The organism is Pseudomonas sp. JH-2 (assembly GCF_036231725.1).
GTDB lineage: Bacteria > Pseudomonadota > Gammaproteobacteria > Pseudomonadales > Pseudomonadaceae > Pseudomonas > Pseudomonas delhiensis.
The window spans coordinates 1-50,517 of record NZ_JAZAQP010000048.1 but is presented as its reverse complement, the minus strand read 5'-3'; the positions used below and the strand labels follow the sequence as shown (position 1 = coordinate 50,517).

Sequence of the window (50,517 nt, the reverse complement as noted above, 5' to 3'; positions counted from 1 at the left end):
CGCGCACGGGCAACGCCGAACATCATGACGCGCGTATCGGCTTCCAGCACCACACCACCACAGCTGGTCTTGTCCCCACAACGAATGAAATATCCGATAGCCACTGAGGCCCCCTCTATTGGGAGCCCCACGCGAGCAGAGCGCCCTTCCCATTGACGATGGATGGCACCGGTCCGCCAGCCGAAGGCTGTCGGGCAACGCCAGGTCCAAGGTTCAGGGGGTGGGGCGTCACTAATAAATGGGAAAGGTCTGAGTTGTTCCCGGAAAGGACCAGAACTCGTCGGAAAGAGCCCTGCCCGATGCTCGCCAATACCGGGACATCACCACGCCGGAGGTCCGCCGATGACCCAGACCGCCCATGCCGAACGATTGCCGAAGGCCCTGGCCATCGTCGACCGCCCCGCCGATGCCTCAGGGTTGCCGGGGCGCCGCCGGCAGCGCCGCGCCCAGGCGGTAGAACACCCCGCCGGCGACGACGAAGGCGCCCAGCATCACGAACATCCAGTGCGCCGGCAGGCTCGCCAGCACCCAGCCGCAGAGCACCGGCCCCAGGGCGCCGCCGAGGTTGGAGAGGTTCTGCGCGCCGTAGTACATGCCGCGCAGCCGCGGCGGGGCGATGCGGTCGATGAACATGTATTCGGCGGGGAACACGATGATCTCGCCCAGGGTGAACACGGCCATCGCCAGCACCCAGTGCAGCACGCTGGTGGACAGCGCGAAGCCGATCACCCCGGCCAGGAACAGCGCCAGCCCGGCCAGCAGCCAGGTCTCCAGGCGGCGCTCGTCGATGCGCCGGCCCAGCGGATATTGCAGGGCGATCACCACCAGGGCGTTGACCGCCACCACGCTGCTGATGACCTGGTAGGCCGCCTCGGCGCTGCGGGTGATGACCAGGTACTGCGAGAGGTAGGCGGTGAACTGGCCGAACACCACCGCGCTGAGCACGCCGCCGAAGGTGAAGCAGACCAGGCGCCGGTCATCCAGCAGCACGCGGCCCAGGGCGAGGAAGGCCACCGGCGCCTGCCCGGTCGGGGCCGGGCGCTGGCTGCGCTCGCCATGGACCAGGTAGAGCAGCAGGAAGCCGCCGCCGAGCAGCGCGGAGGCCACGAACGGCAGCTTCGGCGCCCAGTGGGCCAGCCCGGCGCCGAGGAAGGGGCCGACGGCATAGCCGATGTTGATGAAGGTGTAGCGGATGGAAAAGGCACGGCCCTGTTCCTGCGCCGGCAGCAGGCGGCCGAAGCTCGCCTTCACCACCACGTCCACCGCCGAGTAGGCGAAGTTGAAGGCCACCAGGAAGCCGAAGAACAGCCAGAGGTCGGCGGCCAGGCACATGCCGACGAAGCCGGCGATGAAGCACGCGGTATAGCCCAGGATGAGCCCGCGGCTGGAGAGGCGGTCGGTCAGGTAGCCGCCGTACAGGCTCAGCACGGAGCCGGCGATCAGCGCGCCGCCGACGATGGCGCCGATGCGGGCGATCGGCAGGCCGAAGGTCGAGGACAGGTAGACGACCAGGAACGGCAGGCTGATGGCCCGCCCCAGGGTCAGGACGAAGGTGGCGCAGAACAGCAGGTTCACCGACCGCGGGTAACGCTTGAGTGCAGCGAGCATCCCTGTTCACTCGGCTGGGGAGGACAACCGCCTCAGCCTAGCACAGGGCGCCGGCGCCCCGTGCGTTCGGCCCGGCGCGGCGGCCGGGCCGTGTGGCTCAGGCCTTGGTTGCCGCCAGGTAGGCGCCCAGGCGCCGGCCCATTTCCTCGCCGAGGGCCTGCAGGCCGCTCATGGGGCGGACCATGACTTCGAACTCGACGATGCGGCCCTGCTCGTCGAAGCGGATCATGTCGATGCCCTTGAGTTCGCGGCCGTTGACCTTGGCGCTGAACTCCAGCACCACGCTCAGGCCGTCGGCGGTGGCCAGCTCGCGGTGGTAGGTGAAGTCGGCGAAGACCTGCAGCACGGTGTTGAGGATGGTCGCCGCCACCTTCGCCCCCGGGTAGGGCGTGTGGGCCATGGGCGAGCGGAACACCACGTCCTCGGCCAGCAGCTCGGGCAGCGCGCCGAAGTCGCGCCGCTCGATCATGCGGTGCCAGTGCTGGAGGGAAGCGGCAGCCTGGGGGTGCAGTTGCAATTCGCTCATCATCGGTTCCTCTGTCTTCTTGTCATGGAGAACCATCCGGCAGCGCCGGACGCCGTGGTCAGAGGAACCATAAGACCGGCCCCGGCGCGGCTCAATGATCGGAAATGACAGACCTATGACCCGGGCGCACAGTGCCTCAGTGGGTGACCGGCGTCACCAGGTAGCTCAGCAACTGCTCGTCGTCGACCGACTCGATGGGCCGCGCCGGCCGCGGCAGTTCGGCCAGCACCGCCTGCCAGAAGGCCCGGGCCGTTTCGTCCTGGCGGTAGAAGTGCACCAGCCAGGCGCCCTCCCCGCGGGTCAGCACCTGGGTCGCCACGGCGCGGCCGATGCCCTGGTGGCGGTACTTCTTCAGGATGAACAGGTCGGCCAGCTCCAGGGCGTCGATGCCCGGCAGCTCGCTGCGCTCGATGAGCACGAAGCCGGCGATGAAGCCGTCGACCAGCACCAGCTCGGCGCTCCACTGCGACGCCTGCCAGTAGCGCGCCAGGTGTTCCTCGTGGATGTAGAAGCGGCCGTCGGCCTCGACGTCCTCCTGCTCCCAGTCCGAGGACTCGTAGGCATAGAACTGGTAGAGGTTGCGGATCAGCTCGCTGTGTTCGGGGCCGGTACGCACCAGCTCGACGGTGGCGGTGCTCATGGGCGGTGCTCGCGGATGGCGGTCATGGGAAAGCTCGGTATGGGGCGGCGGGCGCGCATTCTTCCCCAAAGCGCGCGCCGGTGCCAGCGCAAGGCACCGGACACGGGCCCCGCTTCCCCTCTAGACTAGGCGTTTTCCATCCGCCAGGAGGCGCCATGTCGCAAGCCAGCTACCAGTTCACCCCGGGCGCCGATCCCCAGGCCCGGGCCGTCGTGGAGGAAGGCCTGCGCGCCTACAACATCGAGCAGATGGGCGAGGCCTACGGCTACGAGGACTTCGAGCTGTACGCCCGCGACGCCGGGGACCGGGTGGTGGGCGGGATGTTCGGGCATTCGGGGATGGGTTGGTTGTACGTGGACTATCTGTGGCTGGATGCGAGGCAGCGCGGCGCAGGGTTGGGTGCGCAGTTGCTGGCGCTGGCCGAGGAGGAAGCGCGGCGCCGCGGCTGCGTGGGGGTGTTCCTCTATACCTACAGCTTCCAGGCGCCGGAGTTCTATCGGAAGCAGGGGTTCGAGCCGATGGGGGTGCTGGAGGATTGCCCGCCGGGGCATCAGCGGTTTTATTTGAAGAAGCGGTTGGCAGAGACGTAGAACGGGGGCGGAGCGATAACCATCTCCGGGGTGGTGCTCGTCCGGAGTTCTGGTGTGTTGGTTCGAGGCCGCCCCTCTCCCCAGCCCTCGGCTGCGCGCCCCGCCCTGAAGGGAGAGGGAGCTAGTCTGTGCCGAGAGAGGATTTGGGGTCAGCCGGGAACTCGATACAAGCCGGCTAACGCCGAAATACCAGCGCACACCGAACGGTCCCCTCTCCCTTCAGGGAGAGGGTTAGGGAGAGGGCGCTCTTCGGGGCAAAACACCATGCCAGTTCGGAAACTTCATTCGCGAGCAAGCTCGCTCCTACAAATGCGCCAAACACCTCAACCACCGGCAGTAACCCGCCCCTCCACCCCCTCGAACACCCCCAGCAAATCCAGCACCGTGCTCTCCAGGTAATCCCCCGCCCGGTACGCAAGCTTCACCCCGTCCCACCCCGCGACCACCGCCTGCGGCCGCTCGACGAAGCGCCCCACCAACTCGAACCCGGCGTCCAGCACCGCCACCACCGGGATGGCGATGCGCTCCAGGCCCAGGCGCTGCCGCAGGTCGTCCTCGGCGCGGCCCTTGGAGATCACCGCCAGGTCGATGCGCGGCTGCCGGCGGCACAGCCAGTCCAGCGCGGTGACGTTGAGCTGGCAGTCCGGGCACCACATCTCGCCGGCCACCAGCAGGTGGTAGTGGCCTTGCACCGCGGCCAGGCGTTCGCCAGTGGCCGCGCCGATCAGGCCCGGTTCGTCGAGCCTTCGCTGCACCACCCGCACCGCGGCGATTTCCGCCGGCAGGCCGTGGGCGACGAAGGCGTCGAAGTTTTCGCCGATGGCGAAGAGTTCCTGGTAGCTGGCCATGGCGGGCCCCTCGTTGACGGTCGACCGGGGCATCCCAGCAGAAATGGCCGGCGACGGCAATCTCACTGTTTCAGCGGGGTCAGCACCGGGGCCTGCTCGTCCAGCAGCATCCACACCAGCAGCCTGGCCGGCTGCGTGGCGCTGGCGTTGCGCGAGACCAGGTGCGGCGTGTTGGCCGCCTCGTACCAGGACTGGCCGGCCTTGTAGGTCACCGGCGCCTGGCCCTGCAGCTGCGACACCACCGCGCCCTCCAGCACGTAGGCGAACACCGCGCCGGCATGCACGTGGGGCCCTGACGCCTCGCCGGGCTTGTAGCCGACCTCGATCAGCAGGCCCTTCTTGCCGGGGGCGTCGGGCAGCGCGTGTTCCTGCAGGGTGGCGATCTTCTCGTGGCCGCCGGCAAGGGCCAGCGCGGGCAGCGCCAGCACCAGGGCCAGGCCGGCGAGCAGCAGGTGGCGGGGGTTGCGGATGGACATGGGACGGCTCCTCGGGCCACGGGCCCCTTGGGTTGTGCCCCCAAGCTACCCCGGCCCCGGGGCCGGCCCAAGGGCCAATCGCGGCGAAGTTCGCCAGTCCACTGCCCTGCCCTAGCCGATGAACAGCCGGTACGCCGGGTTCTCGCTCTCGTCCCAGTAGCGGTAGCCGATGGCGTCCAGCACCGCGCCCAGCTCGCCACGCTCGTGCTCGGGCACCTGCAGGCCGGCCAGCACGCGGCCGTCGGCGGCGCCGTGGTTGCGGTAGTGGAACAGGCTGATGTTCCAGCGCCCGCCGAGCTTGCTGAGGAAGTTGAACAGAGCGCCCGGCCGCTCGGGGAACTCGAAGCGGAACAGCCGCTCCTGCTCCACCTGCGGCGCGCGGCCGCCGACCATGTGGCGGATGTGCAGCTTGGCCGCTTCGTTGTCGGTCAGGTCCAGCACCGGGAAGCCCTGCTCGCGCAGGCGCTCCACCAGGGCCGGGCGCGGGTCGTTCTGCGGGTGGGTCTGGATGCCGACGAAGATCTGCGCTTCCTCGCTGCGGTCGTAGCGGTAGTTGAACTCGGTGATCTGGCGCTTGCCCACCGCCTCGCAGAAGGCCTTGAAGCTGCCCGGGCGCTCGGGGATGGTCACCGCCAGGATGGCCTCGCGGCGCTCGCCCAGCTCGGCGCGCTCGGCCACGTGGCGCAGGCGGTCGAAGTTGATGTTGGCGCCGGAATCGATGGCCACCAGGGTCTGCCCCGCCGCGTCGTCGCGCTCGACGTAGCGCTTGATCCCGGCCACCGCCAGGGCGCCGGCGGGTTCGGTGATGGAGCGGGTGTCGTCGTAGATGTCCTTGATCGCCGCGCAGATTTCGTCGCTGCTGACGGTGATCACCTCGTCCACGTAATGGCGGCACACCTCGAAGTTGTGCGCACCTATCTGCGCCACCGCCACGCCGTCGGCGAAGATGCCCACCTGCGGCAGCACCACGCGCTCGCCGGCCACCAGGGCGGCCTGCAGGCAGTTGGAGTCGTCCGGCTCGACGCCGATGACCTTCACCTCCGGGCGCAGGTACTTCACGTAGGCGGCGATGCCGGCGATCAGGCTGCCGCCGCCCACCGGCACGAAGATGGCGTCCAGGCGCCCGGGGTGCTGGCGGAGGATTTCCATGGCCACGGTGCCCTGGCCGGCGATCACGTCCGGGTCGTCGTAGGGCGGCACGAAGGTATAGCCGTGGGCCTCGGCCAGTTGCAGGGCGTGGGCCAGGGCCTCGGGGAAGGCCTCGCCGTGCAGCAACACCTCGCCGCCGCGGGACAGCACGCCCTGGACCTTCAGCTCGGGGGTGGTGCGCGGCATGACGATGGTCGCGCTCACGCCCAGTTCCTTCGCCGCCAGCGCCAGGCCCTGGGCATGGTTGCCGGCGGAAGCGGCGATCACCCCGCGCGCCCGCTCCGCCGCGCTCAGCTGCGCCAGCTTGTTGTAGGCGCCGCGCAGCTTGAAGGAGAACACCGGTTGCAGGTCCTCGCGCTTGAGCAGCACCTGGCAGCCCAGGCGCTCGGAAAGCTGCCGCGCGCCCTGCAGCGGGGTTTCGATGGCCACGTCGTAGACCGGCGCGGCGAGGATCTTGCGCACGTATTCCTTGAGCAGCGCGTCCTGGCTCATGCCCGCGCCTCCCGGGTTCGGCCGCCGGCCGGCAGGCCGTCGAGCAGGTCGGCGCCGTAGGAATTGTCGACCGCGCAGCGCCACTGGCCGTCGGCCTCGCGGCGGAACACGTAGGTGGCCTTGCGCGCCTGCACCTGCGGGCCCTCGTCGGTCTCGCCGGCCACCAGGGTGCGCGCCAGCACCAGCGCGGTGTCGCCCGCCTCCAGCACCTCCATGGCGGCCTGGCGTACCTGCAGGCTGCCGTGGAAGTACTGGTCGATGGTCTCAAAGGCGCGGCGGATCTGCGCCTTGCCGCAGACGCTCAGGCCCGGACGCAGCACCAGGGTGGCGTCGTCGGTGTAGAAGTCCATGAGGGGCTCGAACTGCCGGGCGTTGATCAGTCGATCCGCCTGTTCGATGGCCTGGGTCACACGGTGGGGGCTCATTGCCTGTCTCCTGCTGGGCTCTTTTTCGGCGCCCTGGAGACAGTCATGAAAAACCCGCCTCTAGGGCGGGTTCGGTGGACGTCGGCTAACCCGCCAATTGCGTAATGGCGGTAATAATGATTCGGCCGAGGTTCAGGGATGTGCGGGTCATGGCGGCCAACTTAGGCGAAGCCGGGGGCGGCCGTCAAGCGCCGGTCGCAGTGACGGGCCAGCGGCGTCGCCGGGGCTAGCGCGGCCGGGTGGGCGATCAGACGTCTGACAGACAGGGCTGCGTCAATTTCAAGCGTGACGGGAACGGTCGCGATCTTCTGCGGTCTTTCGGGGATAGGAGTGGAAAACGGCCTGGACGAAATCAGATTGCCAGCGTCGCCGCGCCATAGTCAGATTTACGACGCCGAATTGGAGCGAAATGCATCGTTCGCCGGATGTCGTCATAAGTTTGACGAACCGGCGACTGGCAGGCTCTCCAGGCCCAACCATACTGTCGATACCGCTCAACGCAGGGATCGCCCAGACACGAACAGGGAGAAGTCCTTCGTGCAGAACTTCCTTCATCACTACCGAAACGCCTACCGCAAGCTGCGCAACCTGCATTGCAACGGCCTCACCGCCATGCACCGGGCCTTCCGCTACGCGGCCTTCGGCAGCACCGGGCGCTTCGTCAACGGCTACACGCAGATGCGCATCCACCTCAGCCGCTGAGCAGGCGGGCACCCGCCGCGGCGGGTGCCCGGGCGCCTCAACCCAGCAGCGCGCTCAGGTCCAGGCCGGCCGCGCCGCGCGGCGGGCACCAGTAGTAGCCGCCGCTGAGCGGGCGGCTGAAGCGGTACAGGGCATCGACGATGCCGTCCTCCAGGCCGCTCATGCGCCGCAGCTGCACCTCGAAGGCATCCAGGGTACGGCCGAAGGCCAGGAACATCAGGCCGGCGTCGCTGCCCGCGGTCCAGGGCATGGAGCGGCGCACCACGAAGGCCTCGGGCTCGAAGCTCTCCTGGGCGGTGCGCTTGACGTGGGCGGACTCGGGCGCCTCGTCCAGCTCCTCGTTGTCGCGCTTGCGCCGGCCGATGATGTCGTCCTGCTCGGCCTGGGGCAGCGCGGCGAAGGCCTGCAGCTGGTGGCGCCACTGCTGGAGGGCGGCGAAGCTGCCGCCGTCCAGGCCGGCACCGGCGCCGGCGACCACCGCCGCGGCCACCGCGTCGTCGTCCTGGGGGTTCTCGGTGCCGTCTTCGTAGCCGGTCAGGTCCAGGCCGGCGCCGTGGCGGAAGGCCTCCACCCTGTCTGCGAGAACCAGCGCCGGCGCCAGCTCGCGCTCCAGCTCATGGGTGCGCAGCAGCAGTTCGCCGCGTTCCTCGCCGCGCAGCCACAGCCACAGGGCATGCTGGGTGGAAGGGTTGTCGACGCCGACGCCGGCCAGCGCCGGGAACTCGCGCAGCCCCGCGACCTGGCGGCCCAGCGCGCGCACCAGCGATTCGCCGAAGCCGACCACCACGGCCTCGCCATCGGCCAGGCGCAGCAGGCGGTCGAGGGCGGCCGGCAGGTGCTCGGCAGCCTGCAGGTCGAAGAACAGGTGGCGGGCGTGGGCGGGCACCGGGGTGGCGAGAATGCCGGGCTGGTAGAGGCTCATGGGGCGTCCTTGTGCGAAAAAGCCGCGATTCTACTGGCTGGCGGCGGTTTTCCATACCCGCCGGGTCAATGCGCGGCGCAGGCCGGCGCCCCCTGGACGAAAGCGGGAGGCCCCGGGCGCGGGCATGACCTGGACGCAACAGTCACGAAACGCCTTCCAGGTCACGCCCGACCGGCACGAGCGTTGTTCTTATCGAACACCAGCTGTCAAATATTTCTGACTACCGGCACAGAGCAACCTCACTAAATCAAACAGTTGGGCGAATCAAGACAGCACGCCTGTCATTTTTTTCATTCAATCGCTCTGTAATTGTTTGACATATTTTACGTCTTTGGCAGACTGCTCGCCCGTTGCGTCCCGGCCGGCAGCCCCTCCTGCCGACCGGGCCTGGCGCAAGCCGGGCCGCCAAGTCCAAAAACAAAAACCTGCCAGTCTGCGCCTCCCTACCCCGCCGCGCGCACCTGGCCAGCCAATGGAAAGAACGAACAAATGCTGATCTGGTTTGTCGGGATCTACCTGCTGATTACGGTCATCGTCGGCTTCTACGCCGCGACCCGCGTGCACAACTCCTCGGACTACGCAGCGGCCGGCCGCAGCATGTCCTTCCCCCTGGTCGTGACCATGGTGTTCGCCACCTGGTTCGGCTCCGAAGCCGTCCTGGGCATTCCCGCCACCTTCCTCCAGGAAGGCTTCGCCGGGATCATCGAAGACCCCTTCGGCTCCTTCGGCTGCCTGATGCTGGTGGGCCTGGTGTTCGCCCGCCCGCTGTACCGCATGAACCTGATGACCATCGGTGACTTCTTCCGCAAGCGCTTCGGCCAGCACGTGGAAATCTTCACCAGCCTGGTGATCATCATTTCCTACATGGGCTGGGTCGCCGCCCAGCTGACCGCGCTGGGCGTGTGCTTCAGCGTGCTCTCCGACGGCGCCATCACCACCACCCAGGGCATGCTGCTGGGCACCGTGATCGTGCTGCTGCACACCCTGTTCGGCGGCATGTGGTCCGTGGCCCTGACCGACTTCCTGCAGATGATCATCATCGTCTGCGGCCTGTGCTACCTGGTCTGGCTGATCGGCGACATGGCCGGCGGCCCGCAGGTGGTGATCAGCCACGCCGCGGCCGAAGGCAAGTTCCACTTCCTGCAGGGCACCTCGGCCAAGGACATAGTCGCCTTCCTCGGCGCGGCGGTGACCATGATGTTCGGCTCCATCCCGCAGCAGGACGTGTACGCCCGGGTGATGTCGGCCAAGACCGAGAAGATCGCCTCGCGCGCCACCATGACCGGTGCCTGCTGCTACCTGGTGTTCTGCATGCTGCCGATCTTCCTGACCTACGCCGCGTCGATGATCGACCCGCAGATGGTCCAGCACTGGCTGAACGAGGACGCCCAGCAGATCCTGCCGCACCTGATCATGGAGCGCACCCCGATGTTCGCCCAGATCATGTTCTTCGGCGCCCTGCTCTCGGCGATCATGTCCTCGGCCTCCGGCGCCCTGCTGGCCCCCTCGGTGACCCTCACCGAGAACATCCTCAAGCCCATGCTGCCGCACCTGAACGACCACCAGGCGCTGAAGCTGATGCGCGCCAGCGTGCTGGCCATGACCATCGCCACCTGCGTGTTCGCCCTGTACTCCAACGCCAGCATCTACGAGATGGTCGGCAACGCCTACAAGGTGACCCTGGTCGCCGCCGTGGTGCCGCTGTTCTTCGGCCTGTTCTGGAAGCGCGCCACCACCCAGGGCGCCCTGACCGCCATCGCCTGCGGCCTGATCGGCTGGATCTCGCTGGAAATGGGCCACCAGGAAGGCGACTTCTGGCCGCCGCAGCTGGTGGGCCTGATCTGCAGCGCCTTCGGCATGATCATCGGCTCCCTGGCCCCGCAGTTCAGCAAGAACCACGGCGACCACACCGAGACCCTGACCGAGCAGGCCGCGGCGGCCGCCGGCAACTGAGCCTCGGGCTTTTCTTTTGCGCGCTCTTCGTAGGAGCGAGCTTGCTCGCGAACAAACGCGGTGCCATGCGGTTCGCGAGCAAGCTCGCTCCTACGAAAAGCCGTGCGATAGCCGGAATCACCGGCGCGATCGCGGATGAGATCCCCGCACCATTCCCCTGCAGGAGCGCGCCCTGCGCGCGAAATCGCGGGCAGGGCCCGCTCCTACAATTCGTGAATCCACGGCAACTATCCTTTGCCGCTGCCGGCGTTTTTCTCAGCAGTGCCTCCCGGGATACTAAGCTCCAGTACAACCCATCCCCCCACTGGAGATTCCCATGAGCATTCCCGACCTCGGCCTCGGCACCTTCCGCCTCAAGGACCAGGTGGTCATCGACTCGGTGTCCACCGCGCTGGAGCTGGGCTACCGCGCCATCGACACCGCGCAGATCTACGGCAACGAGGCCGAGGTCGGCCGGGCCGTGCTGGCCAGCGGCGTGCCCCGCGGCGAGCTGTACCTGACCACCAAGGTGTGGACCGAGAACCTCTCCCGCGACCGGCTGGTCCCCAGCCTGGAGGAGAGCCTGTGCAAGCTGAAGACCGACTACGTCGACCTCTGCCTGATCCACTGGCCCTCGCCGGGCGGCGCGGTGCCGGTCGCCGAGTACATGGAGGCCCTGGCCGAAGCCAAGTCGAGCGGCCTGGCCCGCGAGATCGGCGTGTCCAACTTCACCCTGGCGCTGATGCAGCAGGCCATCGACGTGGTCGGCGCCGGCGAGATCGCCACCAACCAGGTGGAGCTGCACCCCTACCTGCAGAACCACAAGGTCGCCGACTTCGCCAAGCGCCACGGCATCCGCATCACCTCCTACATGACCCTGGGCTACGGCAGGGTGCTGGGCGACGCGGTGATCGGCGAGATCGCCCAGCGCCATGGCGCCACCCCGGCGCAGGTGGTGCTGGCCTGGGCCATGCAGCTGGGCTACGCGGTGATCCCCTCCTCCACCAGGCGCGCCAACCTGGCGAGCAACCTCGCCGCCCGCGAGCTGAGCCTGAGCGAGGCGGACATGGCCGCCATCGCCGGCCTGGAGCGCAACGAGCGCATCACCAGCCCGGCCGGCCTGGCCCCGGCCTGGGACTGAAAGCGGCGGCTTGCGCCGCGGCCACGGCACGGGTAAATGTCGTGGCCGCCACTTTCGCTTCGAACAGGAGAACACCATGGACCTTGGAATCGCAGGACGCTGGGCACTGGTCTGCGCCGCCAGCAAGGGCCTGGGCAAGGGCTGCGCCAGGGCGCTGGCCGGCGAAGGCGTGAACCTGGTGATCAACGCCCGCGGCGCCGAGGCCCTGGAGGCCACCGCCGCGGAACTGCGCCGGCACGCGCCGGGCGTGGAGGTGCGCTGCGTGCCCGGCGACGTGGGCCGGGCGGAGGTCCGCGCGGCGCTGCTGGCGGCCTGCCCGCAGGTGGACATCCTGGTCAACAACGCCGGCGGCCCGCCGCCCGGCGATTTCCGCGCCTGGGGCCGCGAGGAATGGCTGGGCGCCCTGGAGCTGAACATGCTCACCCCCATCGAGCTGATCAAGGCCACGGTGGACGGCATGGCCGAGCGCGGCTTCGGCCGGGTGGTGAACATCACCTCCTCGGCGGTGAAGGCGCCCATCGACATCCTCGGCCTGTCCAACGGCGCGCGCAGCGGCCTCACCGGCTTCGTCGCAGGCCTTGCCCGCCAGCCGCACCTGGCCTCGCGCAACGTCACGCTCAACGCGCTGCTGCCCGGCTCCTTCGACACCGACCGCCTGCGCAAGGGCCTGGGCGACGACCAGGGCAAGGTCGAGCAGTGGCTGCAGGCGATCCCCGCCGGGCGCTTCGGCACGGCGGAGGAGTTCGGGGCCTTCTGCGCCTTCATCTGCAGCGCCCATGCGGGGTATCTCACCGGGCAGAATCTGTTGCTGGATGGCGGGGCTTATCCAGGGACGTTCTGAGTGGCGGCTTTACTTGTAGGAGCGAGCTTGCTCGCGAACGGGGCTTCGCCGGCAATCTCGGTACTTGGCCTGAAGAACACCCTCTCCCTAACCCTCTCCCTGAAGGGAGAGGGGACCGTTGGGCAGAGCTGGGTATTCTGGCGTTAGCCGGCAACACCAAAGGTTCCCAGCTGAAACCATCACCTCTCTCGGCACGGACAAGCCCCCTCTCCCTTCAGGGAGAGGGCTGGGGAGAGGGAACGCAGTCAACCCAATGCACCGCGCCCACCGGAAAGTGCCACTCACAAACAACCTCGCCAGCCCCAAGGCCCCCAATGAAAGTCCAATCCGACGAACTGCGCACCTTCACCACCGTCATCGACAGCGGCTCCATCACCGCCGCCGCCGACCAGCTCGGCCTCACCGCATCGGCGGTGAGCCGCACCCTGGCGCGCCTGGAGGACAAGCTCGGCACCACCCTGCTCAACCGCACCACGCGGCGCATGAAGCTCACCGAGGAGGGCCAGCTCTTCCTCGACAGCGCGCGGCACATCCTGGCGCAGATGGAGGACCTGGAGGAACGCCTGGCGCTGCGCCGGCAACGGCCGGCCGGGCGCCTGCGGATCAATGCCGCCTCGCCCTTCATGCTGCACGCCGTGGTGCCGCACATCGGCGCCTTCCGCGAGCAGTACCCGGACATCGAGCTGCAGCTGAACACCAACGACCTGAACATCGACCTGCTGGAACAGAGCACCGACATCGCCATCCGCATCGGCACCCTCAGCGACTCGACGCTGCATGCCCGGCCGCTGGGCAGCAGCCGCCTGAACCTGCTGGCCAGCCCGGCCTACCTGGCGCGGCACGGCGCGCCGCAGAGTGTGGAGGACCTGGCGCGGCACAGTCTGCTCGGCTTCACCCAGCCGGAGAGCCTGAACATCTGGCCGCTGCGCCACGCCGGCGGCGAGAGCCTGGCCATCACCCCCAGTCTCTCCGCCTCCAGCGGCGAGACGCTGCGCCAGCTGGCCCTGGCCGGCCAGGGCATCGCCTGCCTGGCGGGCTTCATGACCTGCCACGACATCGCCGCCGGGCGCCTGGTCAAGGTGCTGCCGGAGTGGGTGCGCGAGCAGCACCAGCCGATCAACGCGGTGTACTACCGCAACTCGCAGCTGGCGCAGCGCATCCAGTGCTTCCTGGACTTCATCCAGGAACGGCTGGCGGCGACGCTCGGCGCCTGATCAGTCCGCCGCCACGCTGGCGGCCGCCGGCTTCGGCTGGCTGGTCAGGGTGGTGCCCACCGAGGCGACCATGATCGCGGCGATGGCCAGCCACTGCAGCGAGGTCAGCTGCTCGCCGAGGAACACCAGGCCGGACAGCGCGGCGAAGGCCGGCTCGATGCTCATCAGGGTGCCGAAGGTGCGCGCCGGCAGGCGCGTCAGGGCGATCATCTCCAGGGTGTAGGGCAAGGCGCTGGAGAGCACCGCCACGCCCAGCAGCGCCGGGATCAGTTGCAGGTCGAAGAGCGCGGCGCCCGAATGCGCCAGGCCGACGGGGAAGATGCACAGCGCCGCGATGGTCACGCCCATGGCCGCCGTCTGGGTACCGTGGTCGTTGCCGGCGCGCTGGCCGAACAGGATGTACATCGCCCAGCAGGCCCCGGCGCCCAGCGCCAGCGCGGCGCCCAGCGGGTCGACGCCGTGGCCGAGGTCGCCGACGGGCAGCAGCAGCCACAGGCCGAGCACGGCGATGGCGATCCACAGGAAGTCGATGGGCTTGCGCGAGAAGTACAGTGCCACCGCCAGCGGCCCGGTGAACTCCAGGGCCACGCCGACGCCCAGGGGGATGGTGCGCAGGGCCATGTAGAACATCAGGTTCATGCAGCCCAGGGTGATGCCGTAGGCCAGCAGCGGGCCCCAGGAGCCGCGCGCGACGGGCTTGCGCCAGGGGCGCAGCACGGCGAGCAGGATGATGGCGGCGAACAGCAGGCGCATGGCCGTCACGCCCTGGGCGCCGAGCACCGGGAACAGGCTCTTGGCCAGGGCCGCGCCGCCCTGGATCGAGGCCATGGCGACCAGCAGCAGGGCGACCGGGAAGAACAGCGTGGCGAAACGGGAACGCGGCATGGGGGCAGACCAAAAGGGTTGAAATGTGGCCAGGGACCTGGCGTATGCTTATGTGCAACATAATGCGCAAAACCGGTCGAATGAGCAATATATTGCCCAACACCAATGAACGCCCCAGCGTGCTCGTCCACGTCGCCGACAACGTCAAGACCCTGCGCCGCGCCGCGGGGCTGAGCCAGGACGCCCTGGCCAAGGCCAGCGGCGTCAGCCGACGCATGCTGGTCGGCATCGAGAGCGGCGACACCAACGTCAGCCTGGCCACCCTCGACCGCATCGCCGCGGCCCTCGCGGTGACCTTCGCCGACCTGGTGCGCGCGCCCCAGGCCGGCGACCTCGCCCGCGTCGACGTGGTGGCCTGGGCCGGCCGCCAGGCCGACAGCCGCGGCACCCTGCTGGCCAGCACCCCGGCCAGGGGTCAGGCCGAGCTGTGGCACTGGGCCCTGGCGCCGGGGGACAGCTATGACGCAGAGCCCGATGCCGAGGGGTGGTATGACATGGTTTACGTCATCGAGGGTCATCTGACGCTGGAGATCGGCGACCAGCGTTGGGAGGTGGCCAGCGGGGGGTTCCATGTGTTCAAGAGCAACCAGCGGTTTTCCTATCGGAACCTGGGGGATGGGTTGCTGCGTTTTGTGCGGAATGTCGTGAATTGAGGGGCTTTTCGTAGGAGCGAGCTTGCTCGCGAACAGAGTTGGCTGGGGATTGCAGGTGCTGGGGTTGAGAGCGCCCTCTCCCTAACCCTCTCCCTGAAGGGAGAGGGGACCGTTCGGAGCGGTTGGGTTTTCCAGAGTCAGCCGGTAACTCTGGAGTTGCCGGCTGACATCAAATCCTCTCTCGGCACGGACTAGCCCCCTCTCCCTTCAGGGCGGGGCGCGCAGCCGAGGGCTGGGGAGAGGGTTGCGGGGCCAACCCAATACGCCATAACCGCCGGTGAGCACCGTTCGCGAGCAAGCTCGCTCCTACGAAAAGCCCCCCACCCAGCAACGAAAAAGGCCCGCCGAGCAGACTGCGTGAAAACCTCAGGATCGGTCCCACTGGTTAAAAAACAACCTGGATTTCGCGTTTCTACGTGGATTCTGGATTGGCTGAATAGCCAAGCCTCTTCAGATTTCACGTAGGAACGCGCTCTTCGAAGAGCCGCTCGGTTTTTCACACAGCCTGCGAGGCGGGCCTTTGTCTCACACCGGAAAACCTCAGAAGCTCTGCGGCATCTCCCCGCGCGCCAGGCGGGCGTTGATGTCGGCCACCACCGCCGGCAGCTCGGCGATGGTGTCGATCAGGTAGTGCGGGCGCGAGCCCTCGAACATCTGGCCGATGCGCCGGCGCTCCTGCTCCAGCTTGTCCGCCGGCAGCGCCTTGTACTGCTCATAGGTCAGGCCCAGGGCATTGCCCGAGCAGGTCAGCGCCACCGTCCACATGCCGGCGCGGCGGCCTTCGAGGATGCCCGGCCAGGTGTCGTCGACCTTCACGCAGGCGGCCACGTCGTCGATGCCCAGGGCGATCACGTTGGCCAGGGCCTGGGCCGGGTGCGGGCGGCCGTTGGGCACTTCGTCGGTGGCCACCACGTGGTCGGCGACGTAGCCCTTGGTGGCGGCCAGCTTGACCACCTTCTCCATCACCACCGCCGGGTAGCCAGAGCAGGAGCCGATCTTCAGGCCCTGTTCGCGCAGTTGCTCGATGGCTTCCAGGGCGCCGGGGATCAGCGCCGAGTGCTCGGCGATCTTCTCGATCTGCAGCGGCATGAAGCGCTCGTAGATGGCGGTGACGTCGTCGTCGCTCGGGACGCGGCCGAATTTGGCCTTGTAGCGCTCGGCGATGGCCGGGATGTCGCACAGGGTGCGGATGTGGTCCCACTTGCCCATGCCCATGGGGCCGCGGGCTTCCTCCAGGCTGACCTGCACGCCGAACTCGGCGAAGGCCTCGACGAAGATCTGCGTCGGCGCGAAGGAGCCGAAGTCGACCACGGTGCCGGCCCAGTCCAGAACGGCGGCTTGCAGTTGCTTGGGTTGTTCGTAGTTCATCGCTTCCATCCTGTTGTCGGGCGCAGGCCGGGCCTGCGCCGGGAAAGGGTTCAGACTTCGAAGACTTCCATCTCGCGCAGGGTCTCGGCGATGGCCGCCACCGCCTCGCGCATGCCCTGGGCGTCGACCTGGCCGATGCAGCCGACGCGGAAGGTTTCCACCTGGGTCAGCTTGCCCGGGTAGAGGATGTAGCCCTTCTCGCGCACCCGGTTGTAGAACTCGGTGAAGTTGTAGCGGGCATCGCGCGGGGCGTGGAAGGTGACGATGATCGGCGCCTGGATGGCCGCCGGCAGGAAGCTGCGCAAACCGAGCTTGGCCATCTCGTCCAGCAGAGTCTGGCAGTTGTCCGCGTAACGTTTGTGACGGGCCGCCAGGCCACCCTCCTCCTCGTACTGCGTCAGCGCCTCGTGCAGCGCGGCGACCACGTGGGTGGGCGGGGTGAAGCGCCACTGGCCGGTCTTGGCCATGTAGGCGTGCTGGTCCTGCAGGTCCATGGCCAGGGAGTGGCAGTTGCCGGCGCTGGCCGCCAGCGAGGCATTGCGGGCGAACACGAAGCCCATGCCGGGCACGCCTTCCAGGCACTTGCCGGAGGCGGCGATCAGCGCGTCGAAGGGCACCTTGCGGGCGTCGATGTCCAGCGCGCCGAAGGAACTCATGGCATCGATGATCAGGCGCTTGCCATGGGCCTCGATGACCTTGGCGATGGCCTCCAGCGGGTTGAGGATGCCGGTGCTGGTCTCGCAGTGGATCAGCGCCACGTGGGTCACGGCCGGGTCGGCGGCGAGCAGGCGGTCGACATCCTCGGCGGTGGTGGGCACGTCTTCCTCGGTCTCGAAGGTGGAGAACTGGCGGCCGATCACCTGGCAGATCTTCGCCAGGCGCTTGCCGTAGGCGCCGTTGATCAGCACCAGCACCTTGCCGTCGCGCGGCACCAGGGTGCCCACCGCGGCCTCGACGGAGAAGGTGCCGCTGCCCTGCAGCGGAACGCAGGTGTGGCTGCCTTCGCCGTGGATGATGGCCAGCAGGCGGGAACAGACGCTGGCGGTCAGGGCGTTGAAGTCGTTGTCCCAGGAGCCCCAGTCGACCAGCATCGCGCGGCGGGTCCGCGGGGAGGTGGTCAGGGGGCCGGGGGTCAGCAGGATGGGCGCGCGCTCGGCAGTGCTCATGCTCGGTTCCTCTTCAGGGGAAAACCTGTGCGGGGTGAGGTTCTTGTCACGGCCCGTCGACCGGGCCTGGGCATACGTTGCCAAGCGGCGAGTTATCGCTCAAATTGTTTGTCATGATCCCAGGCATAAGTCAGACCTATACCCATGAACCTGTTCCAGCTCCGCGCCTTCGACGCCGTCGCCCGCGAAGGCAACTTCACCCGCGCCGCCGAGCGCCTGTTCATCAGCCAGCCGGCGGTGACCGGGCACGTCAAGGCGCTGGAGGAGCACTACCAGGTCAACCTGTTCCGGCGCACCGCCCGCGCCGTCGAGCTGACCGAGGAAGGCCGCCGCCTGGCGGCCATCAGCCGTACCCTGTTCGCCCTGGAGGAAGAGGCCGAGACGCTGCTCGACGCCAACCGCAAGCTGCTCAGCGGGCGCCTGGAGGTGGCGGCCGACGGCCCGCACCTGGTCATGCCCCTGCTCGCCCGCCTGCGCGCGCGCTACCCGGGCATCACCGTCAACCTGCGCCTGGGCAACGCCCACGAGACGCTGAGCGCCCTGCTCAGCGAGCACGTGGACGTCGCCGTGGTGACCGAGGTGGACGAGCGCCCCGGGCTATACCTGCGCGAGCTGGTGGCGTCGCACCTGTGCGCCCTGCTGCCGGCGGAGCACCCCTGGTGCGGGCGCGGCGAGGGCGTGCCGCTGGCGGAGCTGGATGGGCAGATCATGGTGCTGCGCGAGCCGGACTCCATCACCCGGCGCACCTTCGACCGCGCCTGCGGCGCCCTGCCGATACAACCGCGGGTGCTGATGGAGCTGAGCAGCCGCGAGGCGGTCACCGAGGCGGTGGCGGCGGAGCTGGGCATCGGTATCGTCTCCTCGCTGGAAGTGAGCCGCGACCCGCGGGTGCGCGCCGTGCCCCTGGTCGGCGAAGGCCTGGTGAACCGCCATTCCATCGGCTGCCTGGAACGGCGCCGCGGGTTGCGGGTGGTGAGCGCGTTCCTGGAGTTGGCGGAGGATGGTGTGGCCTGACCCGCCGTTGCCAACCACGGACAATCGCGGACGGAGTCCGCTCCTACGGTTCCAGGGAAGCACGGGCGCAGGAGCAACTGTCTTGCGCCCCGCGCCGATATGCTCTTCGTAGGATGGGTATCGCCAAGGCCCAGCCCATCCTACGCCGCCCCCTTGCAACCCGTAGGGCGCATAACGCCTACGGCGTTATCCGCCAATGGTCCCGGACGCCGGCGTTCCGGCCGGCGGCGGATAACCGCGAACGGTTATTCACCCTACGGTCGAGCATGGTCGTAGGAGCGGACTCCGTCCGCGATTGAACGCCCAGGCCGCGCCGGCCTACCCGGTGGCCCCTTCCAGCCCCTCCCGCACCACATCGAGGAAGGTCGCCACTATCCGCCGCGAACTCTGCTCGCGCAGGCACACCAGCGTCTCGCTCATGCGCCTTTCGCAATCGACGATCGGCAACGCGTGCACGCGGCTGTCGGCACCGAACTCGGCGGCCGACACCACACCCAGGCCGATGCCCGCCACCACCGCCTCGCGGGCGGCCTCGCGGCCTTCCACCTCGATGGCCGGGCGGATGCGCAGGCCGGCGCGGTGCATTTCCTCCTCGAGGGTCTGGCGCGTCACCGAGCCCTGTTCGCGCAGCACCAGCGGCGTGTCGTCCAGGTCCGCCAGGCGGATGGATTCGCGCTGCGCCCAGGGGTGGCCGCTGGCGACGAAGGCGACGATGGGGTCGCTGCGCAGGGTCACCGACAGCAGGCGCTCGTCCTCCACCGCGCGGCCCAGCAGCGCCAGGTCGGCCCGGTAGTTGAACAGCGATTGCAGCGACTCGTCGGTGTTGCCGCTCTCGATGCGCACGTGGATGCCCGGGTAGCGCTGGCAGAAGCGCGCCACCTGCGGCAGCAGGTGCACCGCGGCGTCCACCGCCAGGGTCAGGTTGCCGGTCTGCAGGGCGCTGGAGGCCGCCAGCAGCTCGTGGGCCTCGGCCTCGATGACGAACAGCCGCTGGGTCACCGCCAGCAGGCGCTCGCCCAGGTCGGTCAGGCGCACCGAGCGCTTGTTGCGGTGGAACAGCAGCACGCCGTAGCGCTCCTCCAGCTTGCGCACCTGGTCGGAAACCGCCGGCTGGGTGAGGAACAGGCGCTCGGCGGCGCGGGTGAAGCTGCCGGTCAGGGCCACGGCGTGGAAGGCCTTCAGTTGCGCGTGGGAAACCTGCATGGGCCTGGCTCCGCGGGGATCGGGAAGCCGCCACTCTGTCACCGGGCTGCGTGACTTACAAGTCAGACTTATTTTTAAAATTTGATAAATCGATTTTATTTATTTATCCGAAGTTGCTTCCATTCGTTTCACCGCGCGCCCCAGGCCCACGGCAACCTCACCCGCATTGGCACTGACCCGTCACCTCCGGAAAGGGACGGCCCGCTCATATAACAACAACAAGTTTTTCCCTGACTGCCGGCACTCCTACAACAACGAGGTCAGATCAGATGAGCAACCCCACCGGTACCGCAGCCCGCGCGGGCAAAGGTTCCATGCAACGCTGGCGCGTGCAGATCTTCGCGATCACCTGGCTCGCCTACGCCGCCTTCTACTTCACCCGCAAGGCCTTCTCCGTGGCCAAGCTCGGCATCGCCGAGGACACGAGTTTCGAACTGGACAAGGCGATGATGGCCGACATGGACGCCATCTACCTGGCCGCCTACGCCGTGGGCCAGTTCACCTGGGGCGTCTTCGCCGACCGCTTCGGCCCCCGCGTGGTGGTGTTCGGCGGCCTGCTGATCTCCACCCTCGCCGCCCTGGTCATGGGCACCTTCGCCACCGTGCCGATCTTCGCCAGCTGCATGGTCATCCAGGGCCTGGCGCAGTCCACCGGCTGGTCCGGCCTGTGCAAGAACATGGGCAGCTTCTTCGCCGCCCACGAGCGCGGCCGCATCCTCGGCCTGTGGAGCACCTGCTACGCCTTCGGCGGCCTGGTCGCCTCGCCCTTCGCCGGCTGGTGGGCCTACAGCGTGTTCGGCACCTGGCACGCGGCCTTCTATTCGTCCGCCGCGGTGGTCGGCGGCGTCGCCCTGCTGTTCCTGCTGCTGCAGCGCAACCGCCCGCAGGACGTCGGCCTGCCGCCGATCGAGGAAGACGAGCCACAGGCCGTGCACTACGCCGGCTTCCATGAACAGGGCAGGAACCCCGGCTTCTGGGAGACCCTGGGCGCCGTGCTGCGCAACCGCACCGTGATGACCCTCGGCCTGGCCTACTTCCTGCTCAAGCCCGCGCGCTACGCCATCCTGCTGTGGGGCCCGGTGATCGTCTACGAGCGCATGCCGGCCCTGGGCAAGGTGGGCGCCGCGGTGCTGCCGACCTCCTTCGAGATCGCCGGGTTGCTCGGCCCCATCCTCATCGGCCTGGCCTCGGACAAGCTGTTCGGCGCCCGGCGCATGCCCGCCTGCGTCATCAGCCTGATCGGCCTGACCGCCTGCCTGGCGCTGTTCGTCCCGGCCATGCAGACCGGCAGCGCAATGCTGGTGTTCGCCCTGCTGTTCATGATGGGCCTGACCCTCTACGGCCCGGACTCGATGATCAGCGGCGCCGCCGCCATCGACTTCGGCACCGGCAAGGCCGCCGGCACCGCGGCCGGCTTCGTCAATGGCTGCGGCTCGGTGGGCGCCATCCTCGGCGGCCTGCTGCCCGGCTACTTCGACACCTACAGCGTGTTCATCGGCTTCACCATCACCGCGCTGATCGCCGCCGCCATCCTGCTGCCGCACTGGAACAGCCTGCCCGAAGGCGCGCGCCAGAGCGCCCCGGCCACCCCCAACCGGCCCCTGCGGGTACGCCCGGCGCGCACCTGAAGCCCAGGGCACAAGGACGTGCCCAGCCCACGACACCAGACGCACGCCGGCCGCCCCGGCGCGGCGAACCCTGCCCGAAATCCGACACGGAGCTTCCCCATGCGCCCCTTCTGGCTCGACCAGGCCCTGCAGCACGACAGCGACAGGGCCGCCCCGCTGCAACAGGACACCCGCGCCGACGTGTGCATCGTCGGCGGCGGCTACACCGGCCTATGGACCGCCATCCAGCTCAAGGAACAGAACCCCGGGCTCGACGTGGTGATCGTCGAAGCCGACATCTGCGGCGCCGGCGCCAGCGGGCGCAACGGCGGCTGCGCGCTGTCCTGGTCGGCGAAGTTCTTCACCCTCGAACGGCTGTTCGGACTGGCCGAGGCGATCCGCCTGGTGCAGGCCTCCGAGCGCAGCATCCACGCCATCGGCGAGTTCTGCGAGAAGTACGGGGTGGATGCCGACTACCGCCTGGACGGCACCCTCTACACCGCGACCAACGCCGCCCAGGTCGGCGCCACCGACGGGGTGATAGCCGCGCTGGAGAAGCACGGCATCAACTCCTTCAGCAGGCGCCCGCTGGAGGACGTGCGGCGCATGGCCGGCTCGGCCAGGCACCTGGAAGGCTGGTTCTCCCCCGCCGCCGCCAGCGTGCAGCCGGGCAAGCTGGTGCGCGGCCTGCGCCGGGTGGCGCTGCAACTGGGCGTGCGGTTGTACGAGGGCACGCCCATGACCGGCCTGGAGGAAGGCCGCCCGGCCAGCGTGCACACGCCCCACGGCAAGGTGGCGGCGGACCGCGTGGTGCTGGCGATCAACGCCTGGATGGCGCGGGCCTTCCCGCAGTTCGAGCGCACCGTGGCCATCGTCTCCAGCGACATGATCATCACCGAGCCGCGCCCGCAGCTGCTGCAGCGCATCGGCCTGACCTCGGGGGTGACGGTGCTCGACTCGCGCATCTTCGTGCACTACTACCACAACACCCCGGACGGCCGGATCATGCTCGGCAAGGGCGGCAACACCTTCGCCTACGGCGGGCGCATGCTGCCGGTGTTCGACCAGCCCTCGCCCTACCTGGAACTGCTGCGGCGCAGCCTCGGCGAGTTCTTCCCGGCCTTCGCCGAGGTGCCCATCGCAGCGAGCTGGAACGGCCCCTCCGACCGCTCGGTGACCGGCCTGCCGTTCTTCGGCCGGCTCGGCGCCGACGGCAACATCTTCTATGGCTTCGGCTACTCCGGCAGCGGCGTCGGCCCCTGCCACATGGGCGGGCAGCTCCTCGCCTCGCTGGTGCTGGGCCTGGACAACGAGTGGACGCGCTCGCCGCTGGCCCAGGGCCCGCTCGGCCACTTCCCGCCCGAGCCGGTGCGCTACCTGGGCTCGCTGATGGTGCGCAACGCCATCCGCCGCAAGGAACAGGCCGAGGACCACGGCCGCCGCCCGCGGCGCCTGGACGTGCGCCTGGCGAAGTTCGCCGCGGCCGCCGGCAAGGCCGACAAGGCCTGAGCCCTCCCTCCCCCTTTTCCCTCACAAGCCGGCTGAGGGACGAGCGAGGCCGTGCCCGCGGCCTCGCTCTTTTTTTCTGCACGGCCCGGCTTGTGCCGGCCACCCCTCGCGAACAATAATAATTCTCATCCGAAAACGACTTGCATGGACGTCGCGTGAGCCTTTCCCACCTCGACACCGTGTTCCTCGCCCAGCGCACCCCGCTCCTGCGCACCCTGGCGAGAATGGTGAAGAACCCCAGCATTGCCGAAGAACTGGTCCAGGAGACCTACCTGCGGGTGGCCCGCACCCTGCGCGAACGCCCGGTGGAACACCTGGAGCCGTTCCTCTTCCAGACCGGCCGCAACCTCGCCCTGGACCACCTGCGCCACCTGCGCATGCAATCGCGCACCCTGCTCGACGACGTGCCCCAGGAGGTGCTCCAGGCGGTGCCCTCCAGCCAGAGCTCGGCGGAGGACGGGCTGCACGCCGAGCAGTTGCTGGAGCGCCTGGGCTCGGCCCTGGAACGCCTCACCCCGCGCCAGCAGCGCATCTTCATCCTCAGCCGGCTGCACGGCTGCGGCTACGCGGAAATCGCCGAGCAGCTGGGCGTGTCGCCCAGCACGGTGCAGAAGGAACTCAAGCTCATCATGGCCATCTGCATCGACGTGCTCGGGCGCCTGGAGGCCCCGGCATGACGGGCTACCCATCGGCCCGCGGCTGGCCCACAATGTGCGCCCCCGATTCGAGGAACGCCGCGTGACCGCCCCGGACCCGCACCTGGCCGAAGCGCTGGACTGGCTGATCCAGCTGGAAGACGCCGACGCCGCCACCCGCGCGCGCTTCGACGCCTGGCTGGCCGCGCACCCGGCCAACGCCCGCGCCTTCCAGCACGCCAGCAGCCTGTGGGACTCGCCTCTGCTCGGCCTGGCCGCCACGGGCCTGGAGGCCCAGGCGCAACACCGTGCCCGCCACGGCAAGCGCCGGCGCTGGCGTTCCTTCGCCGCCGCCGCGGGCCTGCTGCTGGCCGTGGGCGTGGCCCTGCAGGGCGACCTGCTGACGCACATCCGCGCCGACCACTACACCGCCGTGGGCCAGCGCCAGAGCCTGCAGCTGGCCGACGGTTCGCGCATCCTGCTGAACACCGACACCGCGCTGTCCAGCCACCTCGACGAGCAGCGCCGCAGTGCCCGGCTGTACCGCGGCGAGGCCTACTTCGACGTGGCCCACGACCGCAGCCGCCCCTTCGAGGTGGACGCCGGCCCCGTGCAGGTCAGCGTGCGCGGCACCGCCTTCGCCGTGCGCTACCTGGGCGACGAGGCGGAAGTCAGCGTGCAGCACGGCGAGGTGGACCTGCGCAGCGCCGGCGACGACACCCGCGTCAGCCTCGGCGCCGGCGACAGCATCCGCGTCGGCCCCGGCGGCTTCGGCGAGCGCCGCCACAACGGCGAGAGCCAGCGCCTGCTGGCCTGGGTGCAGGGCCGCCTGGTGTTCGAGAACTGCCCGCTGGGCCAGGTGCTGGCCGAGCTGCGGCGCTACTACCCGGGCTGGATCGTCAACGCCGACGAGCGCCTGAAGGATGTCAGCATCACCGCCAACTACCGCCTGGACGACCCACTGGGGGCCATGCGCTCGCTGGCCCAGATCACCTCGTCGCACCTGCGCGAGTACCCGCGCCTGCTGATCCTCAACTAAGGCGCGCCGGCTACCGCGGGTGGCGTGTGGCAGCCCTTGCAGGAGCGCACCGGGCCGGCCTGCTGGAACGCCTGCAGGCGCTTCAGGTGGCAGCCTTCGCAGAACTGGTGGAACTCGTGCTCGATGTTCACCGCCAGCTGCGGCGACTCCTTGTGGCAGAGCACGCAGGTGCGGCTGCCGCTGGGCGAGGCCGAGGTCGACCTGTCGACGAAGTCGTGATGGCAGGTGACGCAGTTGATGCTGCCGTGGTTGGTGTGGTCGAAGTTCATCGGCAGCAGCGGGTGCTGGCGCACCAGGTGGTCGTGGCCATGCCGCGCGCCGATGACGAAGGCCGCCAGCAGCGGGATGGCCAACAGCAGGTACCAGCGCTTCATAGCAGCGGCAGGTCCACGCTGCCGAGCAGCGCGTAGAGCCCGGCCAGGGCCAGGCCGGCGCAGAGCACGGCAACGCTCAGGCGGCTGGCCAGGTAGGCGCTGTGCCGCCGGCGCCCGCCCTCGGCGTAGTGCGGCGTGGGCCGCGGCAGCAGCGGCCAGGCCAGCGCGGCGAGGCTCAGCACGCCCCAGAGCACGGCCTTCCAGGTGGCGCCGCTGTAGTAGCCGGCGCCGATCATGTGCACCGCAGCCAGGGCGACTATGGCCGCGCTCCAGCCGTAGTGCCAGCGGCGGAAATCGACGTGCCTGCGCCAGATGCGCCGGCGCACGGCGGTCAGGCTCACCGGCAGGATCAGCAGCAGGAGCAGGGTCGCGCCATCGGCGGCGAGCATGTGCCAGGGCGCGCCGGGCAGCAGTTCGTCGAGCACCAGCGGCTCCTCCACCAGCAGCACCGCCACGTGGACGGCCAGCAGCACGGCGGCGACGAACGACAGGTCGCGGTGCAGCACCATGAAGAACTTGCCGTCGTGCCGCGGCCGGGCCATCGGCTTGCCGGTATAGGCGAACAGCAACAGGAACAGCGCCCCGGCGACGAAGCCGGCGACGTTGGCGAAGTCCCAGGCCGGGTGCACGCCGGGCATGGCCTGGAACAGGAAGATGGCGGCGAACGGCAGCAGGCAGGCCAGCGCCACGCGCAGGGTCAGTGCGAACATGCGGTCAGCCTCCTCTGCGGCCTCGCCCGGGAAAGCGGCGTAGCGTGCCGCCACGCGGCACGCTACGCAAGCCGGCATCAGTGGGCGATGCACACCGACTTGATCTCGGTGTAGGCCTCGACCACCGCGCGGCCGAACTCGCGGCCCATGCCGGACTGCTTGACGCCGCCGAAGGGCATGCTCGGGTCCAGCAGCACGTGGGCATTGACCCAGACGGTGCCGGACTCGATGCGCGGCACCAGGTTCATCGCGCGGGTCAGGTCGTTGGTCCACAGGCTGGCGCCCAGGCCGTACTCGCTGTCGTTGGCCATCTCGATGGCCTGGTCCTCGGTCTTGAACGAAAGCACCGCCAGCACCGGGCCGAAGACTTCATTGTGGGCCACGGCCATGTCCTGGGTGACGTCGGCCAGCACGGTGGGGCGGACGAAGTAGCCGTCGCAGTCCATCGGCTCGCCGCCGCAGACCACGCGGGCGCCTTCGCGGCGGGCGGTCTCGATGTGCTTGAGCACCGAGGCCTGCTGCTTGCGCGAGACCAGCGGGGTGATCTGCGAAGTATCGTCCATGCCCTCGCCGATGCTCATGCCGGCGACCACCGCGCCGAGCTTGTCGACGAACTCGGCATAGCGCGACTCGTGCACGTAGAAGCGCGAGGCCGCGGCGCACACCTGGCCGCTGTTGAGCAGGCCGCCCAGCAGCGCGCCCTGCACGGCCTTGTCGATGTCGGCGTCGGCCAGGATGATCATCGGGTTCTTGCCGCCCAGCTCCAGGGCGAAGCGCGTCATGTTCTGCATGGCCGCGATGCCGACGCTGCGGCCCACCGCGGTGGAGCCGGTGAAGGACACCTTGCTGACCAGCTTGTGCGCGGCCAGACCGCCGCCGATGCGCGCGCCGTCACCGGTCACCAGGTTGAACACGCCGGCCGGCACGCCCGCCTCGAAGGCCAGCTCGGCCAGGCGCAGGGCGGTCAGCGGGGTTTCCGAAGCGGGCTTGATGACCACGGTGTTGCCGGTGGCCAGGGCCGGCATCAGCTTCCACACGGCGATCATCAGCGGGAAGTTCCAGGGCACGATGCCGGCGACCACGCCCACCGGCTCTCGGCGGGTGAAGGCGGTGAACTTCGTCCCCGGCGGCAGCGGGATGGAGACGTCCAGCGACTGGCCCTCGATCTTGGTCGCCCAGCCGGCCATGTAGCGCATGAACTCGACCGTGGCGCCCACGTCGAGCATGCGCGTCAGGTTGATCGACTTGCCCTGGCTCAGGGTTTCCAGCTGGGCCAGTTCCTCGGCGTGCTGCTCCACCAGGTCGGCGAAGCGCAGCAGGATGCGCTCGCGGTCGGCCGGGCGCAGGTCGGACCAGACGCGCGCCTTGAAGGCGGCATGGGCGGACTTCACGGCGCGGTCGAGCATGTCCGTATCGATATCGGCGATCCGCGCGATGACCTCGCCGGTGGCCGGGTTGAGCACGTCGCTGGTGGGGCCGTCGTAGGCCACCCAGGCGCCGTCGATGAAGCAGCCGTGGCGGCGCTGGAGGAACTCGGCGACCTGCGGCAGGGTTGCGGTGATGCTCATGGTGACTCCTGTTCTTGCGGCCCGCGGGCCAGGCAGGGAACCGCTCGCCGGGAGCGGCCGGGAAAGGTCAGTGCTGCTGGCTGAGCCACAGGCTCAGGGCCTTGCGCTCGTCGGCGTCGGCCAGGCCCTGGTAAGGCATGTAGGTGCCCGGCACGGCGTCCTGGGGCTGGGTGACGAAGGCTTCGAGGCTCTCGCGGCTCCAGGCCGCGCCCTTGTCCTTCATCGCCTGGGAATAGCTGAAGCCGGCCAGGGAGCCGGCGTTGCGGCCGATCACCCCATGCAGGTTGGGGCCCATGATGTTGGCGCCGCCGGCATTGGCGGTGTGGCAAACCGAGCAGTCGCGCTCGAACACGGCCTGGCCCCTGGCGGCCAGGTCATCGGCCAGGGCCAGGCCGGACTGCGCGAAGCCTGCGGCCAGCAGCAGGCCGCAGAGGCCGGTCTTGATTCGGGTTTTCACGGTGAAAAGCATGCAGGGGCACTCTTGATCGATTCTTATCGGCCGCGTCTATGCACGGTCGGTCGAGGACGATTGTCGCCAGGGGCGGGAGTGCGGGTGTTTTTCTGTGTGCCAGTTGTGTTGGTGGGGGTGCCAATAAGGCGGCTGCAAGCGGCAGGCTGCAAGCTGCAAGCAAGAGCGCTAAGAGCGGCAAGAGCGGCAAGAGCGGCAAGAGCGGCAAGAGCGGATCGTGCCGGGGCGGCACGGTCGTAGGAGCGGACTCCGTCCGCGATTGGCATCGGCCACGCCGGACGCCCCGGAGGCACGGCCAACGGCGGATAACCGCGAACGGTTATTCGCCCTACGTCATGGGAGGGCTTGGCGTAGGGCGCATAACGCCTACGGCGTTATCCGCCGCCGCCGTTGGGCACCGGCATGGGGTTTGAGAGCGCCCTCCCCCTAACCCTCTCCCTGAAGGGAGAGGGGACCGTTCGGAGTGTTTGGCTGTTTTGGAGTTAGCCGGCTAGCACAGGGATTGCCGTCTGGAGCCAGGCCCCCTCTCGGCACGGACAAGCCCCCTCTCCCGCTTGCGGGAGAGGGTTGGGGAGAGGGGCTCTTGCCGCTCTCGCTTGCAGCCTGCAGCCTGCCGCTTGCAGCCGCCCCTAATGCACATACCGCTTCCGATACTCCCCCGGCGAAACCCCGAAGCGCGACTTGAACGCCGTGGAGAAGTAGCTGGAGTCCGAGAACCCCCAGGCGTACCCCAGCGCCGAGAGCTTCTGCTCGCCGGCCGCGTTGCGCAGGGACTCGGCGCAGAAGTCCAGGCGGCGGTTCTTGATGTACTGCGCCACCACCAGGCCCTTCTTGGCGAACATGCGGTACAGGCCACGCACCGACACGCCCACTTCGCGGGCGATCAGTTCCGGGCAGAGTTCCTCGGCGCCGATGTGCTCGTCGATGAAGGCCACTGACTTGCGGAACAGCCTTTCGTGGCTGTCGCCGTCGGCCTCCGCGCAGGCCAGGGCCGGGCGCAGCAGGCTGACCAGGGCGTCGAGGGTGGCCTCGCTCTCCTGCATGCCCAGGCCGTCCTGGCGGGTGGTTTCGAGGATCAGCGTGTTGGCCAGCACCGCCACCGGCGAGGTGGCCGGGATGCGCCGCGCGCAGTCGATGCCGGAGAAGCGCAGGCCGCGCTCCAGCACCTGGCGCGGGAGGATCAGCGACAGCTGCCGCGAATCGGCCTCGTAGTTCATGTCGCAGGGGCGGTTGGCGTCGATCAGGGTGATGTCGCCGCGCCCCAGCTGGACGCGGTTGCCGTTCTGCTCCATGTGCGCGCGCCCTTCGAGCTGGAATACCGCGAAGAAGTGGCCGTTGCCGCTGGAGCTGATCTCCTTGCTGGTCCGGTACAGGCGCACCTGGGCCATGTCGACGACGCTGAGCTTGATGGCACCGCCCTGGTACTCCCTCAGCTTCCCATGGAAGGCCGGCCCCAGGGTGCGCGCGTCGAAACGCCCGCAGGCCCGGTTGACCTGGCCCAGCCATGCCTCGAAAGCCTCATCCCTGGAAATCGATGAAGGGTTCATGACCTAAAGCCTCATGCACGCATTGTTGTTATCAGCGGACGCTCAGGCCGGCGCCCGTCATGGTCCGGCCCTGGGCCGGCGGTCCCGCAGCGCCGCCTCGGTCCGGCGCTTGTGAAGCATGTTTCGAGCCAACCCGGCTCAGGCCAGCCCCCCGAAGCGCCGGTAGAAGCTCTCGCCGGCATCCGGCAAGGGACCGTCGGCGGTCTCCAGGGCGCTGTTCAGCCACACCTCGGCCCTGGCGTACACCAGGCGGTAGAGGTTGCGGCACAGCTGCCGCGCCGCGCGCCCTTCCCAGTCGCCGGGGAGCAGTTCGTCCGGCAGCTGCGGGTCGCGCAGTAGCAATTTGCGATATTCGTGGATCAACAGGGTGCGCGCCAGGAAACAGTCCTGGGCATCCGGCTCGCCCTGCTCGCGCAGCGCCTGCCACAACGGGCGGAACAGGCGGATGAATTCGCTGTAGTGGCGGCCCAGCTCGTCGATCTTCCAGCTCTCGCGCACCTGCAGGCGCATGGCCTTGGAGGCCAGCACCTCCTGGGCGTGGGTCTCGAAGACGATGCTGTCGTCCAGCGCATCCAGGTCCAGCAGGGTCGCGGTGAGGTCGGCGCGGTCGCAGCGCGGGCAGGCCAGCACGCTCGGGGCGATGGCGCCGAAGCCCTGCCATTCCAGCTCCTCGCGCACCTGCTTGCGCTTGTCCGCCGCCAGTTGCGACAGCAGCACCAGCGTCCAGGCGCCGTCCCAGGCCGGCAAGCCGGGGCTGTAGACGCGCTTGAAGGCCTTCTCGAAACGCCGCCGGCCGGTGCCGGTGAGGCTGTAGTAGCTGCGCCGGCCGACCTTCTCGGCGGTCAGCCAGCCTTCCTTGGTCAGGCGGAAGATCGAGGTGCGGATCAGCCGCTCGTTGATCCCCATGGGCTCCAGCAGGCCGATCAGGCTGCCCAGCCAGACGGTGCCGCCATGGGGTTCGATGGCGTCGCCGTAGAGGGTGATGATCAGCGAACTGGCGCGGATCGGCGTCTGTTCCTGGAAGCGGGTGATCAGTTGGTTCAGCGGGGCGAGACTGCTCATGGCTCGGTCGGGCGCGGATAAAGCGCCGACTATACCTGCCCGCCGGGCCGCCTGGCCATTGGGGCGAACCCCTACGAGGCTCATGCGCCCTGCCCCTTCGGGCGGAACCCGGAATCGCCCAGGCGCGGGCGCCCCGCCTCCACCGCCGCCAGCGGCTGGCATTCCACCAGGCTGGCCAGGCAGCGCCTGCTCAGTTGCTGGTATTCGGCGGTGCCGCGCTGCTTCCAGGCGATCTCCTGCTCGCTCAGCTCGCGCCTGACCGTGGCCGGCGAACCCATCACCAGGCTCTGCGCCGGGCACTCGAATCCGGCCTTGACGAAGGCGGTGGCGGCGACGATGCAGCGCTCGCCGATGTGCGCCTTGTCCATCACCACGGCGTTCATGCCCACCAGCGCGTCGGCGCCGATGCGGCAGCCGTGCAGCACGGCGCCATGGCCGATATGGCCGTTGCGCTCGACCACGGTGTCGCTGTCCGGGAAGCCGTGCATGACGCAGGTGTCCTGCAGGTTGGCGCCCTCCTCCAGGATGATCCGCCCGAAGTCGCCGCGCAGCGCCGCCAGCGGCCCGACGTAGCAGCCGGGGCCGACGATGACGTCGCCGATCAGCACCGCCGTGGGATGCACGTAGGCGGTCGGGTCGACCACCGGGGTCAGGCCTTCGAGGCTGTAGCAGGGCATCTCAGGCCTCCTCTTCGGGCAGGCGAAGGGGGCGCTGCACCCCGGGAGGGCATCCGGCTTCGGCGAGGGATTCCAGCGCGCAGGCGCAGGGGGCGGACGGCATCGAGGCGACTCCTTGAGCACGGCGGCGCCAGGGGCGCCGGCAAGGCGGGACGGGAAAGGACCCGTCGTGATTCGTTGTCTGGAAAATCTTGTATCACAACAAATCCCATCGTCAATGCACTCAATGCTGTATCACTTCCCGCAACGACGATCGGCACCCCGCCACCCTCCAGGGAGGTACGGCCCTGGACCATAGTTTCCACGGGCCTCGAGGCCGCCTGACAAGCTCCGCGCCTGGCATGGGCAGCAAATCATAAGACACACAAATCAATTTTATACTTGTTGTCTTGTATCACTTTAGGCATATACTGGGGGCAAGCCAGGTTCCCTCCACGCCCCGGGCGCGGCGAACCGCAGAACAATTCCAATAAGCCGGCCCCCGGCCGTGCGTGCAGCCTGAGGAGCTTTACATGCCTCGTACCCTCGCCGTACAGGCGCCGGAGGACGGCGTCCGCCTGATCACCCTGCAGCGCCCCGAGGCGCTCAACGCCCTGAACACCGAACTGCTGGGCGAACTGGCGGCGGAACTGGACGCCGCCGAACGCGACGCCGAGACCCGCGCGGTGGTCCTCACCGGCAGCCGCAAGGCCTTCGCCGCCGGCGCCGACATCAAGGAAATGGCCGAGCGCGACCTGGTCGGCATCCTCGATGACCCGCGCGTGGCCCACTGGCAGCGCATCACCGCCTTCGCCAAGCCGCTGGTCGCCGCGGTCAACGGCTTCGCCCTGGGCGGCGGCTGCGAACTGGCGATGCACGCCGACATCCTCATCGCCGGCGAAGACGCCCGCTTCGGCCAGCCGGAAATCAACCTCGGCATCATCCCCGGCGCCGGCGGCACCCAGCGCCTGCTGCGCGCGGTGGGCAAGTCCCTGGCCATGCAGATGGTCCTCACCGGCGAGGCCATAGACGCCCGCCACGCCCTGCGCGCCGGCCTGGTCAGCGAAGTCACCCAGCCCGAACTCACCGTCGAGCGCGCCCTGCAGGTCGCCCGCGTCATCGCGCGCAAGGCGCCGCTGGCGGTGCGCATGGCCAAGGAAGCGCTGCTCAAGGCCCAGGACACGGACCTGGCCAGCGGCCTGCGCTTCGAGCGCCACGCCTTCACCCTGCTGGCCGGCACCGCCGACCGCGAGGAAGGCATCCGCGCCTTCCAGGAAAAACGCCCGGCCCGCTTCCTCGGCCGCTGAGCCCCTTCTTTATATAGACCGATTGATGGAGCGAGCCCGCCCATGACCTTCGAGCACATCCTGTTTTCCATCGAGGACGGCGTCGCCCTCCTCAGCCTGAACCGCCCGGAGCAGCTGAACAGCTTCAACGCCACGATGCACGGCGAGGTGCGCGAGGCGCTCAAGTTGGTGCGCCAGAGCGAGGAAGCCCGCGTGCTGCTGCTGACCGGCGAAGGCCGCGGCTTCTGCGCCGGCCAGGACCTGTCCGACCGCAACGTCGCCCCGGGCGCCGAGATGCCCGACCTGGGCGAGTCCATCGAGAAGTTCTACAACCCGCTGATCCGCGCCCTGCGCGACCTGCCGCTGCCGGTGATCTGCGCGGTCAACGGCGTGGCCGCCGGCGCCGGGGCCAACATCCCGCTGGCCTGCGACCTGGTCCTGGCGGCGCGCTCGGCCAGCTTCATCCAGGCCTTCTGCAAGATCGGCCTGATCCCCGACTCCGGCGGCACCTGGACGCTGCCGCGGCTGGTCGGCCTGGCCCGCGCCAAGGCCCTGGCCCTGCTGGGCGAGCGCCTGAGCGCGGAACAGGCCGAGCAATGGGGCCTGATCTACCGCGTGGTGGACGACGCCGCCCTGCGCGAGGAAGCCCTCAAGCTGGCCCGCCACCTGGCCACCCAGCCGACCTACGGCCTGGCCCTGATCAAACGCAGCCTCAACGCCAGCCTGAACAACAGCTTCGACGAGCAGCTGGAGCTGGAGCGCGACCTGCAGCGCCTGGCCGGGCGCAGCGAGGACTACCGCGAAGGCGTCGGCGCCTTCATGGAAAAACGCACCCCCAGCTTCAAGGGCCGCTGACATGCACGCACTGGATAGCAACGCGCAGGTCGCGGTGATCGGCGCCGGCGCCATGGGCGCCGGCATCGCCCAGGTGGCGGCCCAGGCCGGCCACCCGGTGAAGCTCTACGACAACCGCCCCGGCGCCGCCGCCCAGGCCATCGACAGCATCGACCGCCAGCTCGGCCGCCTGGTGGAGAAAGGCAAGCTCGGCGCCGAGCAGCACAGCGCCACTATCGCGCGCCTGCAGCCGGTGGAAGCCATCGAGGCCCTGGCCGATTCGCGACTGGTGATCGAGGCCACCGTCGAGAACCTTGAGGTCAAGCGCAGCCTGCTGGGCCAGCTGGAAGCGCTGTGCGCGGCCGACTGCATCCTGGCCAGCAACACCTCCTCGCTGTCCATCACCAGCCTGGCCGCCGGCCTCAAGCACCCCGGGCGGGTGATCGGCATGCACTTCTTCAACCCGGCGCCGCTGATGGCCCTGGTGGAAATCGTCTCGGGCCTGGCCACCTGCCCGGAACTGGCCAAGGCCCTGCACGCCACCGCGAAGCACTGGGGCAAGCAGCCGGTGTACGCCCGCTCCACCCCGGGCTTCATCGTCAACCGCGTGGCCCGCCCCTTCTATGCCGAGAGCCTGCGCCTGCTGCAGGAAGGCGCCGCCGACTGCGCCAGCCTCGACGCCCTGCTGCGCGACGCCGGCGGCTTCCGCATGGGCGCCTTCGAACTGACCGACCTGATCGGCCACGACGTCAACTACGCGGTGACCTGCTCGGTGTTCGCCGCCTACTACGGCGACTTCCGCTTCCAGCCCTCGCTGATCCAGAAGGAACTGGTGGACGCCGGCCGCCTGGGCCGCAAGACCGGCCGCGGCTTCTACGACTACGCCGAAGGCGCCGAGCGCCCGCAGGCGGCGGAACTGGACAGCGCCGCCGAAGTCGGCAGTTGCGTCGTCGAAGGCGACCTGGGCGTGGCCCAGCCACTGGTGCAGCGCTTGAAGGACGCCGGAGTGGACGTGATCGAGCGCGCCGGCAGCGGCCTGCTGCGCGTCGGCGACGCCGTGCTGGCCCTCTCCGACGGCCGCCTGGCCAGCCAGCGCGCCCGGGAGGACGGCCTGCGCAACCTGGTGCTGTTCGACCTGGCCCTGGACTACGCCAAGGCCTCGCGCATCGCCATCGGCTGGTCCGCCGACACCACCGGCGAAGCCCGCGACCAGGCCGTGGCCCTGCTGCGCCGCGCCGGCCTCAAGGTCACCGCCCTGGCCGACCTGCCGGGCCTGGCCGTGCTGCGCACCGTGGCCATGCTCGCCAACGAAGCGGCGGACGCGGTGCTGCAGGGCGTGGGCTCGGCGGCCGACATCGACCTGGCCATGCGCGCCGGCGTCAACTACCCGCGCGGCCCGCTGGCCTGGGCCGAGGCCATCGGCACCGGCTACCTGCTGCGCACCCTGGACAACCTGCAGCGCAGCTACGGCGAGGAGCGCTACCGCCCCTCCCTGCTGCTGCGCCGCAAGCACGCCGAAGGGAGCCGCCTGCATGACTGAACGCAGCCCCGAACAACTGGCCCGCGCCTGCGCCGACGCCATGTTCAGCCGCGACCAGGCCACCCAGCGCCTGGGCATCGTCCTGCTCGACGCCGGCCCCGGCAGCGCGCAGCTGCGCATGCCGGTGCGCGAGGACATGATCCAGGGCCACGGCACCTGCCACGGCGGCTTCCTCTTCGCCCTGGCCGACTCGGCCTTCGCCTTCGCCTGCAACAGCTACGACGAGGCCACCGTGGCCATCGGCTGCAGCATCGACTACGTGGCCCCGGCGCGCCTGGGCGACGAGCTGACCGCCAGCGCTATCGAGCAGAGCCGCAGCGGCCGCACCGGCAACTACGACGTACGGGTGGTGAACCAGCATGGAGCGCTGGTCGCCCTGTTCCACGGCAAATCCTACAAAGTGCGCGGCACCGTGCTGGCGCAGGAGACCCCGAATGACTAACGCCATTCCCAGCGACGCCCTGATCATCGACGCGCTGCGCACGCCCATCGGCCGCTACGCCGGCGCCCTTTCCGCGGTGCGCGCCGACGACCTCGCCGCCATCCCGCTGCGGGCCCTGGTGCAGCGCCACCCGGAACTGGACTGGAGCGCCATCGACGACGTCATCCTCGGCTGCGCCAACCAGGCCGGCGAAGACAACCGCAACGTCGCGCACATGGCCTCGCTGCTGGCCGGCCTGCCGACCAGCGTGCCCGGCACGACGATCAACCGCCTGTGCGGCTCGGGCCTGGACGCCATCGGCAACGCCGCCCGCGCCCTGCGCTGCGGCGAGGCCGGGCTGATGCTCGCCGGCGGCGTCGAGTCCATGTCCCGCGCGCCCTTCGTGATGGGCAAGGCCGAGCAGGCCTTCGGCCGGACCGCGGAAATCTTCGACACCACCATTGGCTGGCGCTTCGTCAACAAGCTGATGAAGGCGCAGTTCGGCATCGACTCCATGCCGGAAACCGCGGAGAACGTCGCCGAGCAATTCAACATCTCCCGGGCCGACCAGGACGCCTTCGCCCTGCGCAGCCAGCACAAGGCCGCCGCCGCCCAGGCCCGCGGCCGCCTGGCGAAGGAGATCGTCCCGGTGGAGATCCCGCAGCGCAAAGGCCCGGCCAGGGTGGTCGAGCACGACGAGCACCCGCGCGGCGACACCACCCTGGAGCAGCTGGCCAGGCTCGGCACTCCCTTCCGCGAAGGCGGCAGCGTCACCGCCGGCAACGCCTCGGGGGTCAACGACGGCGCCTGCGCCCTGCTCCTGGCCAGCCCCGCCGCCGCCCAGCGCCACGGCCTGAAGGCCCGCGGCCGGGTGGTCGGCATGGCGGTGGCCGGCGTCGAGCCGCGGATCATGGGCATCGGCCCGGTGCCGGCGACGCGCAAGGTGCTGGAGCTGACCGGCCTGTCGCTGAACGACATGGACGTGATCGAACTCAACGAGGCCTTCGCCGCCCAGGGCCTGGCCGTGCTGCGCGAGCTGGGCCTGGCCGACGACGACGCGCGGGTCAACCCCAACGGCGGCGCCATCGCCCTGGGCCACCCGCTGGGCATGAGCGGCGCGCGCCTGGTCACCACCGCCCTGCACGAGCTGGAGGAACGCGGCGGCCGCTACGCCCTGTGCACCATGTGCATCGGCGTCGGCCAGGGCATCGCCATGGTCATCGAACGGCTCGGCGGCTGAGCCGGGCAGGCAGAACAAAGATTCTGGCCAAGGCCACAAAGACCGGAACCGGCGGGGGCGGTATGCTGCCCCCATGACACTCGCAGCCCGCACGCGGGCTGGCGTACAAGAACAAATCGAGTGAAACCATGAATATGTACCATGATGCCGAACGTGCCCTGCTCGACCCGCTGGAGACCGCCAGCGTCGATGAACTGCGCCAGCACCAGCTGCAGCGCCTGCGCTGGAGCCTGAAGCACGCCTACGAGAACGTCCCGCTGTACCGCAAGCGCTTCGACGAGGCCGGCGTGCACCCCGACGACCTGAAAACCCTCGACGACCTGGCGAAGTTCCCCTTCACCGGCAAGAACGACCTTCGCGACAACTACCCCTACGGCATGTTCGCCGTGCCCCAGAGCGAGATCGTGCGCCTGCACGCCTCCAGCGGCACCACGGGCAAGCCCACCGTGGTCGGCTACACGCAGAACGACATCGACACCTGGGCCAACGTGGTGGCGCGCTCGATCCGTGCCGCCGGCGGGCGCAAGGGCGACAAGGTCCACGTGTCCTACGGCTATGGCCTGTTCACCGGCGGCCTGGGCGCCCACTACGGCGCCGAACGCCTGGGCTGCACCGTGATCCCGATGTCCGGCGGCCAGACCGAGAAGCAGGTCCAGCTGATCCGCGACTTCCAGCCGGACATCATCATGGTCACCCCGTCCTACATGCTCAACCTGGCCGACGAGATCGAGCGCCAGGGCATCGACCCGCACAGCCTGCGGCTGCGCCTGGGCATCTTCGGCGCCGAGCCCTGGACCGCCGAGCTGCGCCGCGCCGTGGAAGAGCGCCTGGGCATCACCGCCCTGGACATCTACGGGCTGTCCGAGATCATGGGCCCGGGCGTGGCCATGGAATGCGCCGAGACCAAGGACGGCCCGACCGTCTGGGAAGACCACTTCTACCCGGAGATCATCGACCCGGCCACCGGGCAAGTGCTGCCCGACGGCGAATACGGCGAGCTGGTGTTCACCTCGCTGTCCAAGGAAGCGCTGCCGATGATCCGCTACCGCACCCGCGACCTGACCCGCCTGCTGCCGGGCACCGCGCGGCCGATGCGGCGCATCGACAAGATCACCGGGCGCAGCGACGACATGCTGATCATCCGCGGGGTGAACGTGTTCCCCACGCAGATCGAGGAGCAGGTGCTGAAAGTGAAACAGCTCGCCGAAGTCTACGAGATACACCTGTATCGCAATGGCAATATGGACAGCATGGACGTGCACGTGGAGCTCAAGCACGACCTGCAGCTCGACGCCGAGCAGCAGAAGCAGGTGGCCAACGAGCTGAGCAAGCAGGTCAAGACGCACATCGGCATCAGCGCGCGCATCCTGATCCAGCCCTTCCACAGCCTCAAGCGCTCCGAAGGCAAGGCCTGCCACGTGTTCGACAAGCGCAACCAGGGCTGATCGCCCGTTCCACGAAAACCCCGCTGCGGCGGGGTTTTTCGTTTGCACACGACGCCACACCCTGTAGGAGCGAGCTTGCTCGCGAACGCTCTTAAGCGGCCCAGGTTCGCGAGCAAGAACTAGGCGTCCCCCCCTCGCTCCCACGAAAAGCGCAGCCTCCTGCAACATCCCGTCACGAACTCCCGCCGCTCCACCCTCCCCAGTCCGCGCGCCCTGGGGGACAATCCATTCGTGACACGTAATTTTCTATTTAATTAGAATTTACGTATCACACAAACGCCTCGACAACCTCACAACAACAGAGAGCGCGCCATGACCCTGCCCCTGGAACGGCTCCGGGAACACCCGGACTTCCTCCTTCTCGTCCGCCGCAAGCAACGCCTCACCTGGACCCTCACCGCCACCCTGCTGCTGGCCTACTACGGCTTCGTCCTGCTGGTGGCCTTCGCCCCCGGCCTGCTGGGCCGCCCGCTCACCGGCGGGGTGACCAGCGTGGGCATGCTGGCCGGCGTCGGCCTGATCCTGCTCTCGGTGCTGCTCACCGGCCTCTACGTGCACCGGACCAACAAGGTGCTGGACCCGCTGAACGACAGGCTCAAGCAGGAGGCCCAGGCATGAAGGCGCTGCTCCTGCTCGCCGGCGTGACGCTGGCCGAACCGGCCCTGGCCGCCGGCGCCGAACGGCCGCTGAACTGGCACGCCATCGGCCTGTTCCTGGCGTTCGTCCTGTCCACCCTGGTCATCACCCGCTGGGCCGCCCTGCGCACCCGCTCGGCGGCCGACTTCTACACCGCCGGCGGCGGCCTGAGCGGCATGCAGAACGGCCTGGCGATCGCCGGCGACATGATCTCCGCGGCCTCCTTCCTGGGCATCTCGGCGATGATGTTCGCCAGCGGCTACGACGGCCTGCTCTACGCCCTGGGCGTGCTCGCCGGCTGGCCGATCATCCTGTTCCTGATCGCCGAGCGCCTGCGCAACCTGGGCAAGTACACCTTCGCCGACGTGGTCTCCTATCGCCTGGAACAGGCGCCGATCCGCATCACCGCCGCCTTCGGCACGCTGATCGTGGCGCTGCTGTACCTGGTGGCGCAGATGGTCGGCGCCGGCAAGCTGATCGAACTGCTGTTCGGCCTGAGCTACCTGCAGGCGGTACTGGTGGTGGGCGCGCTGATGGTCTGCTACGTGACCTTCGGCGGCATGCTGGCCACCACCTGGGTGCAGATCATCAAGGCCGTGCTGCTGCTCTCGGGCACCAGCTTCATGGCCTTCATGGTGCTGCGCCATTTCGGCTTCAGCAGCGAGGCGATGTTCGCCGCCGCCACCCAGGTGCACGCCAAGGGCATGGCCATCATGGCCCCCGGCGGCCTGCTGGCGAACCCGGTGGACGCCATCTCCCTGGCCCTGGGCATGATGTTCGGCACCGCCGGCCTGCCGCACATCCTGATGCGCTTCTTCACCGTCAGCGACGCCCGCGAGGCGCGCAAGAGCGTGTTCTACGCCACCGGCTTCATCGGCTACTTCTACCTGCTGCTGATCGCCGTGGGCTTCGGCGCCATCGTCATGGTCGGCAACGACCCGGCCTTCCGCACCGCCGAGGGCGCCCTGATCGGCGGCGGCAACATGGTCGCCGTGCACCTGGCCCAGGCGGTGGGCGGCAACCTGTTCCTCGGCTTCATCTGCGCGGTGACCTTCGCCACCATCCTCGCGGTGGTCGCAGGCCTGGCGCTGTCCGCCGCCTCGGCGGTGTCCCACGACCTCTACGCCTGCGTGCTGCGCAAGGGCCAGGCCAGCGAGGCCGAGGAAATGCGCGTGTCGCGCCTGGCCACCCTGGGCATCGGCGTGCTGGCGGTGATCCTCGGCGTACTCTTCGAGTCGCAGAACATCGCCTTCCTTTCCGGCCTGGTGCTGGCCATCGCCGCCTCGGTGAACTTCCCGGTGCTGTTCCTCTCGATGTTCTGGAAGGGCCTGACCACCCGCGGCGCCGTGGCCGGCAGCCTGGCCGGGCTGTGCAGCGCCATCGCCCTGCTGGTGCTCGGCCCGCCGGTGTGGGTGGCGGTGCTGGGCAACGCCGAGGCGGTGTTCCCCTACAGCAACCCGGCGCTGTTCTCCATGAGCGCGGCCTTCCTCGCCGCCTGGGGGTTCTCCGTGAGCGACCGCTCGGCGCGGGCGGAGGCGGAGCGCGGGCGCTACCTGGGGCAGTTCATCCGCTCGATGACGGGAATTGGGGCGGCGGTGGCCAGTCGGCATTGAGTGGCCAGGTTCAACTTTTTCATCAAGCTGACCTCCGTCCCCTCTCCCTAACCCTCTCCCTGAAGGGAGAGGGGACTGTCCTCTGCCTGTTGAGGCATCCGAGTACTCCTGTAGCCTCCGGCTGACGCATGACTTCCCATCCACGCCGAACGGCCCCCTCTCCCTTCAGGGAGAGGGCTGGGGAGAGGGAACCCAACTCCCATCAAACACCAAAAACATCCAGTTCACTCCCCGACCACTCATCACCTCTCTCCCCACCCCCGTCGATCCTCCCCCACCCTGAACGACTATCAATCGACCCCACGGGAGACCCACCTCCCCTCAGACAGCAAAGGGAGCCCCACCATGAACTACATCGACGGCTTTATCGTCCCCGTCCCCACCGCCAACCGCGAGGCCTACACCGAGCTGGCCCGCAAGGCGGCGGTGGTCTTCAAGGAGTATGGCGCGCTCAGCGTGGTCGAGTGCTGGGGCGACGACGTCCCCGAAGGCAAGGTGACTTCCTTCCCCATGGCGGTGAAACGCAAGGACAACGAGGCCGTGGTGTTCTCCTGGATCACCTGGCCGTCCCGCGAGGTACGTGACGCCGGGATGAAGAAGGTCATGGAGGACCCACGCCTGAAGGACAACTTCCAGTCCATGCCCTTCGACGGCCAGCGCATGATCTTCGGCGGCTTCCAGGTGATAGTCGACGCCTGAACCGACAGCGGCGCCCGCCCCGGCGGGCGCCATCGGAAACATTCAATACAGAACGCTCCATATTTTACGTATCGCTTTACCAGCCTCCGCTCGTCACTCCAGCATTGCGCCGACACACTGGGAAGCCCCGGCCTCTCAGACGACCAATAACGCCACGAAACCCCAATTTTCCAGCCAGATAGCGGCATATTCCTACGCTCATCCATCCCAAACCGCCCATCGACGATCGCTCCCCTCCCCGCGCCTACTCCCAAAGCGATACAAAAAACACATTCGACACACTATTTAGTGTTAGACATTGGTTTCTGTATCATTTAAAAATAGCGCCATGGCCAAGGCCTCCCCCACAACAGAACAAAGGCTGGAGACACAGCATGTACGCACAACTGGTCGAGACTGGCGTCAAGCGCGTCAAGTCGCTCGAGGAAATGTCCCCCGAGGAACGCGCCTTCCAGGAGAAGATCGACGCCGAGATCAAGATCGAGGCGAAGAACTGGATGCCCGACGCCTACCGCCAGACCCTGATCCGCCAGATTTCCCAGCACGCCCACTCGGAGATCGTCGGCATGCTGCCGGAGGGCAACTGGGTGACCCGCGCACCGACCCTCAAGCGCAAGCTGCAACTGATGGCGAAGATCCAGGACGAGGCCGGCCACGGCCTGTACCTGTACAGCGCCATGGAAACCCTCGGCGCCGACCGTGACGAGGAAGTCGCCAAGCTGCACTCGGGCCGCGCCAAGTACTCCAGCATCTTCAACTACCCGACGCTGAACTGGGCCGACATGGGCGCGGTGGGCTGGCTGGTGGACGGCGCCGCCATCGTCAACCAGGTGGTGCTGCAGCGCACCTCCTACGGCCCCTACTCCCGCGCGATGATCCGTATCTGCAAGGAAGAAAGCTTCCACCAGCGCCAGGGCTACGAAATCCTCCTGACCATGATGCGCCACGGCACCCAGGCGCAGAAGGACATGGTCCAGGACGCCATCAACCGCCTCTGGTGGCCGGCGCTGATGATGTTCGGCCCCAGCGACGAGCACTCCCCCAACAGCGCCCAGTCCATGGCCTGGAAGATCAAGCGGCAGAGCAACGACGAGCTGCGCCAGCGCTTCATCGACCAGACCGTGCCGCAACTGGAACTGCTCGGCTGCACCGCCCCCGACCCGCACCTGAAGTGGAACGACGCGCGCGGCCACTACGACTTCGGCGAAATCCAGTGGGAAGAGTTCTACGAAGTGCTCAAGGGCAATGGCCCGTGCAACGCCGAGCGCATCGCCACCCGCCGCAACGCCATCGAGAGTGGCGCCTGGGTCCGCGAAGCCGCGGTCGCCCATGCCCGGAAAAAACAACAGAAACGCGACGCCGCCTGAGCCGCGAGGAGATAACCGCCATGGCTGAATGGACCCTTTTCGAAGTCTTCGTGCGCAGCAAGCACGGCCTGAACCACAAGCATGTCGGCAGCGTGCATGCCGCCGATGCCGCGATGGCCATCGAGAACGCCCGCGAGCTCTACACCCGCCGCAACGAAGGCGTGAGCCTCTGGGTGGTGCCCTCGGCGCTGATCACCGCCTCCTCCCCCGACGAGAAGGACCCGCTGTTCGACCCGGCGCAGGACAAGGTCTACCGCCACGCCAGCTTCTACGAGCTGCCGCCCGAAGTCGGCCACATGTGAGATCGCGTGCATGAACCCGCATAACGACAAGATCGAATACCTGCTGCGCCTCGCCGACAGCGCCCTGATCCAGGGCCAGCGCCTGTGCGAATGGTGCGGCCGCGCCCCGGCCCTGGAAGAAGAGCTGGCGCTGATGAACGTCGGCCTCGACCTGGTCGGCCAGGCGCGCAACTGGTACGAGTACGCAGTGGAACTGCTGGACGACGGCCGCGACGCCGACCAGTTGGCCTTCCGCCGCGACGAGCGCGCCTTCCGCAACCTGCTGCTGGTCGAGCAGCCCAACGGCGACTTCGCCGTGACCATGACCAAGCAGTTCCTCTACGACGCCTGGCACTTCCACGTGCTGCGCCAGCTGAGCGACTCCAGCGACGCGCGCATCGCCGCCATCGCCGCCAAGGCGCTGAAGGAAGTCACCTACCACCTGCGCCGCTCCGGCGAGTGGGTCGAGCGCCTGGGCGACGGCACCGAGGAAAGCCACGCGCGCATGCTGGCGGCGATTCCGCAGGTCTGGCGCTTCACCGTCGAGATGACTAACGCGGATGAGGTGGAACAGCGCCTGTTCGCCGAGGGCGTGGCGCCCAACCCGGAAGAGCTGGCCGCCGCCTGGCGCGCCAAGGTCGCCGACATCTTCGCCAGCGCCACCCTGCCGCTGCCGGAACCGGCGGTGAACTTCTACCTCAGCGGCCGCCGCGGCCTGCACAGCGAGCACCTGGGCATCCTCCTGGCCGAGATGCAGTTCCTCCAGCGGGCCTACCCCGATGCGACCTGGTGAGCTGATCGCCAGCGACCGCGGCGCGCGCCCGGGCTCCGCCGACGACCTCGGCCAGGCCTGGCGCGTGCTGGGCCAGGTGATGGACCCGGAAGTGCCGGTGGTCAGCGTGGTCGACCTGGGCATCGTCCGCGGCCTGGACTGGCAGGACGGGCACCTGCACGTGGTGGTCACCCCCACCTACTCCGGCTGCCCGGCCACCGAGGTCATCGAGCAGGACATCCAGCACGCCCTGGAGCATGCCGGCTTCGCCGCGCCGCTTCTGGAACGGCGCCTGGACCCGGCCTGGACCACCGACTGGATCAGCGACGCCGGGCGCCAGGCGCTGCGCGAGTACGGCATCGCCCCGCCGGCCGGCAGCACCAGCAAGCGCAGCCTGCTCGGCGAGACGCCGGAAGTGCGCTGCCCGCAGTGCGGCAGCCTGCACACCGAGCAGCTCAGCCAGTTCGGCTCCACCGCCTGCAAGGCGCTGTACCGCTGCGTCGACTGCCGCGAGCCCTTCGACTACTTCAAGTGCATCTGAGCGGCGCCGCCGCCGGAGAAGAACAATGAGCAAGTTCCACAGCCTGAAAATCAAGGAAGTGCGTCCGGAGACCCGCGACGCCGTGTCCATCGCCTTCGACGTCCCCCGGGACCTGCAGGACAGCTTCCGCTTCGAGCAGGGCCAGCACCTGGTGGTGCGCGCCCAGCTGGACGGCGAGGAAGTGCGCCGCTCCTACTCCATCTGCAGCGGCGTCAACGACGGCGAGCTGCGCGTGGCCATCAAGCGCGTGCCCGGCGGGCGTTTCTCGGCCTACGCCAACGAAGCGCTGAAGGCCGGCGCCAGCCTGGAAGTGATGCCCCCGGCCGGCCACTTCAACGTGCCGCTGGATGCGGCGCGCCAAGGCAACTACCTGGCGGTGGCCGCCGGCAGCGGCATCACGCCGATCCTGTCGATCGTCAAGACCACCCTGGAAGCCGAGCCGCACAGCCGCGTCACCGTGCTCTACGGCAACCGCTCCAGCAACGCTGCGATGTTCCGCGAACAGCTGGAAGACCTGAAGAACCACTACCTGCAGCGCCTCAACCTGATCTTCGTGTTCAGCCGCGAGCAGCAGGACGTGGACCTGTACAACGGCCGCATCGACGCCGACAAGTGCGGCCAGCTGTTCAGCCGCTGGCTGGACGTGAAGCACCTCGACGCCGCCTTCATCTGCGGCCCGCAGGCGATGACCGAGACCGTGCGCGACCAGCTCAGGGCCAACGGCATGCCGGCCGAGCGCATCCACTTCGAACTGTTCGCCGCCGCCGGCAGCGAAAGCAGGCGCGAGGCCCGCCAGGCCGCCGCCGCGACCGACAGCGGCAAGAGCCAGGTCACGGTGATCAGCGACGGCCGCGAGCTGTCCTTCGAGCTGGCGCGCAACAGCGTCAGCGTGCTCGACGCCGGCAACGCCCAGGGCGCCGAACTGCCCTACTCGTGCAAGGCCGGCGTGTGCTCCACCTGCAAGTGCAAGGTGATCGAAGGCGAGGTGGAGATGGACAGCAACTTCGCCCTGGAGGACTACGAGGTGGCGGCCGGCTACGTGCTGAGCTGCCAGAGCTTCCCCCTGACCGACAAGGTAGTCCTCGACTTCGACCAGCTCTGACCCGCTCTTCGTAGGAGCGAGCTTGCTCGCGAACCGCACTCTGCCGCTGTTTCGTTGCGCGCGGAGACATCGATCGCGGACAAGGTCCGCTCCTACAGGGGAGGCACGGCTCTCGTAGGAGCGGACCTTGTCCGCGATTCGCCGGCAGGGCCGGCGCTGGGTGGGTTCGCGAGCAAGCTCGCTCCTACACAGGCAAAGATTCAACCGCCCCGGGCCCACAAGGCCCCCGGCGTCCCTATCCGGCGGCTTCGTACCGCCACCGTTCCAACGCGCCGCCGCGGCCCACCCGGCGCGGCGGTCACCGGCCCCGGCCGGAACCCTTGCGTACCTTTTGGAGGATAGAGTGATGGCCCAAGAGCCCACCCTGCAGAGTTTCATCGGCGGCCGCTGGATCGGCCAGCATGGCGCCCAGGCGCTGCGTAGCGCCCTCGACGGCCAGTTGGTCGCGCGCACCCACGAAGAGGCCCTGGACTTCGCCGAAGCCGTGGCCCACGCCCGCCAGCAGGGCCTGGCCGAACTCATGGCCATGGACTTCCAGCAGCGCGCCCAGCGCCTCAAGGCCCTGGCCCTGTACCTGACCGAGCGCAAGGAGCAGCTCTACGAGATTTCCCGGCACACCGGCGCCACCCGCGCCGACAGCTGGATCGACATCGAGGGCGGCGCCGGCACCCTGTTCGCCTACGCCGGCGTCGGCGGCCGCGAGCTGCCCTCCGGCAACGTGGTCCACGAAGGCCCGGCCATGCAACTGGGCAAGACCGGCAAATTCGCCGGCAGCCACATCCTGGTGCCGCGCGGCGGCATCGCCGTGCACATCAACGCCTTCAACTTCCCGATCTGGGGCATGCTGGAGAAATTCGCGCCGAGCTTCCTGGCAGGCATGCCCTGCATCGTCAAGCCGGCTACCGCCACCAGCTACGTGACCGAAGCCGCCGTGCGCCTGATGCACGAATCCGGCCTGCTGCCGGCCGGCAGCCTGCAGCTGATCATCGGCGGCACCGGCGACCTGCTCGACCGCCTGCAGGGCCAGGACATAGTCACCTTCACCGGCTCGGCCGACACCGCCGCCAAGCTGCGGGTGAACCCCAACCTGATCCGCAACTCGGTGCCGTTCAACGCCGAGGCCGACTCGCTGAACTGCGCCATCCTGGCCCCGGACGTGACCCCGGACGACGAGGAATTCGACCTCTTCGTCAAGGAAGTCGCCCGCGAGATGACCGTCAAGGCCGGGCAGAAATGCACCGCCATCCGCCGCGCCATCGTCCCCGCCAGGCACATCGAAGCGGTGGCCGAGCGCCTGCGTGATCGCCTCGCCAAGGTGGTGGTCGGCGACCCGGCGGTGGAAGGCGTGAAGATGGGTGCCCTGGCCTCCCACGCCCAGCAGGCCGACGTCGCCGAGCGCGTGGAAGCCCTGCTGAAATCCAGCGAGCTTCTATTTGGTTCGAAAGATGGCTTCGCCCCGCGCGGCGAAGGCGTCAGCGAAGGCGCCTTCTTCGCCCCGACCCTGCTGCGCAGCCGCGACCCGCACGCCGAGGGCGGCGCCCACGACATCGAGGCCTTCGGCCCGGTCAGCACCCTGATGGCCTACGACGACCTCGACGAAGCCATCGCCCTGGCCGCCCGCGGCAAGGGCAGCCTGGTGGCCAGCCTGATCACCCGCGACCCGCAGGTCGCCGCCAAGGTGGTGCCGGCCATGGGCGCCCTGCACGGCCGCCTGCACATCCTCGACCGCGAATCCGCGGCCGAGTCCACCGGCCACGGCTCGCCGCTGCCGGTGCTCAAGCACGGCGGCCCCGGCCGCGCCGGCGGCGGCGAAGAGCTGGGCGGCCTGCGCGCGGTCAAGCACTACCTGCAACGCACCGCGGTACAGGGCTCGCCGACCATGCTGATGGCGGTCACCGGCGAATACGTGCGCGGCGCCAAGGTCTACGAGACCGAAGTGCACCCGTTCCGCCGCTACTTCGACGAGCTGAAGATCGGCGAGTCGCTGCTGACCCACCGCCGCACCGTCACCGAGGCCGACCTGGTCAACTTCGGCTGCCTGTCGGGCGACCACTTCTACATGCACTTCGACGAACTGGCGGCCAAGGACTCGCAGTTCGGCAAGCGCATCGCCCACGGCTACTTCGTGCTCTCGGCGGCCGCCGGCCTGTTCGTCTCCCCCGGCGTCGGCCCGGTGCTGGCCAACTACGGCCTGGACACCCTGCGCTTCATCAACCCGGTGGGCATCGGCGACACCATCCAGGCCCGCCTGACCTGCAAGCGCAAGATCGACCAGGGCAAGAAGAGCCCCAAGGGCGAGCCACAAGGCGTAGTGGCCTGGGACGTGGAAGTCACCAACCAGCTCGGCGAGCTGGTGGCCAGCTACGACATCCTCACCCTGGTGCTCAAGCGCGCCTGATCGTCGCCAACTCCGGTGTCACCCTCGACCGGCCTGCGGGCCGGTCTTTTTTTGCGTTCGCGCGGGTGTCCGTGCCACCGGGGCGTCCGGCGTGGCCGATGCCAATCGTGGACGGAGTCCGCTCCTACGACCGTGCTTCCCTGGAACTGTAGGAGCGGGCCCTGCCCGCGATTCGCGCGCAGGGCGCGCTCCTACAGGGGCACGGTGTTGGGGCAACACATAGGCGCGGATCTCATCCGCGAATCGCGCCGGAACCTCCGGCTATCGCGGACAAGGTCCGCTCCTACGACGGTGCTTCCTGGAACTGTAGGAGCGGGCCCTGCCCGCGATTCGCGCGCAGGGCGCGCTCCTACAGGGGCACGGTGTTGGGGCATGGCGTAGGAGCGGACTCCGTCCGCGATCATCCGTCGCGTTATTCACCACCGCCCACCTAGGGCTGCCGCGGCGCCTGCCGTTCGGCCACGGCGCGGAGGGTGCGCAGGGTATCCAGCGGCGCGTCGACGACGAAGCTGTCGGCCAGCCAGGACGGTACGCTGCCGCCGGGTTCCGCGCGCATCTGGTAGGTCACCCGGGTGCGTCCGTCGCCCAGCGGCGCCAGGCTCCAGATGCCGCTCAACTGGCGCACGCGGATCTGCCCCGGCACGGCCGGCAGGTAGTCCGGCAGCGCGCGGATGTCCCGCAGCAGGCCGCCGTCGGCGGTGCGCCGGGTGGTCACCTGCAGCACCATGTCGCGCGGCTGCACCGGCCAGGGCAGCTGGGTGCGCATGTACAGCCACACGTCGTCGCCGCTGGCCTTCAGCAAGCGCAGTTCGGCGCAGGCGTACAGCCACTTGCAGGCCACCCGCAGGTTCTCCTGCAGGTCGGCCAGCGTGCCCACGTCGGCGCGCATGTCCGCCACGCCGCGGTAGCTCTGGTAGCGCGAGCCGGGCACCGCGGTCAGGTAGACGCGGATGCCGTCCTCGTCACGGGCCAGGCGCCAGTGTTCCTGGGGCGCCGCCTGCAGCGCGGTGGCGACCAGCAGCAGCCCCGCCAGCCAGGCTTTCACACCCCACCCCCCAGGCGCTGGCGCAGGCCAGCGGCCATGGACTGCAGGGCCTCCGGCGGGTTGTGGCCGATCAGCAGGTAGGCGTGGCCGGAGTCCTGCCAGTACACCAGGTTCATGCCTTCGCGGCGCTCCTGCTGCGGCGCGACGGCGCGGCCGTCGCTGCGGGTGATGCACAGCGCCATGGGGCCGTAGCGCTCGTCCAGGTAGGTGAGCTGGGCGATGGGGATGCCGTCGTACTCCAGTATCTGCGCGCGGCGCAGCTGGGCGCCCTCCAGGGCCAGGTCCGGCGCCGGCAGCGCCAGGCCCAGGCGCTCGCCCACCGTGGCCAGCTGGGCCTGGTGGATGGCCTGGTCGCCGGGCAGGTGGTCGAGGGTCTGCACGGTGTACAGCGACATGTAGTCGGCCACCCGCTGGCGCCAATTGAAGTCTTCCTCGTGGTGCAGCGGCAGGCCGCCGAGCAGCAGGCGGTCCAGGGCCATGCCCAGCACCAGACAGGCCGCCGCGGCCAGCGCCAGGCCACGGCGGCGCGGCGCCCGTGGCTGCGCCAGCGGCAGGCTGGCCAGGCCGGCGCCCAGGCGCTCCAGCGGGGCGCGCTCCAGCAGCGCGTCGAAGGCCTCGGCCAGGCCCTGGCCACCGCAGCAGAGGCTGTCGAAACGCTGGGCCAGCTCGGCGTCGGCGGCTATCCGCGCCTCGACTTCGCGGGCCTGTTCGGCGTCCAGCTCGCCGTCGATGAAGGCGACCAGAGTCTCGTCGGAAACCCGCGGGCCTGTGCCATGTTCGTTCATCGCCGTCCTCCCCTGGCCGGTTCCGCGTCCGGCACCGCGGCTTCCGCCAGTTTCAAGCGTGCCGCCGCCAGGCGGCTCATCACCGTGCCCACCGGCACCCCGAGGATGTCCGCCACCTCGCGGTAGCTGAGCCCCTCGACATAGGCCAGGAACAGCGTCTCGCGCTGCGCTTCCGGCAGCGCCGCCACGTACCGCAGCACCTGGCTGGCGAGCACCTCGGCCTGGGCCTGGCGCTCGCCGTCGAACACCAGTTCGCTCTCCGCATCCACCACCCCGTGGCCACTGCGCACCCGCCGCGCGCGCACCTCGTTGAGCCAGATCGAACGCAGGATGGTGAACAGCCAGCGGTCCAGGCGGCTGCCGGCGCTGAACTGGGCGGCGCGCTCCAGCGCCCTCACGCAGGTGGCCTGCACCAGGTCGTCGGCGACGTGGGGCTGGTGCGCCAGGACCATGGCGTAGCGCCACAGGCGCGCCAGGTACTGGCCGATCTCGGCGCGAATATCCGCAGGTTGTGCGATGGTCGCCTCCGCTGGGCTGCGCGGCCGCCGCGACGGCGGGCCGGGTGGATGACGCTCGGGCACGACGACCGGGGTCCGCGGGTGCTCCCATGCCAGCGGCCGCAGCGTCTGGCTAGGCTCGTTCATAGGGGCGCGGCCCCGGCTATCGCCCGGGCCAGGTCGCGGTATTCCTCGCACCCCGTGCCGCAGAGCCCCTGGATGCTGCGCAACTGCTCGCGGGCCAGGTCCAGGCGCCCCTGGGTCACGTAGGCCTCGCCCAGGTACTCGCGTACCTTGGCGTACTTCGGATCGAGGCGTACTGATTGCAGATAGTAGCCGATGCCTTCGTCCACGCGACCCAGCTTGCGCGTGGCATAGCCGCGGTAGTTGAGGGCCTCGGCGGTGTCGGGCCGGCGCAGGGTGTCCAGCAGCGCCAGGGCCTCCTGGTAGCGCCCGGCCTTGGCCAGGCGGTAGGCGTAGGCGGTGCGGTCGGCGTCGCCCAGGCTGGCGCTGGTCTGCTCGACGCAGCGTTCCTCGGCGCGGTCGCGGACCTGGCCGGCCGGGCAGTCGGGCGCGGCCTGGGACCTGTCGTCATCGTCGCCGCCACCACCACCATCGGCACGCAGCGGGCCGCCGGAAAGCGCGGCACCCAGGCAAGCCAGCAACAGCAGCAGTGGTAGGCGGAAGGCGGGGCGCGGGGTCATTTCGGCAATCTCCTGGCAATCACGAAGGTGGCCAGGAGTGAACACCCCAGCGCGGGGCGTTATTCGACGCGCACGGCGATTTTCCGGCCGTTCATCGGTGGTGGCGCGGGTCAACGTCGGGGAAGAGCGTTCGCGAGCAAGCTCGCTCCTACGAAAATGCAGGGTGCATAACACCCCGCCGGAAAAGCCGTTGACCCGGGCACCGATGCCTGACGACTGGCGCGGCCGGGGGCCAATCGCGGACGGAGTCCGCTCCTACGACCGTGCTTCCTGGAACCGTAGGAGCGGACTCTGTCCGCGATTCGGCGGATAACGCCGTAGGCGTTATGCGCCCTACGGG

Annotated in this window: 50 protein-coding genes; 27 read left to right on the top strand and 23 right to left on the bottom strand. The window is 69.0% G+C overall.

Features of this window, described 5'->3' with window-relative positions:
• Positions 1-411 precede the first annotated feature (411 nt).
• The 3 genes from VV867_RS25200 to VV867_RS25190 all read right to left on the bottom strand — a co-directional run bounded on the left by VV867_RS25200 (position 412) and on the right by VV867_RS25190 (position 2,774).
• The gene (locus VV867_RS25200; protein ID WP_328567865.1) at positions 412-1,608 is read right to left on the bottom strand and encodes an MFS transporter; all 1,197 of its coding nucleotides are present in this window, start codon (positions 1,606-1,608) and stop codon (positions 412-414) included.
• A gap of 97 nt (positions 1,609-1,705) precedes the next feature.
• The gene (locus tag VV867_RS25195; RefSeq protein ID WP_109936449.1) at positions 1,706-2,134 is read right to left on the bottom strand and encodes a nuclear transport factor 2 family protein; all 429 of its coding nucleotides are present in this window, start codon (positions 2,132-2,134) and stop codon (positions 1,706-1,708) included.
• A gap of 136 nt (positions 2,135-2,270) precedes the next feature.
• A complete protein-coding gene (locus VV867_RS25190) occupies positions 2,271-2,774 on the bottom strand; it encodes a GNAT family N-acetyltransferase (protein ID WP_109936448.1) in 504 nt (167 codons plus the stop codon).
• Between the two features lie 155 nt (positions 2,775-2,929).
• Here VV867_RS25190 and VV867_RS25185 point away from each other — a divergent pair, with 155 nt between their 5' ends.
• Positions 2,930-3,364, top strand: a complete 435-nt coding sequence (locus VV867_RS25185; protein WP_109936447.1) for a GNAT family N-acetyltransferase — start codon at positions 2,930-2,932, stop codon at positions 3,362-3,364.
• Positions 3,365-3,687: 323 nt separating this feature from the next.
• Here VV867_RS25185 and VV867_RS25180 read toward each other — a convergent pair whose 3' ends face one another.
• The 4 genes from VV867_RS25180 to VV867_RS25165 all read right to left on the bottom strand — a co-directional run bounded on the left by VV867_RS25180 (position 3,688) and on the right by VV867_RS25165 (position 6,754).
• Entirely contained in the window at positions 3,688-4,212 is a 525-nt protein-coding gene (locus tag VV867_RS25180) for a thioredoxin family protein (protein WP_328567864.1), read from the bottom strand.
• Between the two features lie 62 nt (positions 4,213-4,274).
• A complete protein-coding gene (locus VV867_RS25175; RefSeq protein ID WP_109933342.1) occupies positions 4,275-4,688 on the bottom strand; it encodes a cupin domain-containing protein in 414 nt (137 codons plus the stop codon).
• Between the two features lie 111 nt (positions 4,689-4,799).
• Entirely contained in the window at positions 4,800-6,314 is a 1,515-nt protein-coding gene (ilvA, locus tag VV867_RS25170; protein ID WP_328567866.1) for a threonine ammonia-lyase, biosynthetic, read from the bottom strand.
• 11 nt (positions 6,315-6,325) lie between these two features.
• Positions 6,326-6,754 carry a YybH family protein gene (locus tag VV867_RS25165; protein ID WP_089394356.1) on the bottom strand — a complete coding sequence of 143 codons (429 nt, stop codon included), beginning with the start codon at positions 6,752-6,754 and terminating at the stop codon, positions 6,326-6,328.
• A gap of 537 nt (positions 6,755-7,291) precedes the next feature.
• Between VV867_RS25165 and VV867_RS25160 the strand changes: the two genes are divergently transcribed.
• Positions 7,292-7,456: a hypothetical protein gene (locus VV867_RS25160; RefSeq protein WP_158546406.1), complete on the top strand. Its 165-nt coding sequence runs from the start codon at positions 7,292-7,294 to the stop codon at positions 7,454-7,456.
• A 37-nt stretch (positions 7,457-7,493) separates the two neighbouring features.
• Here VV867_RS25160 and VV867_RS25155 read toward each other — a convergent pair whose 3' ends face one another.
• The gene (locus VV867_RS25155) at positions 7,494-8,378 is read right to left on the bottom strand and encodes a Dyp-type peroxidase (RefSeq protein ID WP_328567863.1); all 885 of its coding nucleotides are present in this window, start codon (positions 8,376-8,378) and stop codon (positions 7,494-7,496) included.
• Positions 8,379-8,867: 489 nt separating this feature from the next.
• On the opposite strand from VV867_RS25155, the gene VV867_RS25150 reads away from it, so the two are divergent.
• The 4 genes from VV867_RS25150 to VV867_RS25135 all read left to right on the top strand — a co-directional run bounded on the left by VV867_RS25150 (position 8,868) and on the right by VV867_RS25135 (position 13,506).
• Complete coding sequence (locus VV867_RS25150) at positions 8,868-10,331, top strand: sodium:solute symporter family protein (protein WP_328567862.1); 1,464 nt, start codon at positions 8,868-8,870, stop codon at positions 10,329-10,331.
• A 316-nt stretch (positions 10,332-10,647) separates the two neighbouring features.
• Positions 10,648-11,451, top strand: coding sequence for a 2,5-didehydrogluconate reductase DkgB (gene dkgB / locus VV867_RS25145; RefSeq protein WP_328567861.1), 804 nt, complete (start codon positions 10,648-10,650; stop codon positions 11,449-11,451).
• 76 nt (positions 11,452-11,527) lie between these two features.
• Positions 11,528-12,292, top strand: a complete 765-nt coding sequence (locus VV867_RS25140) for an SDR family oxidoreductase (protein WP_328567860.1) — start codon at positions 11,528-11,530, stop codon at positions 12,290-12,292.
• Positions 12,293-12,606: 314 nt separating this feature from the next.
• Complete coding sequence (locus VV867_RS25135) at positions 12,607-13,506, top strand: LysR family transcriptional regulator (RefSeq protein WP_328567859.1); 900 nt, start codon at positions 12,607-12,609, stop codon at positions 13,504-13,506.
• Here VV867_RS25135 and rhtA read toward each other — a convergent pair whose 3' ends face one another.
• Positions 13,507-14,391 carry a threonine/homoserine exporter RhtA gene (rhtA, locus tag VV867_RS25130; RefSeq protein WP_109933349.1) on the bottom strand — a complete coding sequence of 295 codons (885 nt, stop codon included), beginning with the start codon at positions 14,389-14,391 and terminating at the stop codon, positions 13,507-13,509.
• 50 nt (positions 14,392-14,441) lie between these two features.
• On the opposite strand from rhtA, the gene VV867_RS25125 reads away from it, so the two are divergent.
• Positions 14,442-15,044, top strand: a complete 603-nt coding sequence (locus VV867_RS25125) for a helix-turn-helix domain-containing protein (protein ID WP_328567858.1) — start codon at positions 14,442-14,444, stop codon at positions 15,042-15,044.
• Positions 15,045-15,584: 540 nt separating this feature from the next.
• On the opposite strand, the gene phnX is transcribed toward VV867_RS25125, so the two are convergent.
• Positions 15,585-16,412: a phosphonoacetaldehyde hydrolase gene (gene phnX, locus VV867_RS25120; protein WP_328567857.1), complete on the bottom strand. Its 828-nt coding sequence runs from the start codon at positions 16,410-16,412 to the stop codon at positions 15,585-15,587.
• 50 nt (positions 16,413-16,462) lie between these two features.
• Positions 16,463-17,578 (bottom strand): 2-aminoethylphosphonate--pyruvate transaminase, encoded by a 1,116-nt coding sequence (locus VV867_RS25115; RefSeq protein ID WP_328567856.1) that lies wholly within the window; start codon positions 17,576-17,578, stop codon positions 16,463-16,465.
• A gap of 144 nt (positions 17,579-17,722) precedes the next feature.
• Here VV867_RS25115 and VV867_RS25110 point away from each other — a divergent pair, with 144 nt between their 5' ends.
• Positions 17,723-18,592, top strand: coding sequence for a LysR substrate-binding domain-containing protein (locus VV867_RS25110; protein ID WP_328567855.1), 870 nt, complete (start codon positions 17,723-17,725; stop codon positions 18,590-18,592).
• A gap of 318 nt (positions 18,593-18,910) precedes the next feature.
• Here the strand turns inward: VV867_RS25110 and VV867_RS25105 are convergent, their stop codons facing one another.
• On the bottom strand, positions 18,911-19,795 hold the full coding sequence (locus tag VV867_RS25105) for a LysR substrate-binding domain-containing protein (RefSeq protein WP_109932076.1): 885 nt from the start codon (positions 19,793-19,795) through the stop codon (positions 18,911-18,913).
• A gap of 269 nt (positions 19,796-20,064) precedes the next feature.
• On the opposite strand from VV867_RS25105, the gene VV867_RS25100 reads away from it, so the two are divergent.
• The 4 genes from VV867_RS25100 to VV867_RS25085 all read left to right on the top strand — a co-directional run bounded on the left by VV867_RS25100 (position 20,065) and on the right by VV867_RS25085 (position 24,585).
• Entirely contained in the window at positions 20,065-21,423 is a 1,359-nt protein-coding gene (locus tag VV867_RS25100; RefSeq protein WP_328567854.1) for an MFS transporter, read from the top strand.
• Between the two features lie 99 nt (positions 21,424-21,522).
• Positions 21,523-22,911 carry an FAD-dependent oxidoreductase gene (locus tag VV867_RS25095; RefSeq protein ID WP_328567853.1) on the top strand — a complete coding sequence of 463 codons (1,389 nt, stop codon included), beginning with the start codon at positions 21,523-21,525 and terminating at the stop codon, positions 22,909-22,911.
• Positions 22,912-23,066: 155 nt separating this feature from the next.
• Complete coding sequence (locus tag VV867_RS25090) at positions 23,067-23,588, top strand: RNA polymerase sigma factor (protein ID WP_109932082.1); 522 nt, start codon at positions 23,067-23,069, stop codon at positions 23,586-23,588.
• 61 nt (positions 23,589-23,649) lie between these two features.
• On the top strand, positions 23,650-24,585 hold the full coding sequence (locus VV867_RS25085; protein WP_109932084.1) for a FecR family protein: 936 nt from the start codon (positions 23,650-23,652) through the stop codon (positions 24,583-24,585).
• Here VV867_RS25085 and VV867_RS25080 read toward each other — a convergent pair.
• From VV867_RS25080 to paaY, 7 genes are all read right to left on the bottom strand, one after another.
• Entirely contained in the window at positions 24,582-24,959 is a 378-nt protein-coding gene (locus tag VV867_RS25080; RefSeq protein ID WP_109932086.1) for a cytochrome c3 family protein, read from the bottom strand. The genes VV867_RS25085 and VV867_RS25080 overlap by 4 nt on opposite strands.
• Positions 24,956-25,669 (bottom strand): ferric reductase like transmembrane component, encoded by a 714-nt coding sequence (locus VV867_RS25075; protein ID WP_328567852.1) that lies wholly within the window; start codon positions 25,667-25,669, stop codon positions 24,956-24,958. The genes VV867_RS25080 and VV867_RS25075 overlap by 4 nt, the downstream gene beginning before the upstream one ends.
• Positions 25,670-25,746: 77 nt before the next feature.
• Positions 25,747-27,237 carry an aldehyde dehydrogenase family protein gene (locus VV867_RS25070; RefSeq protein WP_109932090.1) on the bottom strand — a complete coding sequence of 497 codons (1,491 nt, stop codon included), beginning with the start codon at positions 27,235-27,237 and terminating at the stop codon, positions 25,747-25,749.
• 67 nt (positions 27,238-27,304) lie between these two features.
• Positions 27,305-27,706, bottom strand: a complete 402-nt coding sequence (locus VV867_RS25065; RefSeq protein ID WP_328567851.1) for a c-type cytochrome — start codon at positions 27,704-27,706, stop codon at positions 27,305-27,307.
• 629 nt (positions 27,707-28,335) lie between these two features.
• A complete protein-coding gene (feaR, locus tag VV867_RS25060) occupies positions 28,336-29,253 on the bottom strand; it encodes a transcriptional regulator FeaR (RefSeq protein WP_109933810.1) in 918 nt (305 codons plus the stop codon).
• Positions 29,254-29,391: 138 nt separating this feature from the next.
• Positions 29,392-30,315, bottom strand: coding sequence for a phenylacetic acid degradation operon negative regulatory protein PaaX (gene paaX / locus VV867_RS25055; protein WP_089394726.1), 924 nt, complete (start codon positions 30,313-30,315; stop codon positions 29,392-29,394).
• An 80-nt stretch (positions 30,316-30,395) separates the two neighbouring features.
• A complete protein-coding gene (gene paaY, locus VV867_RS25050; RefSeq protein ID WP_328567850.1) occupies positions 30,396-30,992 on the bottom strand; it encodes a phenylacetic acid degradation protein PaaY in 597 nt (198 codons plus the stop codon).
• A 512-nt stretch (positions 30,993-31,504) separates the two neighbouring features.
• Here paaY and paaF point away from each other — a divergent pair.
• From paaF to paaZ, 15 genes are all read left to right on the top strand, one after another.
• Positions 31,505-32,278: a 2,3-dehydroadipyl-CoA hydratase PaaF gene (gene paaF / locus VV867_RS25045; protein WP_089394728.1), complete on the top strand. Its 774-nt coding sequence runs from the start codon at positions 31,505-31,507 to the stop codon at positions 32,276-32,278.
• Positions 32,279-32,320: 42 nt separating this feature from the next.
• Positions 32,321-33,112 carry a 2-(1,2-epoxy-1,2-dihydrophenyl)acetyl-CoA isomerase PaaG gene (gene paaG, locus VV867_RS25040; RefSeq protein WP_089394729.1) on the top strand — a complete coding sequence of 264 codons (792 nt, stop codon included), beginning with the start codon at positions 32,321-32,323 and terminating at the stop codon, positions 33,110-33,112.
• A 1-nt stretch (position 33,113) separates the two neighbouring features.
• Positions 33,114-34,631: a 3-hydroxyacyl-CoA dehydrogenase PaaH gene (gene paaH, locus VV867_RS25035; protein ID WP_328567849.1), complete on the top strand. Its 1,518-nt coding sequence runs from the start codon at positions 33,114-33,116 to the stop codon at positions 34,629-34,631.
• A complete protein-coding gene (gene paaI / locus VV867_RS25030) occupies positions 34,624-35,073 on the top strand; it encodes a hydroxyphenylacetyl-CoA thioesterase PaaI (protein ID WP_328567848.1) in 450 nt (149 codons plus the stop codon). The genes paaH and paaI overlap by 8 nt, the downstream gene beginning before the upstream one ends.
• Positions 35,066-36,292 (top strand): 3-oxoadipyl-CoA thiolase, encoded by a 1,227-nt coding sequence (gene pcaF / locus VV867_RS25025; RefSeq protein WP_109933805.1) that lies wholly within the window; start codon positions 35,066-35,068, stop codon positions 36,290-36,292. The genes paaI and pcaF overlap by 8 nt, the downstream gene beginning before the upstream one ends.
• Positions 36,293-36,420: 128 nt before the next feature.
• Complete coding sequence (gene paaK, locus VV867_RS25020) at positions 36,421-37,737, top strand: phenylacetate--CoA ligase PaaK (RefSeq protein ID WP_109933804.1); 1,317 nt, start codon at positions 36,421-36,423, stop codon at positions 37,735-37,737.
• A 312-nt stretch (positions 37,738-38,049) separates the two neighbouring features.
• Positions 38,050-38,355, top strand: coding sequence for a DUF485 domain-containing protein (locus tag VV867_RS25015; protein WP_275626713.1), 306 nt, complete (start codon positions 38,050-38,052; stop codon positions 38,353-38,355).
• Complete coding sequence (locus tag VV867_RS25010) at positions 38,352-39,986, top strand: cation acetate symporter (RefSeq protein ID WP_328567847.1); 1,635 nt, start codon at positions 38,352-38,354, stop codon at positions 39,984-39,986. Before VV867_RS25015 ends, VV867_RS25010 begins: the two co-directional genes overlap by 4 nt.
• A gap of 345 nt (positions 39,987-40,331) precedes the next feature.
• Positions 40,332-40,685 (top strand): DUF1428 domain-containing protein, encoded by a 354-nt coding sequence (locus VV867_RS25005; RefSeq protein ID WP_328567846.1) that lies wholly within the window; start codon positions 40,332-40,334, stop codon positions 40,683-40,685.
• A 374-nt stretch (positions 40,686-41,059) separates the two neighbouring features.
• On the top strand, positions 41,060-42,052 hold the full coding sequence (gene paaA, locus VV867_RS25000; protein ID WP_328567845.1) for a 1,2-phenylacetyl-CoA epoxidase subunit PaaA: 993 nt from the start codon (positions 41,060-41,062) through the stop codon (positions 42,050-42,052).
• Positions 42,053-42,072: 20 nt separating this feature from the next.
• A complete protein-coding gene (gene paaB, locus VV867_RS24995; RefSeq protein ID WP_009622486.1) occupies positions 42,073-42,354 on the top strand; it encodes a 1,2-phenylacetyl-CoA epoxidase subunit PaaB in 282 nt (93 codons plus the stop codon).
• A gap of 10 nt (positions 42,355-42,364) precedes the next feature.
• Positions 42,365-43,126, top strand: a complete 762-nt coding sequence (paaC, locus tag VV867_RS24990; RefSeq protein WP_328567844.1) for a 1,2-phenylacetyl-CoA epoxidase subunit PaaC — start codon at positions 42,365-42,367, stop codon at positions 43,124-43,126.
• Positions 43,113-43,646: a 1,2-phenylacetyl-CoA epoxidase subunit PaaD gene (gene paaD, locus VV867_RS24985; protein ID WP_109937254.1), complete on the top strand. Its 534-nt coding sequence runs from the start codon at positions 43,113-43,115 to the stop codon at positions 43,644-43,646. The genes paaC and paaD overlap by 14 nt, the downstream gene beginning before the upstream one ends.
• Positions 43,647-43,671: 25 nt before the next feature.
• Complete coding sequence (gene paaE, locus VV867_RS24980; protein WP_328567843.1) at positions 43,672-44,748, top strand: 1,2-phenylacetyl-CoA epoxidase subunit PaaE; 1,077 nt, start codon at positions 43,672-43,674, stop codon at positions 44,746-44,748.
• A 346-nt stretch (positions 44,749-45,094) separates the two neighbouring features.
• Positions 45,095-47,146 carry a phenylacetic acid degradation bifunctional protein PaaZ gene (paaZ, locus tag VV867_RS24975; RefSeq protein WP_328567842.1) on the top strand — a complete coding sequence of 684 codons (2,052 nt, stop codon included), beginning with the start codon at positions 45,095-45,097 and terminating at the stop codon, positions 47,144-47,146.
• Between the two features lie 430 nt (positions 47,147-47,576).
• Here paaZ and VV867_RS24970 read toward each other — a convergent pair whose 3' ends face one another.
• From VV867_RS24970 to VV867_RS24955, 4 genes are all read right to left on the bottom strand, one after another.
• Complete coding sequence (locus VV867_RS24970; protein ID WP_328567841.1) at positions 47,577-48,191, bottom strand: START domain-containing protein; 615 nt, start codon at positions 48,189-48,191, stop codon at positions 47,577-47,579.
• Positions 48,188-48,976 carry an anti-sigma factor family protein gene (locus VV867_RS24965; protein WP_328567840.1) on the bottom strand — a complete coding sequence of 263 codons (789 nt, stop codon included), beginning with the start codon at positions 48,974-48,976 and terminating at the stop codon, positions 48,188-48,190. Before VV867_RS24965 ends, VV867_RS24970 begins: the two co-directional genes overlap by 4 nt.
• Entirely contained in the window at positions 48,973-49,464 is a 492-nt protein-coding gene (locus VV867_RS24960) for an RNA polymerase sigma factor (RefSeq protein WP_256596020.1), read from the bottom strand. Before VV867_RS24960 ends, VV867_RS24965 begins: the two co-directional genes overlap by 4 nt.
• Positions 49,465-49,616: 152 nt before the next feature.
• Positions 49,617-50,177, bottom strand: a complete 561-nt coding sequence (locus tag VV867_RS24955; protein WP_328567839.1) for a tetratricopeptide repeat protein — start codon at positions 50,175-50,177, stop codon at positions 49,617-49,619.
• Positions 50,178-50,517: the final 340 nt, after the last annotated feature.

Coding starts and splice junctions, on each gene's coding strand:
- VV867_RS25200 (WP_328567865.1), bottom strand. CDS start 1,608: ATGCTCGCTGCACTCAAGCGTTACCCGCGGTCGGTGAACCTGCTGTTC.
- VV867_RS25195 (WP_109936449.1), bottom strand. CDS start 2,134: ATGAGCGAATTGCAACTGCACCCCCAGGCTGCCGCTTCCCTCCAGCAC.
- VV867_RS25190 (WP_109936448.1), bottom strand. CDS start 2,774: ATGAGCACCGCCACCGTCGAGCTGGTGCGTACCGGCCCCGAACACAGC.
- VV867_RS25185 (WP_109936447.1), top strand. CDS start 2,930: ATGTCGCAAGCCAGCTACCAGTTCACCCCGGGCGCCGATCCCCAGGCC.
- VV867_RS25180 (WP_328567864.1), bottom strand. CDS start 4,212: ATGGCCAGCTACCAGGAACTCTTCGCCATCGGCGAAAACTTCGACGCC.
- VV867_RS25175 (WP_109933342.1), bottom strand. CDS start 4,688: ATGTCCATCCGCAACCCCCGCCACCTGCTGCTCGCCGGCCTGGCCCTG.
- VV867_RS25165 (WP_089394356.1), bottom strand. CDS start 6,754: ATGAGCCCCCACCGTGTGACCCAGGCCATCGAACAGGCGGATCGACTG.
- VV867_RS25155 (WP_328567863.1), bottom strand. CDS start 8,378: ATGAGCCTCTACCAGCCCGGCATTCTCGCCACCCCGGTGCCCGCCCAC.
- VV867_RS25150 (WP_328567862.1), top strand. CDS start 8,868: ATGCTGATCTGGTTTGTCGGGATCTACCTGCTGATTACGGTCATCGTC.
- dkgB (WP_328567861.1), top strand. CDS start 10,648: ATGAGCATTCCCGACCTCGGCCTCGGCACCTTCCGCCTCAAGGACCAG.
- VV867_RS25140 (WP_328567860.1), top strand. CDS start 11,528: ATGGACCTTGGAATCGCAGGACGCTGGGCACTGGTCTGCGCCGCCAGC.
- VV867_RS25135 (WP_328567859.1), top strand. CDS start 12,607: ATGAAAGTCCAATCCGACGAACTGCGCACCTTCACCACCGTCATCGAC.
- rhtA (WP_109933349.1), bottom strand. CDS start 14,391: ATGCCGCGTTCCCGTTTCGCCACGCTGTTCTTCCCGGTCGCCCTGCTG.
- VV867_RS25125 (WP_328567858.1), top strand. CDS start 14,442: ATGTGCAACATAATGCGCAAAACCGGTCGAATGAGCAATATATTGCCC.
- phnX (WP_328567857.1), bottom strand. CDS start 16,412: ATGAACTACGAACAACCCAAGCAACTGCAAGCCGCCGTTCTGGACTGG.
- VV867_RS25115 (WP_328567856.1), bottom strand. CDS start 17,578: ATGAGCACTGCCGAGCGCGCGCCCATCCTGCTGACCCCCGGCCCCCTG.
- VV867_RS25110 (WP_328567855.1), top strand. CDS start 17,723: ATGAACCTGTTCCAGCTCCGCGCCTTCGACGCCGTCGCCCGCGAAGGC.
- VV867_RS25105 (WP_109932076.1), bottom strand. CDS start 19,795: ATGCAGGTTTCCCACGCGCAACTGAAGGCCTTCCACGCCGTGGCCCTG.
- VV867_RS25100 (WP_328567854.1), top strand. CDS start 20,065: ATGAGCAACCCCACCGGTACCGCAGCCCGCGCGGGCAAAGGTTCCATG.
- VV867_RS25095 (WP_328567853.1), top strand. CDS start 21,523: ATGCGCCCCTTCTGGCTCGACCAGGCCCTGCAGCACGACAGCGACAGG.
- VV867_RS25080 (WP_109932086.1), bottom strand. CDS start 24,959: ATGAAGCGCTGGTACCTGCTGTTGGCCATCCCGCTGCTGGCGGCCTTC.
- VV867_RS25075 (WP_328567852.1), bottom strand. CDS start 25,669: ATGTTCGCACTGACCCTGCGCGTGGCGCTGGCCTGCCTGCTGCCGTTC.
- VV867_RS25070 (WP_109932090.1), bottom strand. CDS start 27,237: ATGAGCATCACCGCAACCCTGCCGCAGGTCGCCGAGTTCCTCCAGCGC.
- VV867_RS25065 (WP_328567851.1), bottom strand. CDS start 27,706: ATGCTTTTCACCGTGAAAACCCGAATCAAGACCGGCCTCTGCGGCCTG.
- feaR (WP_109933810.1), bottom strand. CDS start 29,253: ATGAACCCTTCATCGATTTCCAGGGATGAGGCTTTCGAGGCATGGCTG.
- paaX (WP_089394726.1), bottom strand. CDS start 30,315: ATGAGCAGTCTCGCCCCGCTGAACCAACTGATCACCCGCTTCCAGGAA.
- paaY (WP_328567850.1), bottom strand. CDS start 30,992: ATGCCCTGCTACAGCCTCGAAGGCCTGACCCCGGTGGTCGACCCGACC.
- paaF (WP_089394728.1), top strand. CDS start 31,505: ATGCCTCGTACCCTCGCCGTACAGGCGCCGGAGGACGGCGTCCGCCTG.
- paaG (WP_089394729.1), top strand. CDS start 32,321: ATGACCTTCGAGCACATCCTGTTTTCCATCGAGGACGGCGTCGCCCTC.
- paaH (WP_328567849.1), top strand. CDS start 33,114: ATGCACGCACTGGATAGCAACGCGCAGGTCGCGGTGATCGGCGCCGGC.
- paaI (WP_328567848.1), top strand. CDS start 34,624: ATGACTGAACGCAGCCCCGAACAACTGGCCCGCGCCTGCGCCGACGCC.
- pcaF (WP_109933805.1), top strand. CDS start 35,066: ATGACTAACGCCATTCCCAGCGACGCCCTGATCATCGACGCGCTGCGC.
- paaK (WP_109933804.1), top strand. CDS start 36,421: ATGAATATGTACCATGATGCCGAACGTGCCCTGCTCGACCCGCTGGAG.
- VV867_RS25015 (WP_275626713.1), top strand. CDS start 38,050: ATGACCCTGCCCCTGGAACGGCTCCGGGAACACCCGGACTTCCTCCTT.
- VV867_RS25010 (WP_328567847.1), top strand. CDS start 38,352: ATGAAGGCGCTGCTCCTGCTCGCCGGCGTGACGCTGGCCGAACCGGCC.
- VV867_RS25005 (WP_328567846.1), top strand. CDS start 40,332: ATGAACTACATCGACGGCTTTATCGTCCCCGTCCCCACCGCCAACCGC.
- paaA (WP_328567845.1), top strand. CDS start 41,060: ATGTACGCACAACTGGTCGAGACTGGCGTCAAGCGCGTCAAGTCGCTC.
- paaB (WP_009622486.1), top strand. CDS start 42,073: ATGGCTGAATGGACCCTTTTCGAAGTCTTCGTGCGCAGCAAGCACGGC.
- paaC (WP_328567844.1), top strand. CDS start 42,365: ATGAACCCGCATAACGACAAGATCGAATACCTGCTGCGCCTCGCCGAC.
- paaD (WP_109937254.1), top strand. CDS start 43,113: ATGCGACCTGGTGAGCTGATCGCCAGCGACCGCGGCGCGCGCCCGGGC.
- paaE (WP_328567843.1), top strand. CDS start 43,672: ATGAGCAAGTTCCACAGCCTGAAAATCAAGGAAGTGCGTCCGGAGACC.
- paaZ (WP_328567842.1), top strand. CDS start 45,095: ATGGCCCAAGAGCCCACCCTGCAGAGTTTCATCGGCGGCCGCTGGATC.
- VV867_RS24965 (WP_328567840.1), bottom strand. CDS start 48,976: ATGAACGAACATGGCACAGGCCCGCGGGTTTCCGACGAGACTCTGGTC.
- VV867_RS24955 (WP_328567839.1), bottom strand. CDS start 50,177: ATGACCCCGCGCCCCGCCTTCCGCCTACCACTGCTGCTGTTGCTGGCT.